At 44.1% G+C, this 48,840-nt stretch carries 44 protein-coding genes and 2 tRNA genes (1 of these 46 only partly in view); 16 read left to right on the top strand and 30 right to left on the bottom strand.

The genetic code is table 11. From position 1 onward, the window contains the following. Positions 1-34: 34 nt before the first annotated feature. The 19 genes from C3Y98_RS10235 to C3Y98_RS10145 form a co-directional block, all read right to left on the bottom strand. The gene (locus C3Y98_RS10235; protein ID WP_135278487.1) at positions 35-865 is read right to left on the bottom strand and encodes a MinD/ParA family ATP-binding protein; all 831 of its coding nucleotides are present in this window, start codon (positions 863-865) and stop codon (positions 35-37) included. After that, on the bottom strand, positions 858-2,225 hold the full coding sequence (gene flhF / locus C3Y98_RS10230; protein ID WP_135278486.1) for a flagellar biosynthesis GTPase FlhF: 1,368 nt from the start codon (positions 2,223-2,225) through the stop codon (positions 858-860). The genes C3Y98_RS10235 and flhF overlap by 8 nt, the downstream gene beginning before the upstream one ends. An 11-nt stretch (positions 2,226-2,236) precedes the next feature. Continuing rightward, entirely contained in the window at positions 2,237-2,554 is a 318-nt protein-coding gene (flhD, locus tag C3Y98_RS10225) for a flagellar transcriptional regulator FlhD (protein ID WP_135278485.1), read from the bottom strand. 715 nt (positions 2,555-3,269) lie between these two features. Continuing rightward, complete coding sequence (locus C3Y98_RS10220) at positions 3,270-3,674, bottom strand: hypothetical protein (RefSeq protein ID WP_135278484.1); 405 nt, start codon at positions 3,672-3,674, stop codon at positions 3,270-3,272. Beyond that, positions 3,675-4,004: a heavy-metal-associated domain-containing protein gene (locus C3Y98_RS10215; protein WP_135278483.1), complete on the bottom strand. Its 330-nt coding sequence runs from the start codon at positions 4,002-4,004 to the stop codon at positions 3,675-3,677. It lies immediately after the preceding gene. A gap of 20 nt (positions 4,005-4,024) precedes the next feature. After that, positions 4,025-4,696 carry a hypothetical protein gene (locus C3Y98_RS10210; protein ID WP_135278482.1) on the bottom strand — a complete coding sequence of 224 codons (672 nt, stop codon included), beginning with the start codon at positions 4,694-4,696 and terminating at the stop codon, positions 4,025-4,027. 64 nt (positions 4,697-4,760) lie between these two features. Continuing rightward, positions 4,761-5,069: a hypothetical protein gene (locus C3Y98_RS10205; protein WP_135278481.1), complete on the bottom strand. Its 309-nt coding sequence runs from the start codon at positions 5,067-5,069 to the stop codon at positions 4,761-4,763. 346 nt (positions 5,070-5,415) lie between these two features. After that, positions 5,416-5,492: transfer RNA gene (locus C3Y98_RS10200), tRNA-Met, on the bottom strand. Between the two features lie 156 nt (positions 5,493-5,648). Further along, on the bottom strand, positions 5,649-6,110 hold the full coding sequence (locus tag C3Y98_RS10195) for a chemotaxis protein CheX (protein WP_135278480.1): 462 nt from the start codon (positions 6,108-6,110) through the stop codon (positions 5,649-5,651). Further along, a complete protein-coding gene (locus C3Y98_RS10190) occupies positions 6,103-6,477 on the bottom strand; it encodes a response regulator (protein WP_135278479.1) in 375 nt (124 codons plus the stop codon). The genes C3Y98_RS10195 and C3Y98_RS10190 overlap by 8 nt, the downstream gene beginning before the upstream one ends. Then, positions 6,474-8,606 carry an ATP-binding protein gene (locus C3Y98_RS10185; protein ID WP_135278478.1) on the bottom strand — a complete coding sequence of 711 codons (2,133 nt, stop codon included), beginning with the start codon at positions 8,604-8,606 and terminating at the stop codon, positions 6,474-6,476. Before C3Y98_RS10185 ends, C3Y98_RS10190 begins: the two co-directional genes overlap by 4 nt. Before the next feature lie 644 nt (positions 8,607-9,250). Further along, the gene (gene ychF / locus C3Y98_RS10180) at positions 9,251-10,336 is read right to left on the bottom strand and encodes a redox-regulated ATPase YchF (protein ID WP_135278477.1); all 1,086 of its coding nucleotides are present in this window, start codon (positions 10,334-10,336) and stop codon (positions 9,251-9,253) included. A gap of 148 nt (positions 10,337-10,484) precedes the next feature. Further along, positions 10,485-11,060, bottom strand: a complete 576-nt coding sequence (gene pth, locus C3Y98_RS10175; RefSeq protein ID WP_135278476.1) for an aminoacyl-tRNA hydrolase — start codon at positions 11,058-11,060, stop codon at positions 10,485-10,487. 130 nt (positions 11,061-11,190) lie between these two features. Then, a complete protein-coding gene (locus C3Y98_RS10170) occupies positions 11,191-11,799 on the bottom strand; it encodes a 50S ribosomal protein L25/general stress protein Ctc (protein ID WP_135278475.1) in 609 nt (202 codons plus the stop codon). Positions 11,800-11,871: 72 nt separating this feature from the next. Continuing rightward, entirely contained in the window at positions 11,872-12,807 is a 936-nt protein-coding gene (locus C3Y98_RS10165; protein ID WP_135278502.1) for a ribose-phosphate pyrophosphokinase, read from the bottom strand. A 128-nt stretch (positions 12,808-12,935) separates the two neighbouring features. Next, positions 12,936-13,012, bottom strand: a tRNA-Gln gene (locus C3Y98_RS10160). A 13-nt stretch (positions 13,013-13,025) separates the two neighbouring features. Next, positions 13,026-13,904: a 4-(cytidine 5'-diphospho)-2-C-methyl-D-erythritol kinase gene (gene ispE, locus C3Y98_RS10155; protein ID WP_135278474.1), complete on the bottom strand. Its 879-nt coding sequence runs from the start codon at positions 13,902-13,904 to the stop codon at positions 13,026-13,028. 60 nt (positions 13,905-13,964) lie between these two features. Beyond that, positions 13,965-14,576, bottom strand: coding sequence for a lipoprotein insertase outer membrane protein LolB (lolB, locus tag C3Y98_RS10150; protein ID WP_135278473.1), 612 nt, complete (start codon positions 14,574-14,576; stop codon positions 13,965-13,967). Between the two features lie 48 nt (positions 14,577-14,624). Beyond that, on the bottom strand, positions 14,625-16,400 hold the full coding sequence (locus tag C3Y98_RS10145; RefSeq protein WP_135278472.1) for a tetratricopeptide repeat protein: 1,776 nt from the start codon (positions 16,398-16,400) through the stop codon (positions 14,625-14,627). A 353-nt stretch (positions 16,401-16,753) separates the two neighbouring features. Here C3Y98_RS10145 and C3Y98_RS10140 point away from each other — a divergent pair, with 353 nt between their 5' ends. The 5 genes from C3Y98_RS10140 to mutM all read left to right on the top strand — a co-directional run bounded on the left by C3Y98_RS10140 (position 16,754) and on the right by mutM (position 21,779). Continuing rightward, the gene (locus C3Y98_RS10140; protein ID WP_135278471.1) at positions 16,754-17,689 is read left to right on the top strand and encodes an ABC transporter ATP-binding protein; all 936 of its coding nucleotides are present in this window, start codon (positions 16,754-16,756) and stop codon (positions 17,687-17,689) included. Between the two features lie 87 nt (positions 17,690-17,776). Beyond that, complete coding sequence (locus C3Y98_RS10135; RefSeq protein WP_015832764.1) at positions 17,777-18,523, top strand: ABC transporter permease; 747 nt, start codon at positions 17,777-17,779, stop codon at positions 18,521-18,523. A gap of 14 nt (positions 18,524-18,537) precedes the next feature. Further along, positions 18,538-19,923 (top strand): GldG family protein, encoded by a 1,386-nt coding sequence (locus tag C3Y98_RS10130; RefSeq protein ID WP_135278470.1) that lies wholly within the window; start codon positions 18,538-18,540, stop codon positions 19,921-19,923. Positions 19,924-19,980: 57 nt separating this feature from the next. Beyond that, positions 19,981-20,877 (top strand): DUF4340 domain-containing protein, encoded by an 897-nt coding sequence (locus C3Y98_RS10125; protein WP_135278469.1) that lies wholly within the window; start codon positions 19,981-19,983, stop codon positions 20,875-20,877. Between the two features lie 86 nt (positions 20,878-20,963). Further along, positions 20,964-21,779 (top strand): bifunctional DNA-formamidopyrimidine glycosylase/DNA-(apurinic or apyrimidinic site) lyase, encoded by an 816-nt coding sequence (gene mutM / locus C3Y98_RS10120; protein WP_135278468.1) that lies wholly within the window; start codon positions 20,964-20,966, stop codon positions 21,777-21,779. 82 nt (positions 21,780-21,861) lie between these two features. Here the strand turns inward: mutM and C3Y98_RS10115 are convergent, their stop codons facing one another. The 5 genes from C3Y98_RS10115 to C3Y98_RS10095 all read right to left on the bottom strand — a co-directional run bounded on the left by C3Y98_RS10115 (position 21,862) and on the right by C3Y98_RS10095 (position 26,781). Further along, positions 21,862-23,325, bottom strand: coding sequence for a high affinity choline transporter 1 (locus C3Y98_RS10115; RefSeq protein ID WP_135278467.1), 1,464 nt, complete (start codon positions 23,323-23,325; stop codon positions 21,862-21,864). Positions 23,326-23,463: 138 nt separating this feature from the next. Beyond that, complete coding sequence (gene ubiB, locus C3Y98_RS10110; RefSeq protein WP_135278466.1) at positions 23,464-25,014, bottom strand: ubiquinone biosynthesis regulatory protein kinase UbiB; 1,551 nt, start codon at positions 25,012-25,014, stop codon at positions 23,464-23,466. Between the two features lie 3 nt (positions 25,015-25,017). Then, positions 25,018-25,647 carry a ubiquinone biosynthesis accessory factor UbiJ gene (locus C3Y98_RS10105; RefSeq protein ID WP_135278465.1) on the bottom strand — a complete coding sequence of 210 codons (630 nt, stop codon included), beginning with the start codon at positions 25,645-25,647 and terminating at the stop codon, positions 25,018-25,020. Continuing rightward, on the bottom strand, positions 25,647-26,387 hold the full coding sequence (gene ubiE / locus C3Y98_RS10100) for a bifunctional demethylmenaquinone methyltransferase/2-methoxy-6-polyprenyl-1,4-benzoquinol methylase UbiE (protein WP_135278464.1): 741 nt from the start codon (positions 26,385-26,387) through the stop codon (positions 25,647-25,649). The genes C3Y98_RS10105 and ubiE overlap by 1 nt, the downstream gene beginning before the upstream one ends. Positions 26,388-26,400: 13 nt before the next feature. Then, complete coding sequence (locus C3Y98_RS10095) at positions 26,401-26,781, bottom strand: gamma-butyrobetaine hydroxylase family protein (RefSeq protein ID WP_135278463.1); 381 nt, start codon at positions 26,779-26,781, stop codon at positions 26,401-26,403. A 203-nt stretch (positions 26,782-26,984) separates the two neighbouring features. On the opposite strand from C3Y98_RS10095, the gene C3Y98_RS10090 reads away from it, so the two are divergent. Next, on the top strand, positions 26,985-28,946 hold the full coding sequence (locus C3Y98_RS10090) for a dynamin family protein (protein WP_135278462.1): 1,962 nt from the start codon (positions 26,985-26,987) through the stop codon (positions 28,944-28,946). Positions 28,947-29,020: 74 nt separating this feature from the next. Here C3Y98_RS10090 and rpoH read toward each other — a convergent pair whose 3' ends face one another. Together rpoH and C3Y98_RS10080 are read right to left on the bottom strand one after the other, a co-directional pair. Next, the gene (gene rpoH, locus C3Y98_RS10085) at positions 29,021-29,878 is read right to left on the bottom strand and encodes an RNA polymerase sigma factor RpoH (protein WP_135278461.1); all 858 of its coding nucleotides are present in this window, start codon (positions 29,876-29,878) and stop codon (positions 29,021-29,023) included. 308 nt (positions 29,879-30,186) lie between these two features. Further along, positions 30,187-30,504 carry a 3'-5' exoribonuclease gene (locus tag C3Y98_RS10080; protein ID WP_135278460.1) on the bottom strand — a complete coding sequence of 106 codons (318 nt, stop codon included), beginning with the start codon at positions 30,502-30,504 and terminating at the stop codon, positions 30,187-30,189. A 292-nt stretch (positions 30,505-30,796) separates the two neighbouring features. Here C3Y98_RS10080 and kdpF point away from each other — a divergent pair, with 292 nt between their 5' ends. Genes kdpF through C3Y98_RS10050 form a run of 6 tightly spaced genes read left to right on the top strand, consistent with a single transcriptional unit; the run spans position 30,797 to position 38,936 of the window. Continuing rightward, entirely contained in the window at positions 30,797-30,886 is a 90-nt protein-coding gene (gene kdpF, locus C3Y98_RS12950) for a K(+)-transporting ATPase subunit F (protein WP_081433023.1), read from the top strand. After that, positions 30,886-32,673: a potassium-transporting ATPase subunit KdpA gene (gene kdpA, locus C3Y98_RS10070; protein WP_135278459.1), complete on the top strand. Its 1,788-nt coding sequence runs from the start codon at positions 30,886-30,888 to the stop codon at positions 32,671-32,673. Before kdpF ends, kdpA begins: the two co-directional genes overlap by 1 nt. Positions 32,674-32,703: 30 nt before the next feature. Beyond that, positions 32,704-34,797: a potassium-transporting ATPase subunit KdpB gene (gene kdpB, locus C3Y98_RS10065; RefSeq protein ID WP_135278458.1), complete on the top strand. Its 2,094-nt coding sequence runs from the start codon at positions 32,704-32,706 to the stop codon at positions 34,795-34,797. Between the two features lie 32 nt (positions 34,798-34,829). Next, positions 34,830-35,465 carry a potassium-transporting ATPase subunit KdpC gene (gene kdpC / locus C3Y98_RS10060; RefSeq protein ID WP_135278457.1) on the top strand — a complete coding sequence of 212 codons (636 nt, stop codon included), beginning with the start codon at positions 34,830-34,832 and terminating at the stop codon, positions 35,463-35,465. A gap of 33 nt (positions 35,466-35,498) precedes the next feature. Beyond that, positions 35,499-38,243, top strand: a complete 2,745-nt coding sequence (locus tag C3Y98_RS10055) for a DUF4118 domain-containing protein (protein WP_135278456.1) — start codon at positions 35,499-35,501, stop codon at positions 38,241-38,243. Then, complete coding sequence (locus C3Y98_RS10050; RefSeq protein WP_135278455.1) at positions 38,244-38,936, top strand: response regulator; 693 nt, start codon at positions 38,244-38,246, stop codon at positions 38,934-38,936. A gap of 566 nt (positions 38,937-39,502) precedes the next feature. Here the strand turns inward: C3Y98_RS10050 and C3Y98_RS10045 are convergent. Both C3Y98_RS10045 and C3Y98_RS10040 read right to left on the bottom strand, forming a co-directional pair. After that, the gene (locus tag C3Y98_RS10045) at positions 39,503-40,198 is read right to left on the bottom strand and encodes an SDR family oxidoreductase (protein WP_135278454.1); all 696 of its coding nucleotides are present in this window, start codon (positions 40,196-40,198) and stop codon (positions 39,503-39,505) included. Between the two features lie 211 nt (positions 40,199-40,409). After that, positions 40,410-41,315: a LysR family transcriptional regulator gene (locus C3Y98_RS10040; protein WP_135278453.1), complete on the bottom strand. Its 906-nt coding sequence runs from the start codon at positions 41,313-41,315 to the stop codon at positions 40,410-40,412. A gap of 173 nt (positions 41,316-41,488) precedes the next feature. Between C3Y98_RS10040 and C3Y98_RS10035 the strand changes: the two genes are divergently transcribed. The 3 genes from C3Y98_RS10035 to C3Y98_RS10025 are packed head-to-tail and all read left to right on the top strand — an operon-like array spanning position 41,489 to position 45,118. Beyond that, positions 41,489-41,947, top strand: coding sequence for a (2Fe-2S)-binding protein (locus C3Y98_RS10035; RefSeq protein ID WP_135278452.1), 459 nt, complete (start codon positions 41,489-41,491; stop codon positions 41,945-41,947). An 11-nt stretch (positions 41,948-41,958) separates the two neighbouring features. Continuing rightward, entirely contained in the window at positions 41,959-44,136 is a 2,178-nt protein-coding gene (locus C3Y98_RS10030; RefSeq protein WP_135278451.1) for a xanthine dehydrogenase family protein molybdopterin-binding subunit, read from the top strand. A gap of 4 nt (positions 44,137-44,140) precedes the next feature. After that, complete coding sequence (locus C3Y98_RS10025) at positions 44,141-45,118, top strand: XdhC family protein (RefSeq protein WP_135278501.1); 978 nt, start codon at positions 44,141-44,143, stop codon at positions 45,116-45,118. An 11-nt stretch (positions 45,119-45,129) separates the two neighbouring features. Here C3Y98_RS10025 and C3Y98_RS10020 read toward each other — a convergent pair whose 3' ends face one another. Both C3Y98_RS10020 and C3Y98_RS10015 read right to left on the bottom strand, forming a co-directional pair. Next, complete coding sequence (locus C3Y98_RS10020; RefSeq protein ID WP_135278450.1) at positions 45,130-45,705, bottom strand: nucleotidyltransferase family protein; 576 nt, start codon at positions 45,703-45,705, stop codon at positions 45,130-45,132. 45 nt (positions 45,706-45,750) lie between these two features. After that, on the bottom strand, positions 45,751-47,676 hold the full coding sequence (locus C3Y98_RS10015; RefSeq protein WP_135278449.1) for a sigma-54-dependent Fis family transcriptional regulator: 1,926 nt from the start codon (positions 47,674-47,676) through the stop codon (positions 45,751-45,753). 286 nt (positions 47,677-47,962) lie between these two features. On the opposite strand from C3Y98_RS10015, the gene C3Y98_RS10010 reads away from it, so the two are divergent. Continuing rightward, on the top strand, positions 47,963-48,840 hold the start of the coding sequence (locus tag C3Y98_RS10010) for a methanol/ethanol family PQQ-dependent dehydrogenase (protein ID WP_135278448.1). The gene runs 1,009 nt beyond the window's last position; only the first 878 of its 1,887 coding nucleotides appear in the window; the start codon lies at positions 47,963-47,965; the stop codon falls past the right edge of the window.

Here is a 48,840-nt window from a genome sequence, read left to right as displayed (position 1 = left end):
GAGCCTTTTTTATTGCATGATGCGTTAACGCAGTCTATGCCATAGCGCTGCTTTGTAGCATGCTGATATCTGGCATGCGTACGCCTTTGCTATTTATACGTTGGGCAATTTGTTTAAACGCATTAGACGCTGGGGTTAACGGAAATGCGTCAACGATCGGGCGGCCAAGCTTGGCCGCACGGTTTAAATGCACATCGGCTGGAATCGCACCAAAGAACTCTAGCTCAATTTGCATAAAACGTTTGGCTACTTGTGCGATGTTGTTAAAAACCACTTCAGCTTGTGCGTCATTAGCGTCATCTACAATAATGCCAAAAGAGCGTCTGCCAAGCTGGCTGCAGATGCGCTTAATAAGCGTATATGCATCTTTAATTGACGCTGGCTCGCGTGTGAGTTGAATCAAAATGTCGCTGTTATTGAGTGTTTGTAATGGCAGCAAGTCATCGCTATTTAGTGTTGCATCCACTAATACAATCTCATATTGCACTACTAGCTCGTCAAATAACTGGTTCAGTGCTGCACCAGCTTTGCTATTGAGTGGCGTGTTTATTTGATTCTTAGGTAGTAATTTGGCAACGGCAAACTCTTGCTTGGTGTTTTTAATGGCTAAAGATAGCGATGCTGATGTTTTTGCAACCTCAAACAGCGTGGGTGTTTTATCAACTTCATAACTAGCTTCGCGCGTCGTGTTGGATGCATGTACGATTAGCACATCACTCCCTTGCGCACGAATAGATGCTGCCAAGTTAATCATCATGCGTGATTGATCTGCTGCTGATGCAGAAATCACTGACACTACACGAGGTTTAGGCGCCGCCATGATGCGGCGTAAACCTGCCGCTTGATCATTTTTAAAACTAACCACGGCTAATCTCTGTAGATAAAGTATTTACTGAAGGTCTAGTATTGGCCATGATAAATGGCAACTCTTCATTTCTGAACTGTAATGAGTGACCATCCGCACCAATTTTTAGTGCTTTCTGAATCAGATAGCTCTTGTTTGATAAATGGATATCTTCAGGCACACGTTGGCCATTGGCCAAGTAATAAAGCTTTAGCTTGCCTCTGATAATAACGTCGAGTACACCACCAATAGTGACAGCTTCATCCAGCTTGGTGATGATGGTGCCATCTAGCCCCTTACCTTTGTAAGCTCTAATAACGTCAGTTAACGTTTCACCGGTGCTGGTTGCGTTAAGGCACAGCAGCTTTTTAATACCAGCGTTGGTGTTGGAGAGCATTGCAATTTGCTCTGTTACCATGGTATCGCGCTGGCTCACGCCAACGGTATCAATCAGAATGGTGCGCTTGTTTTTTAGTTCGTGGAGTGCAATTTTAAGATCAGCTTCATCCTTAACCGCGTGTACCATTACGCCAAGAATCTTGCCGTAGATTCTAAGTTGTTCGTGACCCCCGATACGATAAGCATCGGTAGTAATCAGGCCTAGGCTTTCAGTGCCATGTTTCATTACATAGCGTGCGGCAAGCTTAGCTGTTGTGGTGGTTTTACCAACGCCAGTAGGGCCGATAAGCGCGAAAATTCCGCCTTGATCCAGCATACCCATTTCGTTAGGGATAGTGTCTAGGTTTTTGCTCAAAATAGCTTTTACCCAAGCAAGTGCTTTAGCTTCATTCAGATTAGCCGGCATTTTTTCAGATAACATTCTGGCAAGTGCAGCACTAAAGCCAGAAGATAGCAGTACATTGAGTATTCTTGTTTTTGTAGGGTATTGCTGCTGTGTGTTGCTCCAGGCAATCGTAGTGAGTTGAGATTCAAACACATCGCGCATGCTACGCATTTCGTTCAAAATCTCAGTCATTTTTTGGCTGGCATCTAACATAGATGCTTGCATGATGGTATCTGGTGCCGGCTGTGCAAATACAGGTTCGGCCTGCATTTTAGCCGCAGGTACTTCTGGCTCAATCATGCTAGGTGCAAAAGGTTGCGCCTGATTGCTATGAAAGCCCTCAATTTTTTTATTGATGACTGAGATTAGCGCTGATGGGTTGTCTTCACCAAAACCCTCTGTGTGGGTACGGTATGACGCCTCCATCGTTGCTACGTTATCAACAATCGCGTCTAGATCTTCTTCTTTCAGCGCGGTGATTCTATTGCCGCCATCTACTGCGCGGTTAGATAAAATAATGGCATCCTCGCCAAGCTCCATACGCACTTGCTTGAGCGCTTCGCGAGAGTTAATACCAAAAAATTGCTTTATATTCATACTTAATCTTATTAGGAAATTTGCTCGGCCGATTGACTCGCCAGCAGAACAGATGTGTGTAAATGCGCCTGATCGCGGTCTTTTGAATAATCAGTCAGCATACCGAGTACTGCACTGTCGTCAAATCGGAAGCGAGTCAGCATCATATTTGTACTGCTCAGCTTAACAACCTGCATATTGCTTAGGCTTTCCAGCAAATCAGCAATCTCTTTGCTGATGCCTAAAAGAAACATTGCGGTCGCTTTATCTGAACTGATGAGCTGCTTTGCCATCATCAAATAGTTGAGATTTGCGTCCTTGATTTCGGACATCATATCTTTTACATTCATTTTGCTTCCTAATTCGTTGTTTCTATTGTAAAAACCGTGTTGCAATTGGCTTGGTGAAATGTAACTCTTTAGTCTGATTCGACCAATGGCTATTTGTCTATTTATTTTGTAGGTGTTTGTCTTACAAAACATTGTGTGGGTGTGGGAGTCATTGTTCTATATGCCAATTACGCAGCAAAGCCGCGTAGATGGCTGAGATGGCACCTATAAACTGTTAATAAATTAGAGAGGAAATTGGTGTTTTTACGGTGGTTTAAGGCATCATATTGCTTGTGTTTGGTACTTTAAGCATTGATGATGCCTTGCCTGCTAGCAATAAATTAGCGGCACTAAAATGAATAATATGATGATTACTAAGAAAATGGGCAAAAAAATAGCGCTTCTGCAAAAAAGCGCTACAAACTTTGAGAGAGTATATATTGCAAATCAATTCAATATATGTGGCCATCATACTGGGCAGTAATTAATGAATTATTTCAGATAGTTAACTAATTGTTTCAATTGTGAAAAAAAGTATAAGCTCCCGTATTTGAAACTTGGGTTAACTTTTGCAAAATAATAAGACGCCTCATGTTTGGAATGAGGCGTCTTTATTCGCGATGTGGGTAACTAACACTTAGCCGCATCATTATAAAACTCATTAAATTTCAATCAGTTTTACTTTTTAATTAATTATATATACGTATCTAAATCCGGATACGTAACATATTAAATACTAAAAGATTAATGGTGCGACAAAAGCAAAGAACCCCCCAATTAAAAATATGATGACAGATGCAATATATACCCGCAGTGAGGTTTTGCGTGTACGGATACATACTGCCGCTAGCTGTGCATCTGCCGGGCATGGTAGGTTGCGTGCCTGCCACTGCAAATAGCCCGATAGCGCAAGCATTAGGCCAGCAAATGCGAACACACCTAGCTTATGCTCAGAAAACCATACCAATTGTGGCACATTACTCACTAATGACGACATAGCCGCACCTGCACCCAAGCCCACCAGCGTGGCAGGTAGCGCACAACAAATCAGCGTGCCACCACTGGTAAATAGTGAGATAAATGACGCAGACTTTGTTTTCCTAAGGCTAGCCATTTCATGATTGGCAGAAGTAGGTGACATTTACTTTGACTCCATTTCTGCTTTAATGTGTTCAATAGGATGGCTGCTGATCTCAATGCTAGTTACTTCGTAACCTGCATCTTTAATCAAATCTTTTACCGTGTCGTTAGATAAAGTTTGTCCATCCTTCAGTTCTACTGCCACGATACGCTGCTTTAAATTGACATAAACGTCTTTAGTTTGTGAAAGCGCGCGCATTTTCTTCTCAATGCCCTGTGCACAAAAGGCACATACCATACCGTTTACATTGGCCTTAATGGTTTGTGTGGCAAATGCGGCTTGGCTAAATAATGCAGCGATAATAGATGATGCTAATAATAGTTTTTTCATAATAAATTCCTTAATAATCATTAAAATATATACATAAAGTTAAAGCGTGGCTGGCCAGAGTTGTTGATGCCAGCCTCCACAAAATAACTTTTATTAATGAGCCGCAGCATGGGCGTGACTTCAATTTTTTCAGATAAGCCATTCATATTGCGGGCCTCCAAAATGGCCCACGGTTGAGTTTTGTCGTAATCTGTTTCATAAAACGAGAAGCCCGCACGCACGCTGGTGAAGTCATGATTAATATCTTCCGCACGATATAAACGATGTGCTGCCGCAAAATAAACACGGGTAGTTTCATAATCGAACTGAATCCCTGGGGTGACCATCACCTTGTCAAAATGATGGCCTTTCTCCACTGAATCGTTTTCACCTTGTATTGCACCAATACCGCCTGTAAACCATAGATTGGCTTGTGAGTTTGGCAAGTTCCAACGCTTGAGTAAGCTGGTATAGGTGAACTCTTCTAGGGTGCGTGTTTTTGTTTCATCGTCAGAGCGCATGTAAGTCGCGCCTACACCAAAGGCATCACGAGGGGTGATGGCGTAATTCACAAACACCTCACGCCAGTTTTTGTTAAAGTCACCCATCGCCATAAACGAGTCTTTAAAACCCATGGGGCCGGCAACTGCATTAACGCTGCATACAAAAAGCCCAAGCTTGAGTAAAAACTTGAAGCAACTGGAAAGTTGCATGATTACACTCCTAATCAATTTCTAAATTGTTAATTACCGGCAAAAAAGCCGGTATCAAGAGAAATTAACTAAAGGTGCGAGGAGGGCGTTCTAAGGAGTCAGGAGACTGAGAGTAAAAGTGGGGCGCAACAAATGAACTGAAATCATTCACGGTCGGGCTAGTTGCTAAAGTAAACAATGGCATAAATAGCACCAAGCCAGCGCATATCACCGAACAAGTGCTACCTAAACAATAGGCAGGCTTTTGCTGGGTTTGCTTGCCTTGATGCATTTGCATTTTACAATGCTCGCTCATGGCCGCAGTTTGCTGTGAATCTTGCCCATTAAGCATTGCTGCATGCTGACCATGCCCTACACTGTTAGATTGGTTCATAGCCATTTGCATAGAAATAGCCTGCATTGGCATTAACAATACTAAGAGTGTGACTAGTAAATGTAAAAATTGTTTTCTCACAGCACTTATGATGCCTTTAAATTAATAAAGTTGCAAACTGGAGGCTATAAATCTGGAAATGTATTCAAGAGAAGTAATGAACGATTGCTAGTTATGCAAGGTTGCGATAATCATCTAGGCTAGCTATAAGTCGGCACTTATTGACTGAGTTATATATGTTGACTGTGTTATTTGTGTTTGTGCCGAAGTTGCTAGAGCAATATTATTTATAACTTCAATTGCCGGAAAGAAAAACGCCCCATTCTTTCGAATGAGGCGTCTTTATTGGTGGTGAAAGAGGGACTTGAACCCTCGACCCCAGGATTATGAATCCTGTGCTCTAACCAGCTGAGCTACATCACCTTGTAAACTGGTTTGCTTCAATTTCAGCAAGGTCGCAATTCTAGTGTTTTAGTGGCGAATTGTCAAAAATAGTTTTCACTTTTTTGATTTAATTCTAATAATTAATTTTCTAATCTATTGCATGGCGATTTGCTATCTCTCAGTTTGGTTTTTGCCTTAACGGTTTCTTGAAATATCTACGATGAGTGATGCGCTGTAGTGTTTCCATTTGATGATAATCACGTAGGCGTATGAGCGTGCTTGTTGCGCCAGATTTTCAGATAGGTTGGCTATTTTTTCAGGGATGGAGATCACCATATTTTCGCCAAAATACTTACGTGCATTACCGGAGATAGTATTGGCGATTTCCCCTACGGCATCGAGCAGATTTTCTTCTGATTGGTTGGTTTCTTTCATCACCGTAAGCAGGTGCCGCAGCATGGCGCTAGGGGCAGAGAAGTAGAGCGCGCCTTCATAGCCGTCACTGACCATGATTTTGCCAGTGTAGTCGTTCATGGGGAATGCGTTTTGGGCAAGGTAAGCTACTTTAATCGCTGCAGCCTCTTTGGTTGCTTGTTTGAAATAGTTGCCGATAGCTTCAATAAAGACTTCGATGTCTTTTTCACTTAAGTCACTCATTTTCTTTTATTAGCTCCAGTAGCGCGTTGACGAGTTCTTCATCCGTAAAAGGTTTATATAAGAAGCCATTGGCGCCATTTTTTAACGCTTCAATCGCAGTGGCTTTGTCGCTGAGTGCAGAGATGATGAGAATTTTGATGTTAGGGTCGAACTCAACTAGCAGGGCGGTACATTCAACCCCATCCATCTCAGGCATGGTGAGATCCATCGTTACGATATCTGGACGCTGTGCCACGCATAATGCAAACGCATCGGTACCATTGGATGCGGTGCCTACTATCTCGATAGGGGGGAGCTTTGCGTTTGCGATAATTCTGGAAATCCGGCTCCTGATAATATTGGAGTCATCGACAATCATTAATTTCATATTACGTCCTCTGTCGCATTTAGGTTAATAGATGGTTTTGCGTGTTTGGAGATGCGGAAGGAGAATTGCGTAAAGACATCGGCTTTGGTGTCAATTTTTAGCTCACCACCAATTTCATTTATAAGAGATTGCACTAAGTCCATGCCTACGCCACGCCCTGCATCTTGGTCTGTGCCGTTGGAAGTTGAGAAGCCGGGCTCAAACAGTTTGGCGACAATTTCTTTGTCTGATAACTGATGCACTATTTCACTAGAGTAGCGCCCTGATGTGAGCATGGCTGCGCGGATGCGGTTGGGGACGATGCCTTGCCCATCGTCACGTACGATAAAGTCGATAATGCCTTCTTGGTTCATACGTGTGGTGATGGATATTTCGCCATGCGATGGTTTACCTTTTGCCAGCCTTGCGTCAGCAGATTCAATGCCGTGGCAGATGCCGTTACGGATGAGTTGGATGCCAATCTGTTGCAGTTGGTGCACTGTTTTTGTGTCCATCTGATCCAGCAGCGTGAGTTCTAAATTTAGCTGTACGTTCTTATTTTGGCTTTGATTTACTTGTTCTGCGAGGCGTTTTAGGTTGTTAGCTACACTGGTGGAGATAGATGGTGGGGATTCTGGGCTATGATTAGCTTGATGATGCGCTTGCATAAAGTCTGTAATCGTTTCAATTTGCGTAATTTGCTCAAGTATGGCGCTTAGCATTACCGGTAAGCTTAAAATTTCTTGAGCATCCCATTCGTTCTTTTTACGCAGAAATACCAGATGTTCTTCAAACTGATGTGCTAGCGCTTGAATAGCCTGCAAGCCTATAGCGGCAGATTCACCTTTAATGGCATGGATGATACGGAAGCATTGATTAACCATGTCAGTGTGCGTGGCGGCGCGTTTATCTGCATTGGCTAATATGTCGTTAATGACAGCTAAGTTGCTATGTGTGTGATTTAAGAACTGACGTAGCTGGAACGCATCGGCCTGCAGCAGTGCTTTGAGTAGCTCTAGGTTAATGTTAGATTGACCTTTAAGCTTAGCTAGCTCTTCGGCCTGGGTGACTTGCTCGGTAACATCTTGTACGGTGACCAATAGGTGCAGTACTTGTTTGTTTTCCACTACGCGATTGAACTGAAAACTCAGGTAACGTGGTGCTGAATCGTCCTTGGTTAGCACCTTTACTTGCGAGAGTGGGTTAAGGCTCAGCATTAAGCTCTCTTTCACCTTGTTGCCAAATAGTAGTTGGATGTAGTCTTTGGAGGATGTGTAAATTTCATCTGAAACCAGTTGCTGCAAAATGGGCATAAACGGCATGTTGGCGCTTACTTCATGTTGCAATATTTGATCAATGGAGCGTGAAATCTGGCTACCTACCGCAAGCTCGGGGTCTAATAGAAACAGCCCCTCTTTCACGGTATTAAGAATCTCGGTCGTTTCGCGTTGTGCTTTCTCAATTTCACCATCGGCAGCACGTAGTTTGCGTAGCGCATTGAATACAATATTGGCAAAAAGTAGCAGTGATAATACCAATGCAATGGTTTGAATCAGCTGTAAGTGACTGGCCTTGGTTTTGGTGTTTTGTTCCAGTTGCGTGGTCAGGTTGTTCATCAGCTTTAATAACTTCAGATTATTCTCACGCGCATAATCTGTGGCGAGATCCAGCCTGACTTCGTCTATCACTCGGCTTTGGATGATGGATTCCAGTAGCTTTTTATATGGTTGCCAGATGAGCAGTGCTTCATCTACAGCTTTGATGGAGGCCGCATCATTTACCTTGGGTAGAAACACTGGCTTTTCATTGCCACCCAGCACCATGCCGCCGGTTTTAAAGCTGTTAAGGGTGGTATCAAACAGAGAACTTACTTTTTTTAGCTCTTCCGTATTTTTTGCATCAAATTTTCCCTGTGCAGCATCAACCTGAATTGCTAGCAACACCTTGGCGGTACGCTGTGAGAGCATACGTTGCCGCCCTGATAGGTTAATGGAAACAGCGTCACCATCAAGAGTGGATGATGTGTAGAAGTTAAGGCCGAGCACTGCCAAGTTAAATACCAAAAAGAGTGTAACGGCTAATATAATGCCGCGGTATTTATTCAACGTACCTAGCTGCTGCTTGTGATTAGACGTACTGTTGCTTGACATGCCTGCTCCTTATCTAATGGTTAAAATATGTTAGGTAATACAGTTACCTTGTACTAGATGTTTCGTCATTCCATCTCTAGCCATAACTACCTCAAATTGCGTCTTAGCTAAATTTAAGAACATGACAACGCTAATAAAAAAGGCGTCTTTCTGTCCGAGTAAAAAACTCAGTCTGAAAGACGCCTTTGTCTTAAATTCATGATGCTCAAGCTTTGAGCCACTTAATGCCGCCATTGGCATCAGTGTTGATGTTTATCGCTATTTACATGCCCACTCATTGGGTTTGTAAATTTTTATTGTTATTTGCACATGGTGCGATTGTTTTACTAGAAGCAATAGGCGTGCCATTGCTTTAGTTAATCTTAACCATTTGATATTAAATGATAATTTAATTTTTAGTGTTTATCTGAGATGGAGAGGTGATACGTGGGTGCACAAAGGCAGTGCAGCGAGCACGGTTAAATACGCGGCAGCGTAGTTCAATGCAAACTGTGGCTATGCAATATTGCCATGGGAGATAATTTTGGGAGGATAGGTGGTAATGCGGAGTTTTAATATTAAACGCATGAGTGCAGATGCCGGAGCACTTGCACTCATGGGTTGCTGTGGCACTAGGCCTAACTGAGGCCTAGTGTTTAAGGTGCTTAAACGTTAAATCTAAAATGCATCACATCGCCATCTTGCACGATGTATTCTTTACCTTCTAAGCGCATTTTGCCTGCTTCTTTTGAGCCTTGTTCGCCTTTGTTTTTAACGTATTCGTCATAGGCAATTACCTCTGCACGAATAAAGCCACGCTCAAAGTCGGTATGAATCACCCCTGCTGCTTGTGGGGCTGTTGCGCCTTTTTTAACAGTCCATGCACGTACTTCTTGTACGCCAGCAGTAAAGTAGGTTTGCAAGCCGAGTAAATCATAGGCCGCGCGAATCACGCGGTTTAAGCCTGGTTCGTCTTGGCCTAACTCTGCCAAAAATACCGCTTTGTCTTCGTCATCCAACTCGGAGATCTCGCCTTCAATCTTGGCGCAAATGCATACCACGGGTGCACCTTCCGTTTTACCTAGCGCGACTACTTTGTCTAAATATGGGTTGTTTTCAAAGCCGCTCTCATCAACGTTGGCGATGTACATCACAGGCTTTACCGTGATTAGGCATAACGGTTTGATAATGTTGAGTTCATCAGCGTCTAAACCTAATGTACGCACAGGTGCGCCAGTATCCAGATGTTTTTGGATTCTTTCACAAATCGCAGCAAGTGCAATCGCTTCTTTATCGCCAGATTTAGCTTTTTTGCTTTCGCGCTGTAGTGTTTTCTCAACAGTTTCCATATCGGCAAGTGCCAACTCGGTGTTGATCACTTCAATATCAGAAAGCGGGTCAACCTTGCCAGCCACGTGCACAACATTGCCGTCATCAAAGCAGCGCACTACGTGAGAGATCGCATCCGTTTCACGAATGTTAGCCAAGAACTTATTACCCAAGCCTTCGCCTTTTGATGCGCCAGCAACCAAGCCCGCAATATCAACAAACTCTACGATAGCTGGTTGTATGCGTTGTGGTTTTACAATATCAATCAACGGTTGCAAGCGGGTGTCTGGCACCTCAACAATGCCCACATTTGGCTCAATGGTACAGAATGGGTAATTTTCAGCCGCAATCCCTGCTTTGGTAATTGCATTGAATAAGGTTGATTTTCCTACATTAGGTAGGCCCACAATTCCACATTTCATAATTTTCCAATCATCTTTAACGCAAGTATTGCGTTATATTCGTCTTCATCGATTCGCCGTACTTATTGTACTGTCTTCATCTCTTTATTCTGCTCACTATACGCTTGCGTTAAATCTGAATGGAAAACAGTGGCTTAGGTAAGCTGATTTACTTCTTTGTATGCAATTTTAACATGGCGCTATCAAATTCGCCTTTAAGCATTAAATCTACTAATTTACTGCTATCGTAAATGCTGTCATCAATTGCATGCTGTTCATCTTTAGTGGGGGCTTTGAGCACAAAGTTAACCACTTCATTTTTTGAGCCGGGGTGACCAATCCCTACGCGCAAGCGCCAGTAGTCTGCTGTGCCCAACGCTGAGTGTATATCACGCAAGCCATTGTGACCGCCGTGGCCGCCGCCAAATTTCATTTTAATGCTGCCTGCAGGTAAGTCTAATTCATCATGAATCACTAAAATTTCTGCGGGTGATATTTTGTAATAATTAGCTAGTGCCGCCACTGCTTTACCACTTGCGTTCATAAAGGTGGTGGGCTTGATTAGCCAACTGTCTGCGGTAGGATTTAACTTGCCAGCAAAGCCAAAAAATTTAGCATCTACTGCTAATTTGCTATTCGTGGCTGCCGCTACTTGGTCTACCCACCAAAAACCTGCGTTATGGCGCGTAGCTGCATATTTTTCGCCAGGATTACCTAGGCCTACAAATAATTTAATTCCGCTCATATAGTGACTTTAGTTGATGCATCTTTAGGTTAATGCATTTGTGCGTAAATGCGATTCAGCCTGCACCTAAAAAAAACGCGCACTTTAATCAAAAAGTGCGCGCTATTTTGCTAGCTTACGTAATTAATACTTAAGCTGCTGGTGTTTCTTCAGCTGTTGCTGAAACACTACCGCGTGTTTTAGCGATAGAAGCTACTGCTGCGTCATCACCGTGTGCTAATTGTACAAATTCAACACCTTTTGGTAGTTTGATTTGTGACAAGTGGATTGAGTGACCGATTTCTAACGCTGCAACGTCAACTTCGATAAACTCTGGCAAGTCTTTTGCCAAGCAGCTTACGTCAGCTTCTGTTAATACGTGAGCAACAATACCACCACCTAATTTAACACCAGGAGCTACATCAGCGTTGATGAAGTGGAATGGCACTTTAACGTGGATTTTTTCAGTTGCGCTAACGCGTTGGAAATCAACGTGTTGAATTGTGTTACGCACTGGGTGCATTTGGAAGTCACGTAATAATACGCTTTCTTTTTTGCCATCAACGATTAGTGTCAATACTGAAGCGTGGAAAGCTTCGTGACGGAATTGTAAGAACAATTCTTTAGCGTTGATTTCTAGTGGGAATGCTTCTTTACCACCACCGTATACTACACCAGGCACAGAGCCAGCGTGACGTAGGCGGCGGCTCGCACCCGTACCTTTAGCATCACGTTTTACTGCATTGATTTCAATAGCCATTTTACTACTCCTAAATTTACTGCTTTACTACAACGAATCTGCCTTCCGCGACCAGAAAGCAGGGTGAAATACTTAGTCCATAAACAATGAGCTTACAGAATCTTCACAGCTAATGCGGCGAATTGTTTCTGCCAGCAAGGCTGCTGCGCTCAATTGACGGATTTTTTTACAATTAATACTATCTTCTTGCAGTTGAATGGTGTTGGTGACTACCAATTCATCCAACTCAGAGTTCATAATGCGCTCAGCTGCACCGCCAGACAATACTGGGTGAGTTGCATACGCTACTACTTTTAGTGCGCCGTGTTTTTTTAGTGCAGCAGCAGCTTCACATAGCGTGTTGGCTGTATCGACCATGTCATCCATAATCACACAAGTACGGCCAGCAACATCACCAATGATGTTCATTACTTTTGCTACGTTTGGTTTTGGACGACGTTTATCAATAATCGCCAAATCAGAACCTAGCTGTTTTGCACATGCACGTGCGCGCACCACACCACCAACGTCAGGAGAAACCACGACGAGGTTTTCGTGCTTTTGCACTAGCAAGTCAGCCAATAAAATTGGTGTTGCATAGATGTTATCTACTGGGATATCAAAAAAGCCTTGGATTTGGTCTGAGTGCAAATCCATCGTCAGTACACGGTTAACACCAACGCCGGTCAACATGTTGGCAACCACTTTAGCGGTAATTGCAACGCGAGCAGAGCGTGGACGACGATCTTGTCTTGAATAACCAAAGTATGGGATAGCTGCAGTAATACGGCCAGCAGATGAGCGACGAAGCGCATCAACCATCACCATTACTTCCATTAAACTATCATTGGTAGGGTGGCTGGTAGATTGCAACACAAAAACATCACGACCGCGTACGTTTTCAAGCAACTCAACCATGACTTCGCCATCGCTAAATTTGCCTACATGCGCTTGGCCTAGCTCAATACCTAAGTGTTTTGCCACTTGTTGTGCGAGCTCTGGGTTTGCGTTGCCAGTAAAGACCATCATGTTGCCGTTAGACACCATTTGATTTCCTATCGTGCCGGCTCATCAATATTGACCAGCTAACTAATGAAAAAAACTCACTAAAAAATAAAAGCGTGTAAATCAAATAATCTACACGCTTCTACAAAATTTGGCTGAGGAGGAAGGATTCGAACCTTCGCATGCCGGAATCAAAATCCGGTGCCTTAACCAGCTTGGCGACTCCCCAATATTTAACCAGCTTATTTACTCATAAAAGGGTGCTGATTTAACCCTTTTGCAACAAACCCAGAATATCCTTCCGGTTTTTGTTGGTAAATACTATTTGCAGTATCTGCATCAGCTACTTCTAAAAAAACCGAAGCGCCTGAGCCGCTCATTCTAGCATCTCCGTACTGTTTTAGCCAGCCCAAGCAAGCTTTTACTTCAGGATAAATGCTGCAAACTACTTTTTCCAGGTCATTTATAAATCCATCATGTATGTTTTTACATGCTGAATTTTCAGTGCTTAATTGCGCTATCCCTGAAAAGGCCGCTATTGTCTTAGGAATCGTATTCTTTGTCAATTGCTTATTAGCAAAAATTTGCGCTGTTGATACATGAACATTCGGCGTAAGCACTACATAATAAGCATCGTGTAGCGTAAGTGCTTGTAATTGCTCACCTACACCTTCTGCCCAAGCATTGCTACCGTAAATAAAAAATGGTACGTCGGCGCCTAGCTGTAATCCTAATTTTAACAGTTCTTCACGCGGTAGATTAAGCTGCCAGCGTTGGTTTAATGCAAGCAACACGGTTGCGGCATCTGAACTGCCGCCGCCAAGGCCGCCACCCATCGGTATTTTTTTATCTACCAATATTTCGGCGCCAAGTTGGCAGCCGGTATGTTGCTGTAGCAACAGCGCGGCGCGTATGCATAAGTCCTGTGCCTCTGGCACGCCGGGCACATCATTTACACGCTTGATTGTGCTTGTACTTGTTGTCTTGATATAAATGGTGTCGTAGTGGTCCAGTAATCTAAAGGCTGTTTGCAATAGATGGTAGCCATCCTCGCGTTGCCCCAAGACGTGTAAAAATAAATTAATTTTTGCGGGTGCTAAAAAAGCTTCAAAATCATGCATGCTGGTGATGTGGTGTGGCGTAAAAAGTGGAGAGTATTAAAGTATTAAGCATATCGCTATTTAGTTTGTAATGTTATTCCAGCTTTCTACTAATAGTTTAAGGTTAACTTGGTCGCTTTTCAGGGAAATTTTGCCTGGTAGCCAGAGGCCATTTTGCTCGGTGTAGTTTGAGAACTCAATTTTCCAGCCATCCTGGTTTAGGGTGGTGAGCAAGCCTTGTTCATCCCAGGTGCTGGCTAGAACAGGACTACTGGAAGGGCGCCCCAGTGACCAGTCGGATAATCCAGTGAGTGGTAGCGACCAGCCTAAGGCATTGTAGGTAAGCGTTTCTGCATTTGCCGCAGATATCTGCTTGCCATTGGCATCGGTAAGCGTGATCTGGTTGCTAGACTTTGTAATCTGAGCAACTTGGCCACCAAGGGGGGAGTAAAGTGCGATGTTGTCGTTGGTAGCTGAGTGCTGCCACTGCAGGCCGCCTGAAAAGCCTTTGCTATTGGTTTGTACGCCGATTCTACCCTGTAGTGAAAATTGTTGAATCGTTGCATTGCGCTCTAAATGTGTTTGATTACGCGCGAGTGAATCTGCACTCATGGTCACTTGGTGCGCTGTGGTTGCGCATGCGGCTAATAAAGTGACCATGCTGAGTGCTAAAAAATAACGTATTAATTGCATAGGTATGGCTAGTGTAGGTTGAGTTCAGTTGGTGAGCTACGCTAGCACTTAAGATTTAAATTTATTTGCAGTCGTTAACAGGATTTCATTGTCAGGGTCTGCAGTCAACGCATCACTCCATACTTTCTTGGCTTTTTCGTATTCACCTTTTTGCCACAGTACTTCCCCTAAGTGTGCTGCAATCTCAGGGTCAGGGTTGATGCTGAATGCCTGCTCCAAAAGTTGAATGGCTTTGTCCAAATTTCCCTTGCGGTAATGTGCCCAGCCTAGGCTGTCGAGCATGTAGTGGTCATTAGGAGCAATGGTTAGCGCCTTTTCAATTAAGCTGATGGCTTCTTTTAGTCGAATGTTACGGTCAGCAAATGAGTAGCCTAACGCATTGTAAGCGGCTGCAAAATCTGGTTTTTCGGCAATGGCTCTACGCAACTCTGATTCCATGATGTTGAATTTAGCTAAGCGCTCTGCGGCAAGTGCATAGTCATAAACCAAGTCTGGTGTATTAGGCAGATTCTTAACTGCTTTTTCTAACAGGTCGAAAGCCTCTTGGTTACGCTTGTCTTTAGCGAGCAAGGATGCTTGCGCCTTGATCACTAGAATTTGCTGCTCTACGTTTAAGTCTTCAAGATTATCCAGCAGTTCAATGGCTTTATCTGTGGATTGCGTGCGTGCAATCAGGTTAGCCAAGCTAAATTGTGCTTCAAGATAGCGTGGGCCTGTTGATACCTTGTTGTACCAAGACATGGCTGACACATCATGTTTTTGTTTTTCAGCGGTTTGCCCGAGGTAAAGGTAAATCTGGTCAGTGTCTTTAAAGTTGTAGGCAAGGGCTTGTTTAAAGTTTTTTTCTGCTTCGTTGTAGTCCATGGACTGGAATGCTAGCAATCCTACAATCGCATAAATTTCCGCGCTGTTGTTTTCTGTGGATTGTTTGGCGTTCTCTAAAATGGTAGGGAACTCCGCCTTTGCCGCTGCGTATTGCTTTTGATTAACGAGAATTTTTGCCAGATTGATGCGTACTTCGTTTGCATCTGGTTGTACTTTTAAATACTCATAATAAAAGGCAATTGCTTTGGCTGGAGATTGACGAAATAGCACCTGGCCTTTCAGTAGGGCGGCAATCGCCCAGTTAGGGCGTGACTCTTCAGCTTTTGCCAGCGCATCCAGTGCGATGTTATCTTGATTGGCAATATACGCAGCCTGTGCAATAGCAAAACTTGCTTCTGCTAGCTCAGGATAAGGTTTAGCTAATGATTGAATAAGCTTTAATACTGCGTCCTTATCTGGGCTGCGGTTTAATAAAGAGTTAATAAATAGAAAGCCGCCAGCTCTAGAGTCTTCTTTAACTAGCAGTTGCGCTAAATATGGCTCGGCCTCGTGTAAACGGCCAGTCGCAATCAGCATCTCTGTCATGGCTTGCTGGGCCTCTGTTGAGGATGGGTCCAACTCTGCCCAAAGCTTTACTGCAGGAATTGCTAAGTTTGGAATGTTAGCAAAAGCACCGATTTTAGCCGCACGCTCTGCCAGACGAGGGTCTTGCTCTGAACGTGCCAAGTCATAAAAAATTGCGCCAGCTGTGCCAATTTCACCGCGTTGCCCGGCGACTTCAGCCACTAGATACTTATATACAAACTCTGCGCTTAGTGTTCTTTCGTTGGGGTTGGCGGTTTCATTGCTTTTCGCCAACGTCTCAGAATGGTAGCGATTGGGGTTGTTGCTAGCGCAGCTAGTGAGCCCAAATGCAAGTAAGCATAAAGTCACGCTCACCGCTGTGGAGATTGAGGAAGTTTTTTTCAGCGGTGTATTCAAATCTAGTTTTTTTGTCATCAGGGTATGTGAAACTATTTTATAAAAGTGATCAATTTAGTTATATAGTAAATTACGCGTTTGTAGATTGCATTAGTTTTAATGAGATTCGCTCAATATTTATGCTGTGTGGCTGAGTGAGCCCTTCTAATCATTAGCTTAAACACTGTATCATGCCTCGTTGCTTCTTAGTCCGTGACAGCGGCTGCAAGTTCCGACATAATTACAGGTTGACTATAGCGCAAGTGAAATGAACTGTCGCCTGTAGATTTGAATCTATAGATTTGTTTTATCTGGGTCAGGCTTTTACGATGTTTTTATAAAATTGGTAATAACCGTCTGTATTTAAACGAATGTTTTAAAATTGAGTACCTATGAATAATTTTACAGTTGAGGCAATTGAGCTTACGCGACTTTACGGAGGCCGCGAAGCAGTAAGTAATGTAAATTTCACCTTAAGTAAGGGCGAGGTTTTAGGGTTTTTAGGCCCGAACGGTGCTGGTAAGTCTACTACCATGAAAATGCTCACTGGTAACTTGGCACCTAGCCATGGCAGTGTCAAGATTTGTGGTATTGATATGATAGAGAATCCAAAAGAGGCTAAAGCCTTGATTGGTTACCTGCCAGAAATGCGTCCCCTGTATAAAGAGTTAACTGTTGATGAGTATTTGACGATGGCAGCTAGGCTGCATCGTGTGAGTGCTAAACACATCAAGAAGGCAGTTGAAAATGCGAAAGAGCGCTGTGGTTTAACGCACATGAGCAAGCGCCTGATTGAGAACTTATCTAATGGTTATCAGCAGCGCGTGGGCATCGCACAAGCGATTATTCATAGCCCGATGGTGGTTATTCTGGATGAGCCGACCGTAGGCTTAGATCCAATTCAAATTCGTGATATTCGTACATTAATTCGTGAGGTTGGTACGGATCATAGCGTGATTATCTCTACACACATTCTGCCGGAGGTGGAAATGGTGTGTGATCAGGTGCAAATCATTGATAAAGGCAAGTTGGTTTTCAACGGATCAATTGATGTGCTTAAACGTCAACGTGTTGGTAATAAACTGTTGATTGGCTTACGCAACCCGCCGGCCATTGAAGAAATTCTAAGAATATCAGGTGTTTCCGAGGCTGAAAGTTTAGCTAATGGCTTGATTCGTGTGCGTTATGCCGAGAGTGCAGAGCCAGCAGAAGCGATTGTGCAAACAGCAGTTCAGCAAGGTTGGGGTTTGCATCAAATCGCGCCAGACCAAACCAGTTTAGAAGACGTGTTTATGCAGTTGACTTATCAAGAGCAGGTTGCTGTTTAATCAACGTGCTGTTCACTATACCGCTGTTTAATTTGGTTCAATCGAGTCACTTTTCAGTATAACAATCGGTTATTTAAGGTTTTATTTATGATTATTAATGTCGCAAGAAAAGAACTTAAAAGTGTGTTTGCCTCGCCGATGGGGTGGGTGATTTTATCGCTGCTGATGTTTGCTTTTGGTACGCAATACCTGAATGCAGTGAATGACTACTTTGCCGTGATGTCTGGTGCGATGCGCCCGGCTGAACGTACAGGCGTTACGCAGTTTGTGGGCCAGTCTGTATATGGATTAGCTTCATTTATCATGCTGTTTGCCGTGCCTCTGTTGTCGATGCGACTCATTTCTGAAGAGCGCCGTAGTCAAACCCTGCCATTTTTATTCAGTGCGCCTATTTCACTCACGGAAATTGTGGTGGGTAAATTTGTAGGTTTGGTTGCGTTTTTAAGCGTGTTGATTGTATTTATTGCGGCAATGTTATCTACACTGAACATTTGGGCAGACATTGATTTTGGCTTTTTGTTAGCCAACTCATTAGGTTTGCTGTTGATGGTGGCTGGCTTTTCTGCACTGGGAATTTACTTTTCCAGCTTAACGCAGCAGCCTGTGATTGCTGCAATTCTGACGTTCATTGCATTATTTGCCTTGATGATGCTGGACCGCTTTTTTGGCGATGATCCAACCAATGTACTTGGCAGTTTATCTCTCACACGCCACTTTCAATCATTTGCAAGTGGATTGATTGATAGTGCTGATATCGTCTATTTTATTTTATTCGCAGTGACATTTTTAACCCTAACAGTGCGTCGCCTAGATGCTGACCGCTTACGTGGTTAATTGGAATTTTTAACATGAACATTAATCGTAAATTACGTTTTCAGTTATTAGTACAAAATTGGTTTTTTGTCGTACTGTTTTTAATGCTGGTTGTGTTGCTAGGCTATTTGGCTAGTCAGTACCGCGTTGCAAAAGATATTACACAGGCAAATCGCAATATTCTGACGCAGGGCAGTGTAAACGTGCTTAAGCAAATGAAGGCACCGGTTAACATTACCGTGTATGCCACTAAAGATGATGCATCGAGCGGAGATGTGTTTCGTAAGGGTATTGTAGATTTTGTGGCGCGTTATCAACGTGATAAGCATGACATCAGGCTCAAGTTCGTGAACCCATCTGAAGAGCCAAAGTTAGCGCAAGATGCTGGCGTTAAGGTGGATGGTGAAGTGGTCGTTGAATACCAAAAACGTGCTGAACACATTACGCCACCGTTTGCTGAACAAGAGTTTACTAACTTATTGGTCAGGTTGTCACGTACCAACCAGCAGGCTGTTATGTACCTAGATGGACATGGCGAGCGTAACTTGCTTGGAGTTAAAAATCATGATTTGGGCGAGTTTGGTAAACAGTTGGAAAGCAAGGGCTTTAAGTTTGCCAACCCAGATTTGACCATTGCACAGGCTGTGCCGCGTAATGGCGCAATGTTGGTGGTAGCTAGCCCACAGGTAGATATCAGCGATATAGAAGCGCAAAAAATTAAGGCGTACTTGGAGGCCGGCGGTAATTTACTGTGGTTGCTGGATGATAACGACTTTAAAGGCATGCAAGGGGTAGCTGACTACTTAGGTTTGCAGGTGTCGCCAGGTGTGGTGTTAGACATGGCATCGGCTCAGTATGGCGCAGATGCACGTGTTGCTTTTGCCAGTTTGTACGGTGAACATCCAATCACCACAAACTTTATGTTGCGTACTTTGTTCCCGGAGTCACATGAGGTGAGCGCGGTAGGTACCGATGATAACGGTTGGAAAGTAAGCAAACTGGTTGAAGTGGCACCGAATGGCTGGCTATCTGCTCAGAAGTTGGCAAAAGGAGCTAAGCCTGTTTTCAATGAAAAAACAGACAAGCGCGGCCCAATCAATGTGGGTGTGGCATTAGAGCGTATTTATGGTAAAAAAGGTCAGCGTGTTGTCGTAATGGGTAATGCTAACTTCTTATCTAATACCTTTATTACCAATGGCGGTAATCTGGATTTAGGCGTGAACATCGTGAACTGGTTAGCTGGTGATGACAACTTGATTACGATACAGCCAATGCCGCTAAAAGACATTAATGTTTCTATTCCAGATACTGATCAAGGTCGTTTGGTGGCTTGGACGGTGTTTCATGGCTTCCAGTACTTTATCCCACTGGGCTTCATGATTGCTGGTTTGTATTTCTGGTGGAAACGCAGAAGAGCTTAAGTGGAAGCGGTTATTTAAGTTGAATATTTAGATTGAATTGTTGTTTGAGGGTGTGACATGAAAAAACGTTGGTTATTAAATCTAATTTTGCTTGCGGTGGTTGCGGGCTTAATCACATTTTTATATGTCCGCCCTAAAACCGAAGTCAATAAAACGACAGAGTATGAAGTTTCACCATATAAGCTGGCAGAATTTAATGCGATTAGTATTGAGTTTCCAGCTAAAGCCGCTGTTACGTTTGAAAAGGTGGATAAATACTGGCGCTTAACTGCGCCTTATAAGACACGTGCAGACCAGATGTCTGTACAGCGCATTCTAGCGATAGTGGCAGCAAAAAGTCATCAAAAAATCGTGACTGACGATATGGAAAAGTTCGGACTGGTGAACCCTTCGTTTAAGTTGAAGTTGTTTAGAGATAAAAATAACGCAGAAGAATTTTTATTCGGCACTCACAGTCCGCTTACTGATGAGCAGTATATTGCACATAAAGGCACGGTGTACTTAGTCTCTAACTCTTATGCAGAGGCGGCTTCTACTCAGGTGATTGAAATGGTGGATAAAGCGCCATTGAAGCCTACCGAAAAAGTGGCGGGTTTTGACTTTAGCCGACTTGAGCAATGGGAGTCTTCTCGATTGAATCTGGATTTGGTTGACGGTCAATGGAAGGTTTCGATTAAAGAAGCTAAGCCATTGCAGAACGAAATGAACGAATGGGTGGATTACTCATGGGTGCATACATTGGCAAAATCAGTAGAGTTATACACGCCTGACCATAAAATGGTTTACCCTTCATTTGAAATTAAATTGGCAGACGGTAGTAAGGTGCATTTTGACAAGATTCAAGAGTCGCCTGACTTATTGTTAGGTCGTCCGGATGAAGGCATTATGTATACCTTCCCATCTGACGCAGGTTTTGTGATGTTGAACCCGCCGATCAATCTGCCTAATAAGTAATGTGAGATTACTGACCTTATTTTGCTAACTTTAAGAATCCCCCATGGTGCTTGCATTGTGGGGGATTTTTTTAGGAGTTAACCTATATGCCCGAACTCCCCGAAGTAGAAACGACACGACTTGGATTGCTGTCATTGTTAAACCAGACGGTTGCGCAAGTTGTGATTCGAAACGGCTCATTGCGTTGGCCGATACCTGACAACTTAGCTAGCTTGTTACAGGGACAAACCTTAAGGGCACTCACGCGCCGCGCCAAGTATATTCTTGCCCACTTTGATCATGGCGTTTTATTGCTGCATTTAGGTATGTCTGGGCGTATCTGCTTGTTGGCAGAAAATGAAGCCGCACAGAAGCATGATCACTTTGATCTTGTGTTCAACGATGGCCAAGTGTTGCGTTTACGTGACCCACGCCGTTTTGGTGCAGTGCTGTGGGCTGGCGAAAATTACGCTCAGCATAAATTGCTTAGTGTATTGGGGCCGGAGCCTTTAGATGAAGCGTTTACCGGCGCTTATTTACACCAGCATATGCGCACACGCACTGCTGCCATTAAAACCACGATTATGGATGGCCACTTGGTGGTGGGCGTAGGCAATATCTATGCAAGTGAGTCTTTGTTCCGTGCCAGAATTAATCCAGCAAAGCCAGCCAATAAACTGAGTCTACGGCAATGTGAAACGCTAGTGGCCGAAATTAAAGCGACATTAAGTGATGCGCTGAAAGCCGGCGGTAGTAGCCTGCGTGATTTTTTTGGCACAGATGGCAACCCGGGCTATTTTCAGCAGCAGTATTTTGTTTATGGTCGCACCGGAGAGCCATGCCGTGTGTGTGGCAAGCCTATCTTAAACATTAAGCAAGGCCAGCGTTCTACGTTTTATTGTGGTACGTGCCAAAAGACGTAGTCATTAGATAGTGCTAGATGGGTGTTTGGCTAAATGGCTGGCCCATCCAGATTAACAACTGCGTTAAAGTAAGGCGTGGATGTTAATGTGGCCTTGCCGCATGCTCATGTAAATAACCTGCTGGTTTTTCTGGGCTACCGCCGATTTTCTGCGGTAGTAAAGAGCCTGCAACCATCGCGATGATACTCACGCCTAGACCGATGAGCTGCGGCGGCACTAAGCATGCCTCACCTATCAGCACCTCAATCAGTACCCATGTGCTCACGCCGCCGATGATGGCAGCTAATGCACCTTGTGAAGTGGATTTCTTCCAGAATACTCCAAAAATGAGGGGGACAAATGCCCCAGCCAGCGTGATTTTATAGGCTGACTCTACCATACCGAAAATTGAACGCTCTGAGTTGAGTGCATAAAATAGCACACATAAACCAAAGCCGATGAGGCATATCCGCATGACTTTAAGGAAACCTTTGTCACTTAAATGTGGCATGTAACCTTTAACGATGTTTTCTGCGAAAGATACTGATGGAGCTAACAGCGTTGCTGATGAACAGCTCATGATGGCCGACATTACCGCGCCAAAGAAAATCACTTGCGCGAGTAATGGCGTATGTTCAAGCACTAAATAGGGAAGTACGCGTTGGGAATCATCCACCACTAAGGCGCCAAAATGCATAGGGTCAATCAATGTGGCGGAATAGGCGATAAACATTGGCACAAAGGTGAAGCAAAAGTACACCGTAGCACCTAGTAGAGAGCCCCATAGCGCGATTTTTGCGCTCTTGGCAGAGGTGATGCGCTGAAATACGTCTTGTTGTGGAATTGAGCCCAGCATCATGGTCACCCAGCCGCCAAGAAATGTCAGCCATACCCAGATATCTGCACCCTTAGGGAAGAAGTCCAGTTTGCCTGCTGCACGCGCATGTTCAATCACAGGCGCTACGCCGCCGGTCATATCAGAAACGATACTGCCAATATAAAGCAAGCCGCCAATCACGACGATCATTTGTACAAAGTCTAGTACCGCGACTGATAGCATGCCACCAAATGTCGTATAAGTCAGCACAATCGCCGTGCCCAGTATCATGCCCGTATCTTCGCTGACTGCACCATGGGTAATAATGTTGAAGATGAGGCCTAACGCCTTGATTTGTGCCGCCACCCAGCCTAAATATGAAATAACGATAGCAATGGTTGTGAGTACCTCTACTGTGCGGTTATAGCGCATACGATAGAAGTCACCCAGCGTGATAATGTTGAGCTTATAAAGTTGGGTAGAAAAGAAAAAACCGGCAAGCACCAAACACATACTTGCACCAAACGGGTCAGCGGCTACGCCGTTTAGACCTTTGGTGACAAAGGTCGCTGAGACCCCAAAAATAGCCTCTGCGCCAAACCATGTGGCAAACACCGTAGCAATCACGACTGGCAATGGCAGGTGTCGCCCGGCAACTGCGTAATCTTTGGTGTTTTTTACGCGCGTGGCGGCCACTAAACCTATCGTGATAGAAACTAATAAGTAGACGACGACAAACCAAATCAGCATAGCAGTACCCTAAACTTTAATCTTTAACATGAGTGATGCAGTGCGTGCTGCTATCAGGCAAGTAAATGTAGGGTGCATGGCAGTAATCAGGTGAGTAGCTATCATGATGCTGTTGAACTGTAAGTAAAATAAAAGCGGTTAGTGAATAAAATAAGTGCCAACTACCAACAATACTTCTACCAGTGCCATTACGACAATCGCAATCACTAATCGTTTTTGCCATATTGCTTGTAGTTGCTGTGCTTGCACAAGCTGTTCTATGGATGCACGTAACGGTACTTCTTGTTCGGCTTGATTGGTCTGTGTGAGAAATTGATGCGCCAGTCTTGGCATTTGCGGCATGCTCTTAATAATATGCGGTAACTCGTTCTTAAAGTTATTGAACATCGAGCGCCATCCGATTTGTTCACTCATCCAACGTGTTAGAAATGGCTGTGCGCTTTTCCATAAGTCTAGGTTAGGGTCTAGCTCTCGGCTTAAGCCTTCAATGTTGAGTAGCGTTTTTTGTAGCATAATCAGCTGCGGCTGGATAATCACACCAAAGCGACGTGCCATCTGAAATAAGCTGAGCAGTGTGCGCGCAAAAGAAATATCTTTTAGTGGCTTATTGAAAATTGGCTCACAAATGGCACGTACTGCGGTTTCCAGCTCTTCCCGCTTGGTGTCTGCTGGCACCCACCCTGAGTCAATGTGTGCTTGGGCCACATCGCGGTAATCTCGGTTAAAAAAAGCCAGAAAATTACGCGCAAGATAGTATTTATCTACGTCATTTAACGTGCCCATAATGCCAAAATCGAGCGCGATGTATTTGCCGTCATCGGCTACCTGTATGTTGCCTGGGTGCATGTCTGCATGAAAAAAGCCGTCACGAAATACTTGGGTGAAAAATATCTCAACACCGTCTCTTGCCAGTTTGGATGTATCGATACCCTTGGCGATTAGCGCGTCACGTTGGCTGATCTGAGTGCCATACATCCGTTGCATAACCATCACTTCTTTGCGGCACCAATCCCAATGTACATCTGGCACGATGAGCATGGATTTGTCTGCAAAGTTACGTCCTAGCAAACTGCAGTTTGCCGCTTCCAGCGTTAAGTCCAACTCGCTCTCGGTATGTCTGGCAAATTCCGCAACAATCTCGCGTGGTTTTAACCGTTTAAATTCCGCAGAGATGCTTTGCAATAATAAAGCCACTGTATCCATGAGTAGTAGGTCATGAGCAATCGTTTTTTCAATATTCGGTCTTAACACTTTAACGGCAACAGGTTCACCATGCGGGAGATGGGCGAAATGCACTTGTGCTACAGACGCACTGGCAACTGGCGTTTCATCAAATTGTGAAAAACGCTGTGCAAGTGGCTCGTTAAACGCTTGGGTGATAATGCTTTCTACTTCAGCAAAGCTAAATGGAGGCACTTGGTCTTGTAGTTTGGCTAATTCATCTGCGATGTCTGTCGGGATTAAATCGCGACGGGTAGATAGCATTTGCCCGAACTTCACAAAAATAGGGCCAAGTGCGACTAAGGCTAACCTTAATCGGGCGCCGCGCGGGGTGGTGGTGTTGCGCCAAAACAGCAGTATGCCAATAACGGATTGCAGCGGTTTAAGTTTGCTATGGCTTAAGATAAATTCATCTAAGCCGAAGCGCAGGGTAATAAAAATAATATAAAAGAGCCGAAAAATCCGCATAAATTATTTAACGCTATCTGTAACTTGATTATTTGGGGGCGCGCCGGAGTCACTAGCCTGACGTGCTTTGGCCAGTTTTTGCAGCCTTTTTTCAAAACGCTCTACGTCCGAACGTAGGTGATCAACGTCATGGTTAAATTGATCCACATGCCTTTTTTTAGCTAGCATTGGTTTTTCTTCTTGCCAGTACTCACTGAGCATACTGGCAAAATTAATGCCTGCACCTTTAAGGCTTTGTAATGAGCTTCTTGCAAAAGAACCGATTTTATTGGCTGGGACATCGCCTACCAACTTACTTAAATCATCTTCGTAATCCCAGTGCAGATGGGAAAGCACTTTGGCTAACGCGGTTGCCAAGTGAGTGTCACCTGTCACTTCAATTTGCAGTTTAGCCGCTTCATCTTTGGCGATGAGTCGTGGTAGTAAGCTAGGCGCAATATGAATGCTTGCATCCGGAACGTTAGTCTCGCCAGCCATCGCCAAGCTGCCATCTTCTAAAATCACCAGTGTGCTGTGAACGGGTGCAATGGTAATGCGTACAGACTTGCCAGCGAAAGGTTGCAGCATGCTACACGCCCATGTGTTTTGGGCAATCAGATGTTGCAGTAGGTGTGTAGTCAAGCTTTTGAACATCAGGTTTTATAACCTTTATGTAAGGCCACTACACCAGCCGCTAAGTTGTAGTAATCTACTTTACTCAAGCCTGCATCAATCATCATTTGTTTCAGTGTTTCCTGATCTGGGTGCATGCGGATAGATTCGGCCAGGTATTGATAGCTATCGGCATCTTTTGCAAGTAGTTTGCCCATTAATGGTAGCAATTTAAATGAATAAACATCGTAAGCTTTAGACAGCGGCTGCCACACTTTTGAGAACTCAAGTACCAGTAAGCGACCACCCACTTTAAGTACGCGCTGCATTTCCGCCAGTGCTTTATCTTTATGTGTCATGTTGCGCAAGCCAAAGGCCACAATCACGCAGTCAAAGTATTGGTCAGGGAACGGTAGTTTTTCCGCATCACATTGCATGGCGGGTACGTTCAGGCCAGCATCCAGCATGCGGTCACGCCCAACGCCTAACATCGATGCATTAATATCGGTCAGGATGACTTGCCCCTCTGGACCTACTTTTTTTGCAAATAGTTTGGATAAGTCGCCGCTGCCACCAGCAATGTCGAGCACTTTGTCGCCAGGGTTTACACCGCTGATACTGACTGCAAAACGCTTCCATGTGCGGTGTAAGCCAGCAGACATTACATCGTTCATTAAATCGTATTTGTTGGCAACTGAGTGGAATACCTCAGCAACTTTTTTTGCCTTTTCAGTTTCAGCAACAGTTTTAAAACCAAAGTGTGTATTTTGCTCGGATGTCATTGCAGTCTTTTCTTTAAGATAAGTTTTTGCGCGTATGCCCAGCGGCACTTAATTTACCCAGATACTCTAGCCAGAGTGATTCATAGTTACGCGCTAAATCGTATAAGTAATCCCACGAGTACAAACCGGTGTCATGGCCATCGGTAAACACGAGTTTGACGGCATAGTTGCCAACAGGGTGTATGGCTGAAATATTGACGTCCTCTTTACCGACTTGCAGTACCTCCTGCCCGTGGCCGTGACCGCGCACCTCAGCTGAAGGTGAATAAACACGCAGAAACTCACAAGACAGCATGCATTCAGTATTGTTATCAAATTTTATTTCCAGCAAACGAGACGCTTGATGAAGTTTAATATCAATTGGGCGAGGTGCGTTTTGTGTATTTTCGCTCATGGTTTGCTTAACTACTTTTAAAAAATAAGATGATAACAGAATGAGTTAGTTTGCTGATAATCTCCTGCGCAACCGTTCATATTAAATAATTAACCGCTTGTCTGAATCATTTTCAGATACACAAACAATAGTGCACGGATTTATTTGCAGATTGAATTAACAGTGATAAAGTAATGCTACCTAAAAATGGTTTGAGGACCATCATGGCAGATAATAAATTAGCCCATCATTTCGAAGTATATTCCCAGTGGCGTAAGGCGCTTGTTGATACGATTTGCGATTACCGCAGCTGGCTAAATGAGCAAGAGCTCAATGATGCGCAAGTCGATCAACGAATTCAACAGCTACTGGACAGGTTGCGTGAAGATAAACTGAACGTTGCCTTTGTTGCAGAGTTCTCACGCGGTAAATCTGAACTAATTAATGCAATCTTCTTTGCAGGGTATGGCACACGCCTGTTACCTTCCAGTGCCGGCCGCACCACCATGTGCCCGACCGAGCTACTTTACGATAAATCTAAACCAACATCTATTATGATGTTGCCGATTGAAACGCGTCTTTCTGATGCAACCACTTCTGAATATAAGCGTTACCCAGATGAATGGAAAACCGTTACCTTTGAGGTTGACTCTAATGAAAGCATGGTCAATGCTTTTAAAGAGGTGAGCAGTACTAAGGCGGTTACTCTGCAAGAGGCGGAAAAATACGGCTTATATGACCCGAACAGTGCTGACGATGCACTAAATATCAACAAAGATGGCACGATTGATGTGCCATGCTGGCGCTATGCCATGATTAACTTCCCTCATCCCTTGCTAGAGCAGGGTTTGGTGATTTTAGATACCCCTGGCTTGAATGCGATTGGTACCGAGCCTGAGCTTACCCTCAATATGCTGCCTAATGCACACGCGGTGTTATTTATACTGGCGGCAGATACAGGCGTTACTAAGTCTGAGATTGATGTCTGGCGACAATACATCAGTGGCACACGCTGGAAGCAGAAAGGGCGTCTTGCTGTATTAAATAAGATTGACGGTTTGTGGGATGAGCTAAAAGACGAGGAAGAAATCCAAACCGAACTTGCCAAGCAAGTGAAAACCAGCGCAGACTTGCTGGGTTTGGATGTAAATCATATCTACCCGGTATCTGCCCAAAAAGGCTTACTTGCTAAGGTGAATAGCGATGAGGCGTTGCTCGCTAAGAGTCGTGTCTTAGAACTGGAAAAAGCTTTGTCTAACGAGCTGATTCCAGCCAAAAAAGAAATTGTGCGTGATAACACGCAAAATGAAATTGAAGACCTGATTGCTAACTCGCATGTGATTCTGGATGCAAGGTTCTCTGGCGTTAACGACCAGTTGCTTGAGCTACGTGGATTGCGTGGTAAGAACGAAGACGTAGTCGAGCACATGATGAATAAAGTCAAAGTAGATAAAGAAAACTTTGAGCAGGGTCTGCAACGTTTTCAGGCGTTGCGTAGCATTTTCTCGCAGCATACCAATCGTTTATTTACCTTATTGGGGATGGAGTCACTGAAAGTGCATGTGCATGCCACGCGCCAAACCATGGTGGATGCTAGCTTTACCAAAACTATACGCCAAGCGATGGATAACTTCTTTAGTGAACTGAAAACGCGCTTGATTTCATCAGACGTACAAATTGATGAAATTAAACAAATGATGGATGTGATGTATGAGAAGTTTTCAAAAGAACATGGTTTACGTAAATCTGAACCGCCCGCATTTACTACTTTGCGCTATCAAAAAGAGCTATCTAAATTAGAGCGTGCTTATAAAGAGCAATTTAATACCGCGTTTAATATGATCGCTCACGAGAAGATGACGCTCACCAGCAAGTTCTTTGAAACGCTGGCAAGCCGAGTTATTCATGTGTTTGAAGTCGCTAATCGTGATATTGAGAACTGGTTAAAAGCGGTGATTGCGCCTATGGAGTCTCAAGTGCGTGAACACCAGTTGCAATTGCGCAGACGCTTAGAAAGTATCAAGCGTATTTACAAAGCGACAGATACTTTAGAAGATAGGATTGCTGAGTTGGAGGCGATTGAACGTAGCATCCAAGCACAGCTAGATGATCTTAATGTGCTACGTATGCATATGCGTAATGCGCTTGCATTTGAGGCTGAGCCATTAGCCACGGTAGCTGCTTAACAGCGCTACTTAATAAAAAAGGCTGCGTGAGCAGCCTTTTTTATTGCCTAAAACTGAGGTGTTTTTATTACGATTTAACGACTCGCTAACATAAGCGTTTTCATTTTTAGCATCGCTTTTTGCTCAATTTGTCGAATGCGCTCGGCAGATACGCCAAACTCATCGGCCAACTCGTGCAGGGTTTTGCTGGCATCTTCTTGCAACCAGCGGGCCTCTACTACGCGGCGGCTACGCTCATCCAGATGGTTAAGTGCTGAGGCCAAGCCTGTGGTTTCAGCCATTTCAAACTGTTTGGCTTCAAGTGCCTCAGGTGGTGTCAAGCTCTCGTCTTGCAGATAAGCAATTGGGCTGTAATGCTCTTCGCTATCGTCATCAATGTTGCTCTCTAGCGAAATCTCGTGACCATTGAGGCGAGATTCCATTTCAAGTACTTCTTCAGGCTTTACATTCAGTTCGCGTGCGATATGGTCAATCTCGCTGGTCTGCATGGTGTTAATGCCAGTTTTCATGCTGCGTAAGTTAAAAAACAACTTGCGCTGAGCTTTGGTCGTGGCGATTTTAACTAAACGCCAGTTACGTACAATGTATTCGTGAATTTCTGCTTTGATCCAATGCATGGCAAATGAAACCAAGCGCACTCCGCGCTCAGGGTCAAAGCGTTTTACTGCCTTCATCAGGCCGATATTGCCTTCTTGGATCAGGTCGGCTTGTGGCAGGCCATAGCCCATGTAGCCACGTGCGATACTCGCTACCAAACGTAGATGTGAAACAATCAACTGGCGAGCTGCTTCAAGATCATTTTCTTTTTTGAACTTGGTCGCGAGCGCAAGCTCTTCCTCAGCCGATAAAATAGGATAGGCTTTAATCGCTCTAGTATATTGATCTAGACTATCAGCTGCCGTTAATACAGGTACTGTTAAAGCATTAGTCATTCGTACTTACCCCTCCTTGATGAATCATTTTAGCACTCTACGTTGGAGAGTGCTAGTGCGAGAAGGTTCAAATGCAATATCGATATTTGTTTTGTGACATTAAAGTTGGTAACCATTACATTAAAGGTTGTAACCGTTAAGAATGTATAAAGTTGGTAACTAAAATGACTTTTATTTGATTGCTATCTTCTGAAAAAATTGATGCTGATAATGAAATTTTGCATCAACATATAAATTCGTACTGAGTTCTGGAGTTTTAATTAATTAAGATAGCGTTCGTCAGTGATAATTGACGCATCACCTATGCATCAATATCTTCTAGTAGTTGCTCGTTCAAAACCATATTTATTAGCAATTGCCTCATCTAGCGCATGATGTCTTCTTAACTCTGGTTGGAGCGACTTAAATGCATCTTCAACTCTAGCAAAGAATCTTGTTTGTTGGATTGAGTTTGGAAAAGATAGCGCAATAGGCTTCCTAACCAAATTATGTTGCCAGCCATAATTATCAAACATATGTTCTACGTGTTGCCAGTCAAAGCGTGGTGCATCTGTCCACATTTTTACCTTGTCTTCAAAACTTTCGATCCAAGTGCACAAACTCTTCGCGACCTCTGTACAAGGCATAAGATAGTCTCCACCTTCTAGCAAAGCAAGTGATTACCAGTCATTAAAATTGGCTTATTCGAATCCACCTCGTAAAAATTATTTACTCTTTAGTAGTAAAGACAATTTTTACACTTTTTTTACAGTAATCATTTTACTTGTTACGACATTTTTATTCGCTGAAGCCTACCATTCAATACTCATAGTTTGTATGGAATTCGAGTATGGATATCTGTGGCATTAGCTTGGTTATTGTCTATTTAATCATTTGCTATTTCCTGATTTATATCCTTGTTAATTGGAGTGGTAAAAAATGAACGCAATGATTTGGATTAGTGGTCTAATAGCCTTATTGGTATTGGCTTATTTATTTTACGTATTAATTAAACCGGAGAATTTCTAATGTTCTCAAATACTTTAGTGCAAGTAGGTTTATTTCTCACGGTATTATTGTTAGTTACTAAGCCTATGGGTTTGTGGATTGCCAATGTAATGAATGGCAACTGTAAAATAATCAATAGGCTTGGTGCTCCTTTTGAGCGTCTTATTTATCGCACACTTGGCACAAATCCAGATACCGAAATGGGTTGGAAGCAATACGCTATAGCGTTATTACTTTTTAATTTAGTCGGTGTAGCGTTTGTCTACGTATTGCAACGCTGGCAAGTCTGGTTGCCGTTAAACCCACAACATTTCTCCGCAGTCAGCGTGGATTCATCTTTCAACACGGCGATTAGTTTCGTCACAAATACGAATTGGCAAGGCTACTCAGGTGAAGTAACGATGAGTTATCTGACGCAGATGCTTGGGCTAACAGTACAAAACTTCCTCTCAGCTGCTACAGGCATTGCTGTGGTTTTTGCTCTAATTCGTGGATTTGCAAGACATACATCAAAAACCATCGGTAATTTCTGGGTGGATATGACGCGTTCTACTTTGTATATATTGTTGCCGTTGTCATTTTTATTTGCAATCGCGCTCATGGGACAAGGGGTAATTCAAAACTTTGATGTTTACAAAGAAGTTTCGACTTTACAACCCACCACTTATTCAACGGCTAATGAAGCTGGTCAGCTGATAAATCAAACTACCAATACGCAGACATTAGCAATGGGGCCTGTAGCTTCACAAGAGGCTATCAAGATGATTGGTACAAATGGTGGTGGCTTTTTTAATACCAATTCTGCGCATCCATTTGAAAACCCCACGCCGCTTTCTAATTTTTTACAGATGCTGGCGATATTTTTGATACCGGCAGGATTGTGTTTTGCATTCGGCATGATGGTGGGCGATAGACGACAAGGTTGGGCGATATTTTCTGCCATGGCGATAGTGTTTGTAGTCATGGCTGCAGTCGCAATTTCGGCAGAACAGGCTGGTAACTCTATATTAACGGCTAGCGGTGCAGACCAAACAGTGAGCGTCTCGCAGTCTGGTATGGCACTTCAATCAGGCGGCAATATGGAAGGTAAGGAAACCCGGTTTGGTATTGTTTCATCTGCCTTATTTGCTACCGTTACCACTGCTGCCTCATGCGGTGCGGTGAATACCATGCATGATTCATTAACACCAATTGGCGGCCTAGTACCAATGTGGCTCATACAGCTTGGTGAAGTGATTTTTGGTGGTGTTGGCTCTGGACTTTATACCATGTTGATTTATGCAGTATTGGCTGTATTTATTGCCGGGCTAATGATAGGCCGTACGCCAGAATATTTAGGCAAAAAAATTGAAATATTCGATATGAAAATGACTGCCATCATTATTTTAGTCACACCATTGTTGGTATTAATTGGTACCGCGATTGCCGTCAGCGTTACTTCAGGTACTGTCGGCGTTGCTAACCCCGGGGCGCATGGCTTTAGTGAAATTTTATATGCCTTGTCATCAGCAGCCAATAACAACGGTAGTGCGTTTGCAGGGCTTTCTGCCAATACCCCTTTTTATAACACGTTATTAGCCTTTGCGATGTTCTTTGGTCGCTTTGGCATCATTCTGCCGGTATTAGCGATTGCAGGTTCTATGGCAGCTAAAAAACGTATTCCTGTGAGTTTGGGCACCATGCCAACACACGGCGCATTATTTGTCACATTGCTGATAGGTGCAGTGATATTGGTAGGCGCACTTACTTTTATTCCAGCCCTCGCCCTTGGCCCTGTCATTGAGCATCTGCTTATGGTTGGCGTTTAATAAAGTTAAAGAATTATTTAGGAAAACACTATGTCTAGTTCAGCCTCAAGTTCAGCGATGAAATCAATGTTTGACCCGAAACTGGTCAAACCGGCCATTGCGGAATCATTCAAAAAACTAGCCCCACAAATACAGTGGCGCAACCCAGTAATGTTTGTTGTTTACTTGGGCAGCATCCTTACTACTATGTTCTTGATAAAGTCTCTATTTGGTAAAGATGAGGCTGCTTCAGGGTTCATTGCTTTAGTAAGTATTTGGTTATGGTTCACTGTGTTATTTGCGAACTTTGCTGAAGCGATGGCAGAGGGGCGTAGTAAAGCGCAGGCTGCCTCATTACGCAGTGCCAAGAAAAATGTGGTCGCTAAAAAACTAGCCAATGAATCACGTGAGTCTGCAGTCACGCTTACTGATAGCAATAGCTTGCGTAGAGGCGACTTGTTATTAGTAGAAGCTGGCGACATGATCCCGGCAGATGGTGAAGTGGTTGATGGTATTGCGTCAGTCAACGAAGCTGCCATTACGGGTGAGTCGGCTCCTGTGATTCGAGAATCCGGTGGTGATTTCAGTGCGGTCACAGGTGGTACGCAGGTGCTGTCTGACTGGATAGTGATGCGTGTCAGTGTTAATCCTGGTGAAGCATTTCTAGACCGTATGATTGCTATGGTAGAAGGTGCAAAACGCCAAAAAACACCTAATGAAATTGCCTTAACGATTCTTTTGGTAGCACTCACGATAGTATTTCTATTGGTCACGGTCACCTTGTTGCCGTTCTCAATGTTTGGTGTAAGTGCAGTTGGTGCTGGTTCACCCCCTAGCGTCACAGTACTTATCTCCCTATTAGTCTGTTTAATTCCAACCACCATTGCGGGTTTACTTTCAGCCATTGGTGTGGCGGGCATGAGTCGCATGATGCAAGCTAATGTCATTGCAACTTCAGGTCGCGCAGTCGAAGCAGCTGGCGATGTAAACGTATTGTTGTTGGATAAAACAGGTACGATTACATTGGGTAACCGCCAAGCTTCAACATTTATACCGGCTAATGGTGTTACTGAACATGCGTTAGCCGATGCAGCGCAATTGGCTTCATTAAACGATGAAACACCAGAAGGACGCAGTGTCGTAGTATTAGCAAAAAACCGCTTTAATATTCGTGAACGCGAAATTGCCACACTTGGCGCTACATTCATACCGTTTACAGCACAAACTAGGATGAGCGGGGTTCATTTGAAAGATGGTGATCGTCAACGTGAAATTCTCAAAGGAGCTGCAAGTGCTATCAAACAGCATGTGGAAAATCTGGGTGGCGTATTCACCGCGGATATTAATCAAAAAGTAGATGATGTAGCGCGTCGTGGTAGCACGCCGTTAGTGGTTGCAGATGGCAAAGTAGTATTAGGTGTCGTCGAACTTAAAGACATTGTGAAAGGTGGTATAAAAGAACGTTTTTCTGAATTACGTCGTATGGGTATTACAACCATCATGATTACGGGCGATAACCGTTTAACCGCTGCTGCCATTGCTGCTGAAGCAGGGGTGGATGACTTTTTAGCAGAAGCTACACCAGAAGCTAAGCTAAAGCTCATCCGAGATTATCAGGCAGAAGGTAAGCTAGTCGCGATGACGGGTGACGGTACGAATGACGCCCCAGCATTGGCACAAGCAGATGTTGCCGTGGCCATGAATACGGGTACACAAGCAGCTAAAGAAGCAGGCAATATGGTGGATTTAGATTCAAACCCTACTAAGCTGATCGAAATTGTTGAAATTGGCAAACAAATGCTGATGACGCGCGGTTCGCTTACAACATTCAGTATCGCTAACGATGTAGCCAAATATTTCGCCATCATCCCTGCAGCCTTTGCGAGTACATTTCCAGCACTTAATGCACTCAATATCATGCATTTGGGCAGTCCAAACTCAGCCATCCTTTCTGCTGTGATTTTTAATGCCCTCATTATTATTGTTTTAATCCCACTGGCCTTAAAAGGTGTTGCTTACAAAGCCATAGGCGCACAGCAATTATTACGTAGAAACTTGCTCATCTATGGTTTAGGTGGACTTGTTGTGCCTTTCATTGGTATCAAAATTATTGATGTTGCGCTGACATCAGTTGGTTTTGCATAAGCAAATATCACAGAGTTTTTAAAGGAAAAATCATGGATAGAATCATCGAAAATAATGCCGCTATAGGTTTCAAAGAGTCAATCAAGCAAACTATTAGGCCTGCAGCATTGTTGTTTGTTGTACTTACAATCATTACCGGAATAGTGTATCCACTAGTGACAACAGGCATTGGGCAATGGCTAATGCCAAAACAAGCTGGTGGATCTTTGATAGAGAAAGATGGAAAATTAGTTGGCTCTACTTTAATTGGTCAAAACTTTACGGAAGCCAAATACTTTTGGGGCCGTCCATCTGCTACAGCGCCCTATCCAAATAATGCAGCAGCCTCGACTGGCTCAAATCTAGGGCCGCTTAATCCTACATTAGCTGAAGCTGTTAAAGGTCGTGTTGCTGCGCTGAAAAATGCAGATATAGACAATTCGCAACCTATACCTGTTGATTTAGTGACGACTTCTGCCAGCGGCTTGGATCCGCACATCAGCCCCGCCGCAGCTTATTATCAGATAAATAGAGTGGCGAAAGCCAGAGGGTTAAGTCCAGAAACTGTACAAGCTTTAATTAATAACAATACTGAAGGGCGCCAATGGGGCGTATTGGGCGAGCCGCGTGTCAACGTACTATTACTTAACATTGCCTTGGATAACGCAACGAAGACTAGCGCTCGTTAATTCTGGATATTTTAGACTGCTATATAATTAACTATGAATGATGATCGCCCAAATCCAGACCTGTTGCTGGAAAAGATTAACAAAGAAGCGGAAAAGGAAAAGCGTGGTCGCTTAAAGATTTTCTTTGGCGCTTGCGCAGGTGTAGGTAAAACCTTCGCTATGCTATCAACGGCCCGTACGTTACGCCAAGAAGGTCTGGACGTTGTTGTTGGCATAGTGGAAACGCATGGTCGTATTGGGACACAAAGCCAATTAGCCGACTTGGAAGTATTGCCACTTAAAAAACTAATTTATCGAGAGCGTGAGTTAACTGAATTTGACCTTGATGCAGCATTAGCACGTAAACCAGACTTAATTCTGGTGGACGAACTTGCGCACTCCAATGTTGAAGGGTCGCGGCACCCAAAACGCTGGCAAGATGTTGAAGAGTTATTGATTGCAGGCATTGATGTTTACACCACGCTCAATGTGCAACATATTGAGAGTTTGAATGATGTAGTGGGCCAAATCACTGGCATTCGAGTCAGTGAAACGATACCTGACAAAGTATTTGATATCGCTGATGAAGTTACTTTGGTTGATTTGCCAGCGGATGAATTGCTGCAAAGACTACAAGATGGGAAAGTGTATCAACCGCAACAAGCAGAACGTGCAGGTAAAAGTTTCTTTCGTAAAGGAAATCTCATCGCCTTACGGGAAATGGCACTAAGACGTACTGCGGATCGCGTAGATTCGCAAATGCGTGAATACCGCACCAACTCATCTATAAGTCAGGTTTGGCAAGCTAAAGATCGCTTGCTGGTCTGTGTTGGTCCGGATTCAGAATCTGAACGTTTGGTGAGAGTGGCTGCTAGATTAGCGCAAAGTTTAAAATCGGACTGGCTAGCAGTCTATGTAGAAACACCAAAATTACAGCGCATTTCAGATAAGCAACGTAACCTAATTTTAAAAACACTAAAACTTGCTGAAACGTTAGGTGCAGAGACAGCTACATTAAGCGGTACCAAGGTGGCGGAAACTGTGCTGAGCTATGCCCGCAGTCGTAATGTAACAAAACTTGTAGTGGGTAAATCTACCCGTACGACCCTTGAGCGTTTGATTTTACCTGGCGTGGTTGATGATTTGACTAACCACGCGACGGACATTGATCTTCATGTTGTTTCTCGTGAACGAACATTAGCTGAAAGACCAGCCACTAATCATGATAATACGGATAACTTGGAACGAGCCTCTGGAGATAAAAGCTATGCAGGATATTACATAGCTGCCATTGTGTGCGCTATTACGGCAATATTATCCGCTCAGTTATTAGATTATTTTGAATTAGCCAATGTAGTGATGCTTTACCTTTTAGGTGTGATTTTGATTTCATCTAAATATGGTAGAGGACCCGGCATATTTTCATCTTTTATCAGCGTTGCAACGTTCGATTTCTTTTTCGTACCACCTAAACTTTCGTTTAGCGTATCAGATACACAGTACTTACTTATTTTTGCTGTTATGTTAGTCGTTGCGCTAGTCATTAGTAACTTGACCGCCAATTTACGCTATCAGGCGATGGTAGCGATGAATCGCGAAAAGCGCAGTCGCGCCTTGTATGATTTAGGTAAGTCATTAGCTTCAGCCCTTACTGCAGCGCATATTATTGAAATTAGCATTCCACATTTATCTGGTATTTTTAAAGCTAAAGTAGCAATATTATTACCAGATAACCAAGAGAAAATTGTCAACACTTCTCTACATAAAATCTCAAATGCTAAACCTGATTTAAATTCTAATTTTGATGTGGATTTAGCTGTCGCTCAATGGGTATATGACCATCAGCAGCAAGCTGGCTTTGGAACCGATACATTGCCATCAGCACCTGCTTTATATATTCCTTTGCAGGCTCCTATGCGCACGAGAGGCGTGTTAGTGATTTTGCCTGATACTAATTTATCGAAGGGAAACCGTACAATATTCTTACCTGAACAAAGACAATTGCTAGACACTTTCTCTTCTCAAATTGCAATTGCAATTGAGCGTGTTCATTATGTGGAGGTTGCACAGGAAGCCCTCATCTCTATGGAGTCTGAACGATTAAGGAATTCTGTATTAAGCGCAATTTCACATGATTTAAACACGCCACTTACCACTATTATTGCAGCTGCCGGCTGGCTTAAACAAGAAACAGAAACTAATGATAAGCGTTATGAATATGTCTCCATGCTGAATGAGCAATCCATACGAATGAAAAATCTTGTCGTTAATTTACTTGATATGGCGAGACTACAATCTGGGAAAGTTAAACTTAACAAACAATGGCAACTACTTGAAGAGGTTGTTGGCACCTCGCTGCGCACTATGAGTGAAGTAGTATCAAAGCATACTATAGTAATCGACATGCCACATGACCTGCCACTGATTGAGTTTGATGCTGTTCTAATTGACAGAGTTTTATGTAATTTGCTAGACAATGCTAGCAAATATTCACCTGCAGGGAATAGAATCTTTATAAGTGCTAGAACGCAGCAAAATGATGTTTGGATATCAGTTGCAGACGAAGGCTCTGGTTTGCCTGAAAATTTGGAAAATCAACTCTTTGAGAAATTTACACGTGGTGAGAAAGAATCATCAAAAGCCGGTGTTGGTCTTGGGTTGTCTATATGTAAAGCAATTATTGAAGCGCATGATGGCAAGATTTGGGCGAACAACAAACCTCCACATGGCGCTATATTCACCTTTTCGCTTCCTTTAGGGACACCACCAAGTCTCCCACCAGATGATGATTTAGTATAAATGTCTAACACTATCGGAAATATCATATTAATCGAAGACGAATTACAGATTCGTCGTTTCGTTACTGCTGCCCTTGAGAGTGAGAATTTTCAGGTGTATTGCGCAGAGACTGGCAAGCAGGGGCTGATTGAGATTGGCACAAGAAAGCCGGATGCGGTTATTTTGGATCTGGGATTACCTGATATGGACGGGCTTGAAGTAATAAAGGACACCAGAAACTGGAGTAATGTCCCAATCATTATACTTTCTGCCAGAACGCAAGAGTCTGAAAAAGTAGCTGCTTTAGATGCTGGTGCAGATGACTTTGTATCTAAACCTTTTGGCACACCTGAGTTGCTAGCGAGATTACGGGCGCAATTGCGACGCAGAGCCATGCTTAGTGATGTAAATCAGCTGGGTGTTCATGTATTTGGAAGCATTATTGTAGATCTACCCAAAAGATTAGTGTCAAAAAACGGACAAACAATTCATCTTACGCCAATTGAATTTAGACTTTTTACAGAATTAGTTAAAAATGCTGGCCGAGTAGTTACCCAAAGACAATTGTTAAAAGAGGTCTGGGGGCCAAGTTATGTAGATAATGAACACTACCTTAGAATCTATATGAGTCACTTACGACAAAAACTTGAAGATAATCCAACGCAGCCTGAGCATTTAATTACAGAAATCGGAGTTGGCTTTAGATTCATTTAATAAGCTACTTCGGCACCAATTTAGGGTGGTTGACGGGCATGTTGAGATATAAAACTCACCCTAACAGCCTTTAATAAAATCACTATTAATCACAACAAGACCTCTGATCTAGTGTTTCAATCTATCTGCAATGTTCCGCAATACTGCTCTGATAACTTACTATTCGTGTCAAAACGGGTGATTACCACTCATATGTATTAGCCAAGCTGCGGCTTAGATATAAAACTTCTAGACTAAACTTAAGTGTGGCTCAACAAACTCAAATGTGAAATATATATGTTGCTATGTCTAGGCCATCTCAAAAGGTATGCCCAGCGCTAGAAGCTAATGGCTGGAAGATTGAACACTAGAAGATTAAATTAAGTTAACAACGTTATCTTCAAAAACAAGTTACCAACATTAATGTCATCGAACAATATTTTTGAGAGTGCTAACTCTAAATGATAGCGCGACTGTTACGCATAGACTCAGTAATAAGCATTGCACATCAATAGTACATGCGGCTAGATGGTGACTGTTATTTATCAATGCCAGTAAGCGCCCCAGTCTCTGCGTCTAAGGTTGGTCTACCATGGGATAGGTTGTCCATCATAGGCGATGAAGCGGCCTGTAGTGGCTAGGTTTAAATGGTCAATGACACGCCGCATGCCAGTAACGCTTGTTTTTGCGTTAATTAAGGCATTGTCACCACCCATGTCTGTTTGTACCCAGCCTGGGTGCAATGTGACGACGGAGATTCCAAGCGGTTGCAGGTCGATTGATAGGCTTTTCATCACCATATTGGCTGCAGCTTTGGAGCTTCTGTATATATAACTGCCACCGCTGCTGTTATCGTCTATGCTGCCCATTTTGCTGGTGAGAGTAGCAATTTTTTTAAGATTGCTTTTGGCAATATGTGGTTTAAAGGCGTTGGCTATTTTATATGGAGAGATGCTGTTTACGGTGAAGGCGTCTAACCAGTCATCTGTATTGACTAGATCAGTGCTGCTGTCAGGGTAAATACCTGCGTTATTAATCAGTACGTCAATTTTAGAGTTTTTTAATTGCTGGGCTAATGCGTCAATTTGTGCAAAATCAGCCACATCTAAGGCGAACACTTGAATGTTGCTATGAGATTTTGCCAATGCTTGTAAGGCAGTTGCATGCTGTGGTGCGCGGCAGCATGCAATTACTTGCCAGCCATCTTGTGCATATTGCTTGGCAAACTCTAAGCCTAAGCCGCGGTTGGCGCCGGTGATTAATATATGATAATTCTCTGACATCAATGACTCCTAAATAGCATGCGCAGTATTATTTAAATGGATTTACTGCATTTTAAATAGCATGGATGTTTTGTCTTTCACCAAAGTAGTTGGTTCAACGTGCTGTTAGATTATCTATATATTGTGTGAACAGGATTTACGCACGATCAGTAGTGCAATCAGTATCTTGCTCGGATAAGTACTGCTTATTATCAATTAGCAGCTTATGTACTTAGCCGAACTTAATGTCAGCCAGTGTTTTTGCCAAATAATCAAATAATACACGTACGCGCTCTGCAACAGGGCCACGTTGAGGGCGGTAGACATAAATGCCCCACGGGGCGGGTGACTGATCTTCTAGTACAGTAACAAGTTGCCCAGTTTTGATATATTTTTCACATATAAAGTCAGGGAGTTGTCCATAACCGATACCGGCAAGCACCGCTGATAGTTCTGCCTCGATGTCATCTGTGATGAATGCGGGGTTGGTAGGGAAGCAGTCGGGCTCGCTCGCAAAAGACCAAGACCACATTCGGCCTGTATTTTGGTCAATCAGCCCAGTGTATGGCATGGCACACAAATCACTTACTTGCTTTGGTACGCCAGTTTTGGCAATCAGTTCGGGCGCCCCAACAATACTGAATTTAATTTCATTCACACGTCTTGCAACATTTCTGTTGTTGCTAAAAAAGCCGATGCGCACTCCAATATCCATCTGGTCTGCCACGACATTATCAATTAGGTCTGAGAATCTTAAATCGAGCTGAATGTTTGGGTAGTCTTTGGAGAAGGCGGTTAGTGCCGGCAGGAGGTATTGGCGGCCAAATGTATTTGGCATCGTAATCTTGACTGAGCCAGCAATAGCCTGTGGCGTTTGTGCATGTTGGTGGAGTTGGAATAGCGCATCTACTTGCTCAATCACACCCTCACTTTTGAGTGCCATTTGCTTACCAAATTCGGTAATGGTAGTGTTACGTGTACTTCTATAAAACAGGGGCTCCCCTAGGCGCTCTTCAAGCTCCTTGATAGCGCGCGTGACGGATTGTGGCGAGATGCCAAGCCTGATTGAGGCTTCTTTAAAGTTGGAGGATTCAGCTACGGCTTTAAATATGCGTAGCATTTCTAATTGATTTTGCATGGTCTATGTAATTCATAATCTGGAATTATCAATTCCAGATTATTCCATATAATGATAGCTAACAGTGTGCGATAGTGCTATTTTTGCATGAATTGTGATAAGTGTTAAAACGGTAGTTCTTGCATCAGTTTATAAAAATCAATATTAAAACAACAGATTAGAGGGTGACCATCATGATTACTTTGAATGTCAATGGTAAAGAACAGCAGCTGGATGTATCTGATGATATGCCGATTTTATGGGCATTAAGAGATGTGATGCATCTTACCGGTACCAAGTTTGGCTGTGGTATGGCGCAATGTGGGGCATGTACGGTGCATGTTGATGGCCAGCCTACACGCGCATGTATTACGCCAGTTTCAGCCGCGGTCGGTAAGAAAATCGTGACGATTGAAGATGTTCAAAATGATAAAGTGGGTCAAGCGGTGCAGGCGGCGTGGAGTGAAATTGATGTTGTGCAGTGTGGGTACTGTCAGTCAGGCCAGATTATGGCGGCGACAGCTTTGCTCACGACGAATCAAACACCTACCGATGCTGATATTGATGCGGCAATGAGCGGGAATATCTGTCGTTGCGGTACTTATCCGCGTATTCGTGCAGCGATCCATGCTGCTGCCACTAAGCTAGCTTAAGGAGCCATCACATGAACTCCCCTTTAAATATTTCAAGACGTACTTTCCTGAAAGCCTCTGCACTTGTGGTTGGCGGGCTGGTGATTGCTTTCTCTATCCCCACAGCTAAACGCTTTTTAATGCCGGGTGCAGCACAAGATAATGCTGGAGCAGCAGCACCTAAGTTCCCTGAACCAAATGCTTTTTTGCGTATTGGTACGGATAACACGATTACGGTGATGCTCGCCCATAGTGAAATGGGTCAAAGCATCTGGACGACATTGCCTATGCTGATTGCAGAAGAGCTGGATGCCGACTGGAGCAAGATTAAAGTTGAGCATGCTGCCGCTGCACCTGCTTACATACACACCGCGTATGGCATACAAATCACTGGTGGCTCTTCTACTACTTGGTCTGAGTTTGACCGCTACCGTCAAGCCGGCGCTTTGACGCGTTTGTTATTGATTGGCGCAGCTGCTGAGAAATTAGGTGTTGCTGCAGAAAGCCTGAAAACTGAAAACGGATTTGTAATTAGTGGTGACACTAAGGTTAGCTACGGTGAGCTGACAGAGATTGCAGCTAAATTAGAAACACCTAAAGCAGTTGTACTGAAAGACCCTAAAGATTGGAAAGTGATTGGTAAAGCGACCAAGCGTTTAGACGGCCCAGAGAAAATCAATGGCACCGCAGTGTTTGGTCAGGATATTCATTTTGATGGCTTGATGACCGCCATGGTGGCACGCTCGCCAGTGTTTGGTGGCACGGTGAAATCGTTTGATGCCAGCGCGACTAAGCAAATTAAAGGTGTGCGCAATGTCGTGCAGGTGCCGACTGGCGTGGCTGTGATTGCGGATCATTACTGGGCAGCAAAGCAGGGGCGTGATGCACTTAAAGTGGAATGGGATTTAGGACCTAATGCAAATTTAGATTCTGCTGTGATGCTCACAGAATACAGAGCGTTGGCGACTAAACCAGGTTTAGTCGCTGCGCAACTTGGTGACAGTAAAACCGAGTTACCCAAGGCGGCAAAATCTATAGAGGCCGAATATGCACTGCCATATTTGGCACACTCGCCGATGGAGCCGCTAAACTGTTCAGTGCGTATTGATAAAGACGCATGTGAAATCTGGACCGGCACACAAATGCAGGGTACAGACCAGCAGGCGGCGGCAAAAATACTTGGCCTTAAGCCTGAGCAAGTCAAAATTCACACCTTGTTTCTTGGTGGTGGTTTCGGCCGTCGTGCCAATCCGGCAGCAGACTTTGTATCTGAAGCGGTGCAAGTGGCCAAGGCAGCAGGGGTTCCGGTAAAAACGGTTTGGAGCCGTGAGGATGACGTGCATGGCGGTTATTACCGTCCAATGTATTTGCATCAAGCTAAAGTTGGGGTGAGTGCTGATGGTTCCCCAGTGGCTTGGGAGCATGTGACGGTGGGGCAGTCTATTATGTTAGGCACGCCATTTGAAGCATTTATGATTAAAAACGGGGTTGATGCGACTTCGGTAGAAGGCATTGCTGACTCGCCCTATTTGAAAAGCATTCCTAACTATCATGTGAGTTTACATACGGTGAAGGCGAGCATTCCTGTGCTTTGGTGGCGGTCCGTTGGACATAGCCACTCTGCATTTGTAATGGAAAGTTTGATTGATGAGCTTGCGCATGCTGCAAATAAAGATCCATTGGATTATCGCCGTGAATTGCTTAAGGGTCATCCGCGTCATTTAGCTGCGCTTAATCTGGCTGCTGAAAAAGCGGAGTGGGGCAAGCCTTTGCCTAAAGGTGTTTATCGCGGGATTGCAGTACATGAGTCCTTTGGCAGTTTTGTTGCGCAAGTGGCAGAAGTGTCTGTGAATCAGGGTGAGGTGAAAGTGCATCGTATGGTGTGTGCTATCGATTGCGGCTTGGCAGTGAACCCAGACTCGCTGAAAGCGCAAATGGAGTCGTCCATTTCGTTTGGCTTGGGTGCTGCTATGCAAAGTGAAATTACCTTTAAAGAGGGTAAAGTGCAGCAATCTAACTTCCATGATTATCTCGTTCTGCGTATGAAAGATATGCCTAAGGTAGATGTACATATCGTGCCAAGTACCGAGAAAATGGGCGGTGTAGGTGAGCCGGGCTTGCCACCAGTGGCACCTGCAGTGACCAATGCCATTTTTGCGGCAACGGGCAAGCGTATCCGTCAATTGCCGATTGGCAACCAGCTGGCTTAGTGTTGTGAAGTCTGCGGATTTAGAAGTACTGGAGCGAGCGCTTGATTGGCTGAATCATGGCTATCAGGCACACTTGTTTACCGTAGTGCAAACATGGGGCTCCGCCCCGCGTTTGCCCGGTGCTGTGCTGGTGGTGCGAGATGACGGGCACTTAATCGGCTCGGTATCCGGCGGCTGTATTGAGGATGATTTAGCTGATAAAGCGCGCAATCAAACACTGCCGACCCAGCCTAGTATCATGGAATATGGCATTAGTCGTGAAGATGCGCAGCGCTTTAGAATCCCTTGTGGTGGCAGATTGCAGATTTTTGTTGAGCCATTGCAGCATGCATCACAATTGTTACCCATCGTTCAGAATCTGCGAGACAGAAAGCTCACCAAGCGCTCAATCCGCATCAGTACTGGTGAAATTACTTTAGCAGAAGTATTACCTGAAGGTGCGCCACGCATCGAGGGCGATTGGTTTCATACCTATTTTGGTCCGCAATGGCGCTTACTCATTATTGGCGCTAATCAGCTCGGGGCAACGTTGGCTAGCATGGCGCAAGCCTTGGATTTTGAAGTGCTGGTGTGTGAGCCACGCCCGGAGATTCGGGATGAATGGCATGTGGATGGCGTAACATGGGTGTATGGGATGCCGGATGATGTGGTGCTGGATATTGCGCCGGATACGCATACTGCCATAGTGGCTGTGACGCACGATCCCAAGCTTGATGATATGGCCTTGCTTGAGGCGTTAAAATCAGATGCGTTTTACGTAGGGGTATTAGGCTCGCAAAAAAATCAGGAAAAACGGCGTGAGCGTATGCGCATGTTCGATCTCAGTGAGCCGGAAATTGCTACCATGCGCGGGCCAGTGGGCTTACGTATCGGCAGCCGTACACCAGCAGAAATCGCCGTGGCTATTCTTGCCGAGTTGATACAGGTGCGAGCGCAGCAAACAACGATAGGCTTGGCGCGCGAAGTAAGTTGTGCCGCTTAGTGTTTAAATTTCTAGCGCTTTAAATCAGCCGGTGTGTCAATATCTGCCAAAATGCCGGCATCCTCACACGGCAACAGGCAAACAGCATCGGCATAGCGTTTGACGATAGCGCGTGCGCCTTCATCTCCTTGCAGGTTTTCTAGTTCGCTGCGATATCGGGCAGCAAAACCAACTGGGTGCCCACGCTGCCCATGATAAGTAGGAATGATGATAGAGTCATTGCTATTGACTCTATTGGCAACCATGCTGATCGTCGCTGGCTGAATGTAAGGCATATCGGCTAATGCAATCACAAACCCATGATTAGCTGCCTCGAAATTTGCTGAAAAGCGAATCGCTGCAGATAAGCTATCCGCCATCTCTTGTTTGTTCTCTTTGCATGCAAATACGGTTAAACCAGCTTGTTGTAATAATGCTGCTAGCGTTGTATTTTCTGGCCTTACCACGGCAACGCAGGTTGGTATGGCTTGCATTAGATTTTCTGCCGAGGCTAGTGCGATAGGGCGGCCATCCGCCATCGGCTGTAACAGTTTATTGCTTGGGCCAAAACGGCGAGAAAAGCCAGCCGCCAGTAAAATGCCTATCATGAAACGTCCCTGTGTGATTACTTAAACCTGATGTGAACATCAAGTCTAAGCGATGCCCATCGCTTTAAGTTTGCGATACAGTGTATTGCGGCTAATACCAAGCTGGCGGGCAACTGCGGAAACATTGCCTGCCTCAGTTTGCATGGCTTGCCTGATGGCTTGGCTAGTAAGGTCATCTAAATCCAATGTGTTGGATGCTTTGTCAGCAATCGAACTTGGCTTGGTTAATGACATCTCATCAATAAAATCTTGCGTGAGATGCAGCGTACTGATTGCCTCGCCATCAGCCAGTGCAATCGCGGTTCTGAGCACGTTATGCAGCTGGCGGATATTGCCTGGCCATGAATGTGCCTGGAATATCCCAATCACTTCAGGCGTAATTTCTACTGTGCCAGCTTGTTCAATATGTAATATGACATCAATCAACGCTTGCAGGTCAGAGCGTTCACGTAGCGGCGGTAGTGCAACACTGAGGCCATTGAGTCGATAGTAAAGATCGCTGCGGAACTCACCAGCTTCGACCTTTTCTTTCAGTTTTAGATTGGTCGCACTAATCAATGAAAAATTGACCGGGATGGTTTTGGTGCTGCCCAATGGGGTCACGGTGCGCTCTTGCAGCACTCTCAATAAACGTGCCTGTAATGAGAGCGGCATGTCGCCAATTTCGTCCAAAAATAAAGTACCGCCATTGGCCTGCTCAATTTTACCGGGGCTGCCTTTACGGCGCGCGCCGGTAAATGCGCCTTCTTCATAGCCAAATAGTTCAGCCTCGATTAAACCTTCGGGCAATGCAGCGCAGTTCACCGCAATCCACGGACCTTTGTGCTGCGCACTGGCTTCGTGAATCGCCCGTGCAAACAGCTCTTTACCCACGCCGGTTTCCCCCTGAATCAGGATAGGAATATCACGCGACAGCACTTGTTTGATTTGCTGGACTGCGCGTGAGATTTTTGCATCGCCGCTATCGAGTAAATCCAAATTGGCGGCGCTAGTTCTTTTTACAGCGACAGGAGGCGTGGCGCTAATCTGTTGTTTTTTCTGTAGTAGTTCAACTTGCACATAAATACGCGCGCCATTGTTTAATCTTAAGGGCACAATTAATTTATCAGTGCTGCCAATTTGCCTTAATAAGCTTGTGAACGGGATATCAAACAGATTGTTGAAATGAATACCTTGTCGCGATGCTGCGTTGCTAGTGTTTAAGCTGAGTTGAAATTGGCCACTGCGATTGGTTGCAACTAATTGACCGCCGTCAGTAAAGATAGCCACACCTTCCCATAGAGTGCCGATAAACTCTGGGCGCGCATGGAAATGCAATGCAATCTCACCTTGATGGCTTGCCAAGAACAGGCGGTTTTCAATCATCTGCGCAGACATCTTCACCAGTGCCAGCGTATGCTGCTGTGACATATTGGAGTCATTAGAGACATCCAGTGTGGCAATCAGTTGATTCTCTGCCCCAAAAATAGGTACTGCTGAGCAGCTTAACGAGTGATGGTATGCCATGAAGTGTTCAGCACCTTGCACGGTGAGTGCCGACTGCTCAATGAGCACCGTGCCAATTGCATTGGTGCCCCTGTGATCTTCATGCCAGGATGCGCCGGCAGATAAGGCGATACGCTGTGCTTCATTTAAAAAATGATGACCACCCAGACTATGCAGAATCACGCCTTCATCGTCTGTCAGTATGACTACATTGCGGGTGTGAGCAATTTGCTCGTTGAGCGTTTCCATCTCTGGTTGCGCGAGTTTAAGCAGCTGCTGGTTTTGCTCGCGTTTGAGTGCCAACTCCTGTGCGGTGACTACTTCTAAACTGGGTGGCGAGTTTGTATCAATCCCATTTGCCAGGCAGCGTCGCCATGAGCGTTCAATCGCTTCTGCAATCGCCCCTTGCTCTACGTTGCCATTGCTCAGAAATTCTTTTCTGGCTTGCAGGATGGCAGGCGTTTTATCTGTTGCAGCATTACTCATATATTGGCTAACTACCTTAAATTAATTGAACACCTGTCACGTGACAACTGTTCAATTCTGACACAGTATCAAAAGTTAAATGCGCTCAAATCTGGAAAAGCATTCATTTTCGCGAAAATTCTAGTTTGTTGATTTTAAATAAATTTTCAATAAAAGTTTATTTAATTTTTCGGCTTTTTATTGTGTTGGCATGCCTGTTGCAATATTAGCACTGTTACCAATATCGTTTCAATGCATGAGATTAGTAATACAGAACTTAAATAATTTTATAATTTGGGGATGCAACATGAATCATCTATTTAAACGTAAATTTGGCGTTAGCCTAGCTTTAAGTGCAGGCCTATTTGGCATGCTAAGTACTCCAGCTTTTGCTGAAGATGAATTATCAACACTCATGAAGGATGATAGTCAGTGGGTGCACCCACGTAAAGATTTTAGCAACTCTGGTTACAGCCGTCTGAGTCAAATTAATAAAGGCAATGTGAAAAACATGAAGCTTGCCTGGTCTTTTGCAACCGGTGTTAACCGTGGTCATGAAGGTGCGCCGCTAGTAGTGAATGGCGTGATGTACGTGCATACAGCATTCCCTAATAATGTTTACGCATTGGATCTTAATGACAACCAGAAAATCCTTTGGTCATATTTCCCGAAACAAGACCCATCAACACAAGCTTTACTGTGCTGTGATAACGTTAACCGTGGCTTAGGCTATGGTGAAGGCAAGATTTTCTTGCAACAGAATGATGGTTTGTTAGTTGCACTGGATGCTAAGTCTGGTAAAAAACTATGGGATACACAAGTAACAAATCCTAAAGAAGGCGCATCAAACACTAATGCACCACACGTGATTAAAGATAAAGTGATTACAGGCTGTTCAGGTGGCGAGTACGGTGTACGCTGCTATATCAGTGCTTACAACATCAAAGATGGTGCTTTGGTGTGGCGTGCATACAGCACAGGTTCAGACCAAGACGTATTGATCGGTAATGATTTCAATAAGGGTAATCCGCACTACAGCGCGTTATCACTTTACCAAGATGTGAACGGCGGCAATAAAATTGGCGGCTCATTCAAAGCTTTGCCTAAAGACCAATTGAAGTTCCCAGAAAAAGACCTAGGCATTAAAACCTGGTTGAAACCACAAGCCAAAAAAGACGGCTGGCA

Source organism: Methylotenera oryzisoli (assembly GCF_004661485.1).
GTDB classification, from domain to species: Bacteria; Pseudomonadota; Gammaproteobacteria; order Burkholderiales; family Methylophilaceae; genus Methylotenera; species Methylotenera oryzisoli.
Note: the sequence above shows the minus strand (reverse complement) of the source record. Positions and strands in the feature narration are given on the sequence as shown.

Bases quoted from the DNA above. Each gene is read 5' to 3' on its own strand.
- flhF (WP_135278486.1), bottom strand. From the start codon at position 2,225: ATGAATATAAAGCAATTTTTTGGTATTAACTCTCGCGAAGCGCTCAAG.
- flhD (WP_135278485.1), bottom strand. From the start codon at position 2,554: ATGAATGTAAAAGATATGATGTCCGAAATCAAGGACGCAAATCTCAAC.
- C3Y98_RS10220 (WP_135278484.1), bottom strand. From the start codon at position 3,674: ATGTCACCTACTTCTGCCAATCATGAAATGGCTAGCCTTAGGAAAACA.
- C3Y98_RS10215 (WP_135278483.1), bottom strand. From the start codon at position 4,004: ATGAAAAAACTATTATTAGCATCATCTATTATCGCTGCATTATTTAGC.
- C3Y98_RS10210 (WP_135278482.1), bottom strand. From the start codon at position 4,696: ATGCAACTTTCCAGTTGCTTCAAGTTTTTACTCAAGCTTGGGCTTTTT.
- C3Y98_RS10205 (WP_135278481.1), bottom strand. From the start codon at position 5,069: ATGAACCAATCTAACAGTGTAGGGCATGGTCAGCATGCAGCAATGCTT.
- C3Y98_RS10195 (WP_135278480.1), bottom strand. From the start codon at position 6,110: ATGAGTGACTTAAGTGAAAAAGACATCGAAGTCTTTATTGAAGCTATC.
- C3Y98_RS10190 (WP_135278479.1), bottom strand. From the start codon at position 6,477: ATGAAATTAATGATTGTCGATGACTCCAATATTATCAGGAGCCGGATT.
- C3Y98_RS10185 (WP_135278478.1), bottom strand. From the start codon at position 8,606: ATGTCAAGCAACAGTACGTCTAATCACAAGCAGCAGCTAGGTACGTTG.
- ychF (WP_135278477.1), bottom strand. From the start codon at position 10,336: ATGAAATGTGGAATTGTGGGCCTACCTAATGTAGGAAAATCAACCTTA.
- pth (WP_135278476.1), bottom strand. From the start codon at position 11,060: ATGAGCGGAATTAAATTATTTGTAGGCCTAGGTAATCCTGGCGAAAAA.
- C3Y98_RS10170 (WP_135278475.1), bottom strand. From the start codon at position 11,799: ATGGCTATTGAAATCAATGCAGTAAAACGTGATGCTAAAGGTACGGGT.
- C3Y98_RS10165 (WP_135278502.1), bottom strand. From the start codon at position 12,807: ATGATGGTCTTTACTGGCAACGCAAACCCAGAGCTCGCACAACAAGTG.
- ispE (WP_135278474.1), bottom strand. From the start codon at position 13,904: ATGCATGATTTTGAAGCTTTTTTAGCACCCGCAAAAATTAATTTATTT.
- lolB (WP_135278473.1), bottom strand. From the start codon at position 14,576: ATGCAATTAATACGTTATTTTTTAGCACTCAGCATGGTCACTTTATTA.
- C3Y98_RS10145 (WP_135278472.1), bottom strand. From the start codon at position 16,400: ATGACAAAAAAACTAGATTTGAATACACCGCTGAAAAAAACTTCCTCA.
- C3Y98_RS10140 (WP_135278471.1), top strand. From the start codon at position 16,754: ATGAATAATTTTACAGTTGAGGCAATTGAGCTTACGCGACTTTACGGA.
- C3Y98_RS10135 (WP_015832764.1), top strand. From the start codon at position 17,777: ATGATTATTAATGTCGCAAGAAAAGAACTTAAAAGTGTGTTTGCCTCG.
- C3Y98_RS10130 (WP_135278470.1), top strand. From the start codon at position 18,538: ATGAACATTAATCGTAAATTACGTTTTCAGTTATTAGTACAAAATTGG.
- C3Y98_RS10125 (WP_135278469.1), top strand. From the start codon at position 19,981: ATGAAAAAACGTTGGTTATTAAATCTAATTTTGCTTGCGGTGGTTGCG.
- mutM (WP_135278468.1), top strand. From the start codon at position 20,964: ATGCCCGAACTCCCCGAAGTAGAAACGACACGACTTGGATTGCTGTCA.
- C3Y98_RS10115 (WP_135278467.1), bottom strand. From the start codon at position 23,325: ATGCTGATTTGGTTTGTCGTCGTCTACTTATTAGTTTCTATCACGATA.
- ubiB (WP_135278466.1), bottom strand. From the start codon at position 25,014: ATGCGGATTTTTCGGCTCTTTTATATTATTTTTATTACCCTGCGCTTC.
- C3Y98_RS10105 (WP_135278465.1), bottom strand. From the start codon at position 25,647: ATGTTCAAAAGCTTGACTACACACCTACTGCAACATCTGATTGCCCAA.
- ubiE (WP_135278464.1), bottom strand. From the start codon at position 26,387: ATGACATCCGAGCAAAATACACACTTTGGTTTTAAAACTGTTGCTGAA.
- C3Y98_RS10095 (WP_135278463.1), bottom strand. From the start codon at position 26,781: ATGAGCGAAAATACACAAAACGCACCTCGCCCAATTGATATTAAACTT.
- C3Y98_RS10090 (WP_135278462.1), top strand. From the start codon at position 26,985: ATGGCAGATAATAAATTAGCCCATCATTTCGAAGTATATTCCCAGTGG.
- rpoH (WP_135278461.1), bottom strand. From the start codon at position 29,878: ATGACTAATGCTTTAACAGTACCTGTATTAACGGCAGCTGATAGTCTA.
- C3Y98_RS10080 (WP_135278460.1), bottom strand. From the start codon at position 30,504: ATGCCTTGTACAGAGGTCGCGAAGAGTTTGTGCACTTGGATCGAAAGT.
- kdpF (WP_081433023.1), top strand. From the start codon at position 30,797: ATGAACGCAATGATTTGGATTAGTGGTCTAATAGCCTTATTGGTATTG.
- kdpA (WP_135278459.1), top strand. From the start codon at position 30,886: ATGTTCTCAAATACTTTAGTGCAAGTAGGTTTATTTCTCACGGTATTA.
- kdpB (WP_135278458.1), top strand. From the start codon at position 32,704: ATGTCTAGTTCAGCCTCAAGTTCAGCGATGAAATCAATGTTTGACCCG.
- kdpC (WP_135278457.1), top strand. From the start codon at position 34,830: ATGGATAGAATCATCGAAAATAATGCCGCTATAGGTTTCAAAGAGTCA.
- C3Y98_RS10055 (WP_135278456.1), top strand. From the start codon at position 35,499: ATGAATGATGATCGCCCAAATCCAGACCTGTTGCTGGAAAAGATTAAC.
- C3Y98_RS10050 (WP_135278455.1), top strand. From the start codon at position 38,244: ATGTCTAACACTATCGGAAATATCATATTAATCGAAGACGAATTACAG.
- C3Y98_RS10045 (WP_135278454.1), bottom strand. From the start codon at position 40,198: ATGTCAGAGAATTATCATATATTAATCACCGGCGCCAACCGCGGCTTA.
- C3Y98_RS10040 (WP_135278453.1), bottom strand. From the start codon at position 41,315: ATGCAAAATCAATTAGAAATGCTACGCATATTTAAAGCCGTAGCTGAA.
- C3Y98_RS10035 (WP_135278452.1), top strand. From the start codon at position 41,489: ATGATTACTTTGAATGTCAATGGTAAAGAACAGCAGCTGGATGTATCT.
- C3Y98_RS10030 (WP_135278451.1), top strand. From the start codon at position 41,959: ATGAACTCCCCTTTAAATATTTCAAGACGTACTTTCCTGAAAGCCTCT.
- C3Y98_RS10020 (WP_135278450.1), bottom strand. From the start codon at position 45,705: ATGATAGGCATTTTACTGGCGGCTGGCTTTTCTCGCCGTTTTGGCCCA.
- C3Y98_RS10015 (WP_135278449.1), bottom strand. From the start codon at position 47,676: ATGAGTAATGCTGCAACAGATAAAACGCCTGCCATCCTGCAAGCCAGA.